The sequence below is a fragment of the Brevundimonas sp. genome, from assembly GCF_003248455.1.
GTDB lineage: Bacteria > Pseudomonadota > Alphaproteobacteria > Caulobacterales > Caulobacteraceae > Brevundimonas.
The window spans coordinates 56,143-101,277 of record NZ_QFNM01000025.1; the positions used below are offsets into that span (position 1 = coordinate 56,143).

A 45,135-nucleotide genomic window follows, 5' to 3' on the forward strand; every position below is an offset into this window, starting at 1 on the left:
GATGGCCTGGGAGCCCAGGAAGCCGCGCTTCTCTCGGGTCAGCCAGGCGTAGAGCGGATGCCGGTTCGGGCCGTTGACCTCCACCTTGTCGAACAGGGGAAAGGTCACGTCGAAGCTGGTGGCGCAAAAGGCGGCGATCTCCGCCGCCCGGCCGGGCTCCTGATTGCCGAACTGGTTGCACGGAAAGCCCAGAACCTCGAACGGCTGGCCGGCGAAGTCCCGGTGCAGCGTCTCCAGACCCTCGTACTGGCCGGTGAAGCCGCATTTGGACGCGGTGTTGACGATCAACAGCGCCTGACCGCGATAACGGTCAAGCGACACCTCCGTGCCGTCGATGGCGCGGGCGGCAAAGTCATAGACCGAGGTCATGACCCGTCCCGCCCCTTACGCCAGCATCGCGACGGGATCTTCGATCAACGGCTTGAACGCCTGCAGGAAGCGGGCGCCCGTCGCGCCGTCCACCACGCGGTGATCGCAGGTCAGGGTCACGGTCATGACGGTGGCTGGAACGACCTGGCCGTCCTTGACCACGGCGCGCTGCTCGCCGGCGCCCACGCTCATGATGCAACCCTGCGGCTCATTGATGATCGAGGTGAACTGCTTGATGCCGAACATCCCCAGATTGGACACCGAGAAGGTGCCGCCCTGGAACTCTTCCGGCTTCAGCTTGCGGTCGCGGGCGCGCTTGGCCAGGTCCTTGGACTCGGTGGCGATCTGCGCCAGGCCCTTGGTCTCGGCCTTCCTGATGATCGGGGTGATCAGGCCGCCGTCGATCGCCACCGCCATCGAGATGTCGGCGTTGTGGTGCATGGCGATGCCTTCCGGCGTATAGGAGGCGTTCGCCTCGGGCACCGCCCTCAGGGCCAGGGCCGCGGCCTTGATGACGAAGTCGTTGACGGAGACCTTGATCCCCTGCGGCTCCAGCATCTTGTTCACCTTGGCGCGCACGGCCATCAGCTGGTCGATCTCGACATCGATGAACAGCGGGAAGTGCGGCACGTTCTGGACGCTGTCGACCATGCGACGCGCCACGGCCTTCTTCATGCCGTCCAGCGGGATCAGGTCGTAGCTGCCGTCCGGGATCCCCATCTGGGCCAGCGATAGAGCCTTGCGCGGTTCGGCGGCGGCGCCTGCCTCGGCCGTCGCGGGCGGCGTGGACGCAGGTTGGGCGGCGCCCTTGCCGGCGGCCTCGACATCGCGCTTGACGATCCGGCCATGCGGGCCGGTGCCCTTGATAGACTTCAGATCGACGCCGTTCCGCGCCGCGATGCGACGCGCCAGGGGCGAGGCGAAGATGCGTTCGCCGTTGTCCGACCTCGGCGCGGCCGGAGCCGGTGCGGCGGCCTTTGGCGCCTCGACGGCTGCGGCAGGCGCGGCCTGGGGCTTCGGAGACTCCTCGGCCTTGTCGGCAGGCTTGTCCGCAGGCTTGGGCGCGGCTGCGCCGCCTTCGTCCTTCAGCCGGGCGATGGGCGTATTGACCTTCACGCCTTCGGTCCCTTCGGCCACCAGGATGTCGGTGACTTCGCCCTCGTCGACCGCCTCGACCTCCATCGTGGCCTTGTCGGTTTCGATCTCGGCGATCACGTCGCCGGCGGAAACCATGTCGCCCACCTTCACGTGCCATTTGGCCAGCACGCCCTCCTCCATGGTCGGAGACAGGGCCGGCATAAGGATATCGGTCATCAGGCGTTCCCCCCGGTTTTCGTGATCGGCTCGGCGACGGTGCGGACGTCGTTCGCCTTCACCACTTCGGTCAAGCCTTCGAGGATGCGGTGGTAGGCGGCTGTTTCATCGTGGCTGTGACGCACGGCGTAACCATGCGCCATGTGGCGCGCCGCATAGGCCAGCAGACGGCCGAACTGGATCGGATCGTTGAAGGCGGGCTTGACCGCCATCACCGGCTCCTCCTTCGACCACCACATCCGCAGCAGTTCGATGGCCTGGGGATCAGCCGCGACGCTGTCGGGCGTCGTCAGCATGAATTCCGACGCCTCGGTCACGCCATCACCTGCTTCACGGCCGCGATGATCTTGTCGACGCCGGGCAGAGACAGGGCTTCGAGATTGGCGGCGTAGGGCAGCGGCACGTCTTCCTGATGCACCCGCAGCGGCGGAGCGTCCAGATAGTCGAAGGCGTGCTCGATCACGCGGGCCACGACCTCGGCGCCGACGCCCATCGGACCCCAGCCCTCTTCGGCCGAAACCAGACGATTGGTCTTCTTGACGCTTTCGACGACAGTCTCATGGTCCAACGGGCGCAGGGTGCGCAGGTCGATCACCTCGGCCTCGATCCCTTCTTCGGCCAGCTTCTCGGCGGCCTGCAGGGCGAAGCCGACCATGCGGGCGTGGGCGGTGATGGTGACATCCCTGCCCTCGCGGCGGACCTTGGCCTTGCCGATCGGCAGGACATAGTCCTCGACCTCCGGCACGTCGAACTCGGCGCCGTAGAGCATCTCGTGTTCGAGGAAGACGACCGGGTTCGGGTCGCGGATGGCGGCCTTCAACAGGCCCTTGGCGTCGGCCGCGTCATAGGGGGCGATGACCTTCAGGCCGGGCACCTGGGCGTACCAGGCCGAATAGTCCTGGCTATGCTGCGCGCCGACGCGGCTGGCGGCGCCGTTCGGGCCGCGGAAGACGATGTCGGCGCGGATCTGACCACCCGACATATACAGCGTCTTGGCGGCCGAGTTGATGATATGGTCGATGGCCTGCATGGCGAAGTTGAACGTCATGAACTCGACGATCGGCTTCAGGCCCGCCATGGCGGCGCCCACGCCCAGGCCGGCGAAGCCGTGCTCGGTGATCGGCGTGTCGACGACGCGCCGGTCGCCGAACTCCTGCAGCAGGTCGCGGCTGACCTTGTAGGCCCCCTGGTACTGGGCGACTTCCTCGCCGATCAGGAAGACCCGGTCGTCGCGACGCATCTCCTCGGCCATGGCGTCGCGCAGGGCGTCGCGCACGGTCGTCTTGACCAGTTTGGCGTCGGACGGAATTTCCGGGTCGCGCAGTTCGACTTTCGGCGTCGAGGTCTGGGGCGGGGCCTTTTCGGGATCGCCGGTCTTGCCCTCGGCCGTAGCCTTCGTCGTTGAAGTCGCTGCTTTCGCGTCGTCGGAATCGTCGGATTTCGTCGTCGAAATCGCACCCGCGTCGTCGCCCGAAAGACGCGCGATGGGCGTATTGACCTTTACGTTCTCGGCGCCTTCCGGCACCAGGATCTCCAGCACCTCGCCTTCGTCCACGGCCTCGACTTCCATCGTCGCCTTGTCGGTCTCGATCTCGGCGATCACCTGGCCGGCCGACACGGTGTCGCCCGCCTTGATATGCCATTTGGTCAGCGTGCCCTCTTCCATCGTGGGGGACAGCGCCGGCATCAGAATGTCGGTCACGGATCAGGCCTCCACGTAGACGTCTGTATAGAGCTCGGACGGATCGGGTTCCGGGCTCTCTTGGGCGAATTGAACAGCTTCGGCGACGATCGCCTTGATTTCGTTATCGACGGTCTTCAGCTCCTCCTCGGTCGCCTTGGCGGCCGACAGCAGCATCTTCAGGTGATCGATCGGATCGCGGGTCTTCTTGACCTCGTCGACCTCTTCCTTGGTGCGGTATTTCGCGGGGTCGGACATCGAATGGCCGCGGTAACGATAGGTCTTCACCTCCAGGATGAAGGGGCCGCCGCCTTCGCGCGCGCGCTTCACCGCACGGGCCGTCGCGTCGCGCACGGCCAGGACGTCCATCCCGTCCACCTGTTCGCCCGGAATGCCGAAGCTGGCGCCGCGCTGGTACAGTTCCGTCGTCGAGGACGAGCGTTCGATGCTCGTGCCCATCGCATATTGATTGTTTTCGATGATGTAGATGGCCGGCAGCTTCCACAGCTGGGCCATGTTGAAGCTTTCGTACACCTGACCCTGGTTGGCCGCTCCGTCGCCGAAATAGACGAAGGCCACCGAATCGTCGCCGCGATACTTGCCGGCGAAGGCCAGGCCGGTGCCCAGCGCCACCTGGGCGCCGACGATGCCATGTCCACCGTAGAAGCCGGTCGGCACGTCGAACATGTGCATCGACCCGCCCTTGCCCTTGGACGAACCGCCGCTGCGGCCGGTCAGCTCGGCCATGACTTCCTTCGGGTCCATGCCGGCGGCCAGCATATGGCCGTGGTCGCGATAGCCGGTGATGATCTTGTCGTGGCCCGGTTTGACGCTCTCCTGAACGCCGACCGCCACGGCCTCCTGGCCGATGTACAGGTGACAGAAGCCGCCGATCAGGCCCATGCCGTACAGTTGGCCCGCGCGCTCCTCGAAGCGACGGATCAGAACCATTTCGCGATAGAAGCGAAGCAGGTCTTCCTTGGACGCCGTCGGCGCATTGGGCAGTTTGTCAGGCGTTGTCGTCTGAGCGGATTTGGCTGGGGCTTTCGCCATCCGGTATCTCCCGGCTAGGCGCCGAGAAGCGACGCCTTCTTATCGTTACGGAAAGGGGCTTTAGCAGCCTTCCTTCCCGGAACGCAAAGGGGTCCGGGTCGCGCTGTAACAATAGTTCAAGTGGCGCGTGTTCAGCTCTGCTCAGTCGGGGCCGAGGCGCGGATCACATAGTCGCGCGGATCGGAGAAGCCCAATACAGCGCGCGCGCGCTCCTCGAGCAGGTCGCGCGACAGACTGTCGCTCCGAAGATAACGCACCCGGGTCTCCAGATCACGGCGCTGCTCGGTAAGCTGGGCGAGCTGGTCCTCGCGCTGTCCCAGAAGCGCATCGCGCGAGGCGCCGCTCAACAGGCCCCGTTCGCCCGTCAAGGCCTGCACGCCAAGATAGGCGAGCAACAGCAGCAGAACGCAGGACACGCGGTAAGACTTCATCCGTTCGGGCACTTAGAACGCTCCTTCTGAGCGCGAAAACACAGTTCAGGAACCGTGCCCGAAAATGCCTAACGAAATGTAGCTTGACCGTAAGAATATCGGCGGAGAACGCTGATTCTCCGCCGAGAATTCCATCGCCTATTTCAGCAGCATGCCATCGCCGAAATAGACGCCCTGGTCGCCCAGCATCTCTTCGATTCGCAGCAGTTGGTTGTACTTCGCCACCCGATCCGATCGGGCCAGAGAGCCGGTCTTGATCTGACCGCAGTTGGTGGCCACGGCCAGGTCGGCGATGGTGGCGTCCTCGGTTTCGCCCGAACGGTGGCTCATGACGGCCGTATAGCCGGCGCGCTGGGCCATATCGACCGCATCCAGCGTCTCCGACAGGGTGCCGATCTGATTGACCTTGATCAGGATGGAGTTGGCCAGCCCCTCGCCGATGCCGGCCGCCAGACGCGCGGGATTGGTCACGAACAGGTCGTCGCCGACCAGTTGCACCCGGTCGCCCAGACGTTCGGTCAGCAGGCGCCAGCCGTCGAAATCGTCCTCCGCCATGCCGTCTTCGATCGAGACGATGGGGAAACGTTCGCACAGATCCACCAGATAGGCGGCCATCCCGTCGGCGTCGACGGTCTTGCCCTCGCCGGCCATGACGTATTTGCCGTCCTTGAAGAACTCGGTCGAGGCTACGTCCAGGCCCAGGTGGAAGTCTTCGCCCGCCAGATAGCCGGCCGCCTGCCCCGCCTTGGTGATGAAGCTCAACGCCTCCTCGGCAGAGGCCAGGTTCGGGGCGAAGCCGCCCTCGTCGCCGACGTTGGTGTTGTGGCCGGCGTCCTTCAGCTGCTTTTTCAGGGCGTGGAAGATCTCCGTTCCCATGCGCAGGGCGTCGCTGAAGGTCTCGGCTCCGGTCGGCAGGATCATGAACTCCTGGATATCGATCGGATTGTCGGCATGGGCGCCGCCATTGATGATGTTCATCATCGGGGTCGGCAGGACGCGAGCCGAGACGCCGCCGATGTAGCGATACAGCGGCAGACCCGACGAGATGGCGCTGGCCTTGGCGGCCGCCAGCGACACGCCCAGGATGGCGTTGGCGCCCAGGCGCCCCTTGTTGGGCGTGCCGTCCAGTTCGATCATCGCCTCGTCGATCCGGCGCTGGTCCTCGGCGTCCATGCCGGACAGGGCGTCGAAGATTTCGCCGTTGACGGCGTCCACCGCCTTTTGAACGCCCTTGCCCCCCCAGACATCCTTGTCGCCGTCGCGCAGTTCGACGGCTTCGTGCGCGCCCGTCGATGCGCCGGACGGAACCGCGGCGCGGCCGAACGAGCCGTCGTCCAGGATCACGTCCACTTCGACCGTCGGATTGCCACGGCTGTCGAGAATCTGGCGGGCGACGATGTCGGCGATGTCGGTCATGGCTCGGCTCTTTGGCTCAAGGCGGAAATGAAGTCAGACGGGTTTAGCCGCCCGTCCGCCAAAGGCCAATGCCGCCGTGATCGCGATGTCAGGAACACCCTTCGACCAGTTGGATCGACGGATCGCCCGCATGGATCATGCCGACCTTGCCGTCCGCGCCGATCTCATAGCGGACGCCGCGCGCCGACGGGTCGGCGACATAGGCGGTCGAACCACCGCGCGCCCAGGCGAACAGATCCTCGGCCGGGGCGTCCTGATATTTGTGCGGCTGGGAAAAGACGGCGCCGCCATACGCCTGTTTGATCGCCAAGGCCGTGTCGCCCAGGCCGAAGCCACGGTCGGTCTTGACGCCGGCGTCGCGCGCCAGGGTGATTCGCGTCAGTCGGCCGTTCTGGATCATGACGCTGACGCCCTTCGGCGCGCGGGCGGGGTGGAAGATGTCGCACGCCTCAGGCTCTGCGCCTCCCACTGCGCCTGGGTTCGCGTCATCGCCCCAGGCCGCGATCAGATCGGCCTTGCTCATCCCGATCCGCGCCGGCCCCAGGCCGTCGGCCGTCAGGGTGTCGGCGGCCGCTGGTGCGGCGACGGGGGCCGAAGGTGCAGGCGACGCCGTCGAATCCAGGGCGGGAGGCGAGGCATCGGCAGCCTGCCGGTCGTCGCGCCCACAGGCGGCGAGCAAAAGCATGCAGACGCCGATGGCGGCGGCGGGGCGAATCATCATGCGGCGATCTCCGATCTAAAGCTCGACGCGCTGAACGCACGAAAACGGCGCGCGGATCACCGCGCGCCGTTGAAATCGCCATTCGGCCCGTCGTTGTCGAACGCGGGCGAAACGTCCTAAAAAGACCTAGTCTTCCTTGGGCGTGATGACCTGGCGACCGCGATAGGTGCCGGTCTTCAGGTCGATGTGGTGCGGGCGCTTCAGCTCGCCGGTGTCCTTGTCCTCGACATAAACGTTCGAGGTCAGGGCGTCGTGGGCGCGGCGCATGTTGCGACGCGAGGGAGATACTTTGCGCTTCGGAACGGCCATGTCCGTCTCAATCTTCTAAGTCGGGCGCCGCCCAGAGCCGAAGCCTGTCTGGCGCGAAAACGATAGCGGCGGCCCCCAACCCTTCTTTAGAAGGATGCCGAGCCGCCACGCGAGGCGCGGCTTATGCATGAACCGCGCGACGATTTCAAGGCGTTTAAGCAGCCGCCAAACGACGGACGATCTTCGCCGGATTGCCGACGACGACAACGTCCGACGGCACGTCCTTGGTCACGACCGAACCCGCCCCGATCACCGACCGGTCTCCGATGGTGACGCCGGCCAGAACGATGGCGCCGCCGCCGATCCATACGTCGTCGCCGATGACGATGGAGCGCGCCGTTTCCTTGCCGCGACGCGCCACCGCGTCCAGCGGATGCTCCGGCGTCAGGAGCTGCACCCCAGGCCCGGCCTGGAAGTTGTCGCCGATGCGAATCTCGGCGCAGTCCAGGAACACGCAGTTGGCGTTGGCGAAGGCGCGCGCGCCCAAATGGATGTTGACGCCATAGTCGCAGAAGAAACCCGGCATGATGATCGCCTTGCCGTCAGTCGCGCTCACCAACCGATTGACCAGGGCGCTGCGACGGTCGCGATCCGGCTCGGCGTTGATGGCGACCGTCAGGCCCACTGCTCGGGCTCGACCGTCTCGCAGGTCGGGATCGCCAGGATCATAGGGCAGGCCCGCCAGCATCTTCTCGCGTTCGGTCATTCCGTCTCCGTCAAAGCCGCCGCCACCGCCTCGCCGATAGCCAGCGAACCGGTCAGGCCGGGGCTCTCGATCCCGAACAAGGCCATCAGGCCGTCTAGGCCGTGATGCTCGCGCCCATGCAGTTGAAAGTCGGGCTGGGGCTCGCCCGGCCCATGCAGCTTGGGCCGGATGCCGGCGTAGTCGGGCGTCAGGGCGCCGTCGGGCAGGCCTGGCCAGAAACGACGGATATATCGCGCGAACTCGTCCGCCTTGGCCGGATCGACCGAATAATCCTCGGTTTCGACATAGGCCAGGTCGGGGCCGAACACCCCCTGCCCGCCCAGGTCCTTGCGATAATGGGTGCCTAAGGCGCCGGGGATAGGCGGAGGATAGATCAGCCGGTCGAACGGCGCGCGTCCGATCAGACGGAAATAGACGCCCTTGCCGAAATGGCCGGTGGGGATGTCTTGGGGCGGATAGCCCTCGATCTGACCCGCGACCGCCTGCGCCGACAACCCGGGCGCCGTGGCCAGGAGGCGGCTGGTGACGGTCATCGCCCCCTCGCCCCCGACGCGGATGGAAAACCCGCCGCCCGACAGCGGCGCGGCGCCCTCGAACGGCGCCGACACGACGACCGAGCCGCCCGCGTCCTCGATCTCGCCTCGCAGGGCCAGCATATAGCCGTGGCTGTCGAACAGGCCGCTCTCGGGCGACAGGATGGCGGCGTGGGCGTTCAGTTCGGGCTCCAGCGCCCGCGCCTGGGCGCCGGTCAGATGCTCCAGCCCCTCCACGCCGTTCGCCGTCGCCTGTTCGAAGATGCCCTCGATCCGCTCGACCTCGGCCGTTTCGGTGGCCACGACCAGCTTGCCGCACTTCCAATGGTCGATCTTGCGGCTGGCCAGGAAATCATAGAGCGCGCGCCGACCCGCGACGCAGAACTGCGCCTTCAACGATCCGGTCGGGTAATAGAGGCCGCCATGAATGACCTCGGAGTTGCGCGACGACACGCCCTGGCCGATGTGGCCTTCCTTCTCCAGCACCAGCACCGTCAGGCCCCGTTTCGACAACGCCCGCCCGCAGGCCAGGCCCACGGCCCCGGCGCCCACGACGGTCGCATCGAAGTCGAAGTCTTTCAGCAAAACACAGCCATTTTTGTACTCACGAACAGCGACAGCGGCCACAAGGGTAGGACCGCAAAGCCCCACCATGCGCGTGGCTCATCGCGAACAATGAACGCTCGCCAGCCGTTTATAAGCACGCCGATGATAGCGATCGGCAAGGTCAATGCGCTCATGATGAAGAGATGGGCTGGCCAACCAGCGCATGAGTCTCCCGCCATTCCCGACATTGCCGCAAACAGCAACAGCATCGGAGAGGCCAAGACGAATGCGCCCGTCGATAGAATGAGAGCCGTGAGCAAAATCCAACTGCGACGCTTGTACAGTATAGGCTTTTGCTCCGACATCATGCGCTCTCAGCGAAAGCGCCTAGCGGCTTCGCTTTCAAAGCAGCCTATCAGCTTTTCCACCGCCCTGTCGAAGTTGGCCGACAGCATCAGGTCCAGCATCCGCGACTTGAAGGCGAAGTCGATCATGAACTCCAGCCGCGTCCCCTCGGGATGGGGAAAGAACTCCCAACGGTTCTTCAGGTGCTTGAACGGCCCGCGCAACAGGCCGACCTCGACCTTCGGCGCATTGCGGTCATGCCGGACCCAGGTGGAGAACCGCTCCTTCAGGAAGGAAAAGCCCACGCTGGCCTCCGCATCCTGCAAGCCGACGCCCTCGCTTTCCGCCCGCTCGTTCCAGACGCGCATCGACGTGACCCACGGCACGAAGTCGGGATAGGCGCGCACGTCCGCCACAAGATCGGCAAGCTGTTCGGGCGCATAGGGCAGTATGCGCGTGACGCGATGGACGGCCATCCCTGGCTCAGCGGCGCAGTTGCGCCTCGCGCGCCGCCCTCAGCCGGGCGAAGTCGTCGCCGGCGTGGTGCGACGAGCGCGTCAGCGGCGAGGACGACACCATCAGGAAGCCCTTGGCGCGGGCGATCGCCTTATAGGCCTTGAACTCCTCCGGGGTGACGAAACGGTCGATGGCGGCGTGTTTGCGCGTCGGCTGCAGGTACTGGCCGATGGTGATGAAGTCGACGCCGGCGGACCGCATGTCGTCCATCACCTGCATGACCTCTTCCTTGGTCTCGCCCAGACCGACCATGATGCCGGACTTGGTGAACTGGTTCGGATCGCGCTCCTTGACCATCTGCAGCAGCCGCAGGCTGTGGAAGTAGCGCGCGCCCGGCCGGATCTTCAGATACAGGCGCGGCACGGTCTCCAGGTTGTGATTGAAGACGTCGGGCTTGGCGTCGATCATCACGGCGGCCGCCCCGTCTTTTCGCAGGAAGTCGGGCGTCAGGATCTCGATGGTGGTGTTCGGCGCCTGGATGCGGATCTGGCGCACCACCTCGGCAAAGTGGGCCGCGCCGCCGTCCGCCACATCGTCGCGGTCGACCGAGGTGATGACGACGTGGTTCAGGCCCATCTGCTGGACGGCCAGGCCCACCTTGCCCGGCTCTTCCGGATCCAGCGGCTGGGGCAGGCCCGTCTTGACGTTGCAGAAGGCGCAGGCCCGCGTGCAGGTGTCGCCCATGATCATCAGGGTCGCGTGCTTCTGGCTCCAGCACTCGCCGATGTTCGGGCAGGCCGCCTCTTCGCAGACCGTCACCAGCCCCTTGGAGCGCACGATGTCCTTGGTGGCGTTGTACTGGCCCGATCCCGGCGCCTTGACCCGCAGCCAGTCGGGCTTTTTCAGCACGACGGATTCCGGCCGGTTCTGCTTTTCCGGGTGACGCAGCTCCGACGGCTTGCGCTGCAGGGTGTCGATCAGAGTGACCATGGTCGGTATTTCGGCCTTCCGCGCCCGGAAGGCAAGGCACGGCCGGTTACAGAGCGCGACCGAACGGAACTCACGCGGCGTTACGCATCTTTTCAAGATGACCCGGCGTCATTAATGACAGTCGCCCGAACAACAGAGAGGGCTTCCCACGCCCTCCATAGGAGACGCGCTTGCGCCAGGCCCTGGATCCGTCGCTGTACGAAGAAACCCTGATCGACGCCCTTATCGAGGCGCGGGCGCGGTTCGGCGACAAGGAGATCCTGGAGGACCAGGATCGTCACCCGCTGACCTACACCGGCCTGATCCGCGCCGCCTTCGTGCTGGGCCGCAAGATCGCGCAGATGACGGACATGGGCGAGCGGGTGGCCATCCTTCTGCCGTCGTCGATGGGGGTGGTCGTCACCTTCTTCGGTCTGCACGCCCACGGCCGCGTGCCGGTGATGCTGAACTTCACCGCCGGCGAGACCAATCTGAAGGCCGCCATCCAGGCGTCCGGCGTCAAGAAGGTGCTGACGGCCAAACGGTTCGTCGATCAGGCCAAGCTGGACGATCTGATCGTCGAACTGAAGACCGTCGCCGACATCGTCTGGCTGGACGACGTGCGCAAGACCATCGGCCTGCCCGACAAACTCTATGGCCTGGCCGCCGGGGCCGCGCCCAAGCGGTTCCGCGTCAAGACGGACCCGGATGCGCCGGGCGTGGTCCTGTTCACCTCGGGCAGTTTCGGAACCCCCAAGGGCGTCGTGCTCAGCCAGCAGAACCTGGTCGCCAATGCGCGCCAGGTGGCGGCCCACATCGACCTCGATCCGTCCTGGGTGATGTTCAACCCGCTGCCGACCTTCCACTGTTTCGGCCTGACCGGCGGCGTGATCCTGCCGCTGCTTCAGGGGTTGAAGGCGTTCGAATATCCGTCGCCGCTGCACGCCAAACAGATCACCGACCTGCTGCCTCAGGTGAACGCCTCGATCCTGTTCGCGACCGACACCTTCTTGAGCCAGTACGCCCGCGTCGCCGAACCGAACGACTTCGCCACGCTGAAGTTCGCCGTCGCCGGGGCCGAGAAGGTCCGCGAGGAGACGCGCGCCCTGTTCGACGCCAAGTTCGGCGGGGTCAAATTGCTGGAGGGCTATGGCGCGACCGAGGCCTCGCCGATCATCGCGGTCAACCATCCCAACCGCAATGCGCCGGGCACGGTGGGCCAGATGCTGCCCGGCATCGACTGGAAGCTGGAGCCGGTCGAGGGGATCGAGGGCGGCGGCCGTCTGTTCCTGAAGGGGCCGAACGTCATGAGCGGCTATGTCACCGCCGCCGAACCCTTGACCTGGGACGCCGTGGGCGACGGCTGGCTGGACACCGGCGACATCGTGGACGTGGACGCCGAAGGCTATGTCACCATCAAGGGTCGGGCCAAGCGGTTCGCCAAGATCGGCGGCGAAATGGTGTCCCTGACCGCCGTGGAAGGCATCGCCGGCGCCGTCTGGCCCGAACGGCGGCACGCGGTGGTGTCGATTCCCGACAGCCGCAAGGGCGAGAAGCTGGTGCTCGTCACCGACCACGCCTCGGCCGAGGTCGCGCCCCTGGCGGAATGGGCCCGCACCAACGGCGCGCCCGAACTGGTCATCCCCAAGAAGATCGTCAAGGTCGCCGAAGTGCCGGTCCTGGGCACCGGCAAGACCGACTATGTCGCGATCCAGAAGATGGTCGAGGCGGAAAAGGCGGCCTGACCGGCTCCCTCGGCGCGCTCAGCCGATACGAACGCCGGTCATCGAGATCGAGCCGCCGTCGATGCTGTCGTTGAAGAAGCTGACAGGCTCGCCCGGCTGCTGCTGCGCGGCGACATAGAGCACCGGCAGATAATGTTCGTCTGTCGGCACGCTCAGTTGCGCGTCCTCGGCCAGATCGACCCAGTCGATCAGCGCCTCGTGGTCGCCGATCAGGAAGGCGTGTTTCACCGCCTCGTTGAACCCGCTCGCCCAAGCGTAGGGCTCCGCCCCGGCCTCGCGCTTCCAGGTCCGCAGATTGTGGACGAAGTCGCCCGACCCGGCGATCACGATCCCGTCGTCCCGCAAAGGCCGCAGGGTCCTGGCCAGCTCATAGTGTTGGCGCGCCGTCAGCTCGCGGTTCAGCGACAGCTGCACCACCGGCACGTCCGCCTCGGGCCAGACGTGCCGCAGCACCGACCATGTCCCGTGGTCCAGGCCCCATTGCTGGGTCATGATCGCGCCGGTCAGACCCGACACGCGGGCCGCCAGTTCCGGGGACCCGGGCGCGGAGTACTGCATTTCATGAAGTTCACGCGGGAAGTTTCCGAAATCATGGATGGTTTCGGGTTTCTCCTGCGCGGTGACGCCCAGCCCGCGCGTCTCCCAGTGGGCGGAGGCCATCACCACGCCCTTGGGCTTGCCGATGGCCTGTCCAAGGTCGCGCCAGGCGTCCGCGAAGGGGCCGCCAAGCGCGTTCATGGGCGAACCGTGACCGAAGAAGACGGCGGGCTGGCGCATCGGATCAGCCGTGCAGCTTCTTGGCCAGTTCGGCGATGTGCCGCCCCTGGAACCGGGCGCCGTCCAGTTCGATGTCGCTGGGCTGGCGCGAGCCGTCGCCGCCGGTGATGGTCGTCGCCCCATAGGGCGAGCCGCCGTGGACCGCGTCCAGCGTCATCTGCGCCTGATACGAATAGGGCAGACCGACGACCGGCATGCCGTGGTGCAGGAAGAAGTTGTGCAGACCCTGGAAGGTGGTCTCCTGACCGCCATGCTGGGTCGCGGTCGCGGTGAAGGCGCCGCCGACCTTGCCGATCAAGGCGCCGGTGAACCACAGGCCGCCGGCCTGGTCCAGGAAGGCGCGCATCTGCGACGCGGCCGACCCGAAGCGGGTGCCGGCGCCGATGATGATGGCGTCATAGTCCTTGAGATCGTCGATCTTGGCGATCGGCGCCTTCTGATCCAGCTTGTAGTGCGAGGCCTTGGCCAGGTCTTCCGGCACGGTTTCCGGCACGCGCTTGATGTCCACGATTGCGCCTTCGACCTCGCGCGCGCCTTCGGCGACGGCTTCGGCCATGGTTTCGAGGTGGCCATAGGTCGAATGATAGAGAACCAGGACTTTCGGCATCGGGGGAGGCTCCGTTGAATGACTGACGGCCGTTATTCGCAACAACGACCGTTGCTAACTTGGCGTGTCCCCATTCGCTACGCAAGTCCCCGATTCCGTTTTCGGCTCGAACGGACACAGGGCCGCGTAAAAGGCCGCCGATCCCGGCGCGGCGCGCCCGTTCTGGCGATGAAAGCGGTGTTCCATCGCCATCGCCTGCTGCTCGATGTTCAGCCCTTCCCAGCGGCAGGTCGAAACGGCTTCATAAGCATAGGACGCCGCCGTGTCGCCGGCCTTCAGCTTGGCCCAGAGCAGATTGACGCCCTGCTGGGCCTGCCAGACGTGGGTCAGTTCGTGGATCAGCACGCCCTGGGCGCGCACGGAGGCCTTGGCGAAATCCCCTACCAGATCGCGCTGCGGCCAGACGATCCAATCCCGCCCGAACCACCGTCCGGCGACAAAGGCGCGCCGAAAGGGCCAGCCGATCAGCCGGACCGTATCCAGGCGCAGCGCCGCGCCGAACGCATCACGCGCCAGCGCCGTCTCGGCCGAAGTCAGGGTGCGAATGAAGGGTCCCACGGCCGCACATACTCCCAGTGCCACGGTTCATAGACGTAGGGGACGAAACCGAACCGCCCCGCATTGGCGACCAGCCAGCGATAGGTCGGCGTCCGCGCCATGTATTCCCGGCTGGCCGGGGTGGTGGAATCCACCCCAAGGCCCGGCGCCTGTCCTACATGGAGATCGACGGCCGTCCCCGTCCTGTGCGGTGAACAGACCGCGCGCCTCAAGCCGTCGCAATTGCCCTGCTGGACGCAACGCGCCGCATCCGCCTCCGGGTCGCGAAAGCCTGAGAAAATCTGCAGCAGTTCGGGGTTGGCCGCGACCTCGCGAACCTCGGCGCGGGCGGCGGCGACCAGGCGTCGATAGGCGTCCAGCACGTCGCGCCGCAGCAGGCGGGTCAGGCGATCGGCGTGCTCCTCCTCCGCGACCAGATAACCCAGTTGGTTGATCGGCGGCGGTTCCGGGCACAGCCCCCGGACCCGCGCCATGACGAAGGGCCGCCGCTCCTGCCACAGGCCGCGAAACACCTGGAAGGTCGCGGCGTCCAACAGGCCGGTCGGGGGCAGGCCGTGCGTCTGCTGGAACCCCGCCAACTGCGAGGCGAAAATGGGTGTGCCAGGACCGCAACGCGTATGCAGATCCTGCTGGATCAGGGGCAGATAGGGCTGCCATCCCCATTCCGTCGCGCCGAAGGGCGCCCATTCCATCCCATAGGCAGCCTCGGCGTTGGCCAGACCCTGCCCGCCCCAGATGTCGGCGTTGGTGTGACAGGGCCCCGCGGCGGCCGTGGCCTGTCCCGCAAACAGCATCCCCAGGACCAGACCCAACAAGGCGAACAGGCGAACCGACATGGCTTCAACAAGCCTCAAGCCGGCCGCGAAGTCCACCATACCGCCGAAGCGCCAAAGCTGCGATGGTGCCGCAGGTCCGACTCATCCGGGCCGTTTCGGACCTTCTTTCATGACCGCCCGATCCGCGTCCGCGAGCGCGACGCCCCGCCGTTCCAATGCGGTTCTGGCCGCCTTTTCCGGGCCCTGCCTGCCGCTGGCCGCCTTCGGCGTCGCCCTGCCCGTCACCCTGCCCGAATTCTACGCCACCTTCGTCGGGCTGGAGCTGGGGGTGGTGGCGGCCGTCTTCATGGCGGTGCGTCTGATCGACATCCTGTTCGATCCGTTCATCGGCTGGGGCATGGACCGGACCCGGACCCGGTTCGGCCGCTACCGTCCGTGGATGGCCCTGTCCACGCCCATGCTGATGCTGGCCGCCTATATGATGTTCGTGGTCGTCCAGCCGGGCGCGCCGCCGGTCTATCTGTTCGGCTGGCTGCTGTTTCTCTACCTGGGCTTTTCCATCGGCACGCTGGGGCAGTTGGGCTGGGCCGCCGTGCTGGCGCCCCAGTACGATCAGCGCAGCCGCGTCTATGGCTGGTGGCAGGTGTTCAACATCATCGGCGTGGTGCTGATCCTGGTCCTGCCGACAGTGGTGGTTCAGACGGGCCTTGGAAACTACGCCGATGGGGTGAGGATCATGGGCTGGGCCATCGTGATCGCCCTGCCCCTCACCATCGGCCTGGCCATGGTCGCCGTGCCCGAGCCGGTCACGGCCGGCGGCCAGCCGCACGGCAGCCTGAGCGCCTATCTCAGCCTGTTCAGGAAGCCGGTGGTCAGGAAACTGCTGCTGTCGGATCTGTTGCTGGGCGTGGCGCCCGGCATCACCGGATCGCTGCTGTTCTTCTTCTTCGGCCAGATCCGGGGCTACGACCACACCCAGGCCGGGCTGTTCATGCTGTTCTATTTCGTCGCCGGCCTGTGCGGCGCGCCCTTCTGGGCCTGGTTTGCGACCCGCGTCGGCAAGGATCGGGGCCTGGCCGTGGCCAGCGTCGTGTCAGCCGTCCTCTATGTCGGCGCGACCCTGGTTCCGGGCGGAAACTTCGTTCTGACGGCGGTGGTCATGTTCATCGCCGGCCTGCCCTATGCGGCGGGCCTGTTCCTGACGCGCGCCATGATGGCCGACGCCGGAGACGAGGAGCGGTTCGAGACCGGCGTGGACCGCACCGGCCTGATGCTGTCCATCCTGTCGGCCACGACCAAGATCGGCCATGTCGTCGCCCTAATCCCCTATCTGATCCTGCAAGGGGTGGGTTTCCGCGCCCTGCCCGGTCCGGCGGGCAACAGCGACGCGGCCCTGTTGACGCTGCAAATTCTCTTCATCGCCGTGCCCGGCGTCCTGCTGGTCCTGGCGGGCGCGGTGCTGAAGAACTATCCGCTGACGGCGAAGCGCCACGACGAGATCCGCCTGGCCCTTGAGGCCCGCGACGCCGGGGCCAGGGCATGAGCCCCATCGACCGGCTGCTGGGCATGATGGCGCGGCTGCGCGACCCGGACGGCGGCTGCCCCTGGGACGTGGAGCAGACCTTCGCCACCATCGCCCCCTATACGATCGAGGAAGCCTATGAGGTCGCCGACGCCATCGAGCGCAACGACCTGGTCGAGCTGAAGGGCGAACTGGGCGACCTGTTGTTCCAGGTCGTCTTCCACGCCCGCATGGCCGAGGAGCAGGGGCTGTTCGCCTTCGACGACGTGGTGACGGCCATCGCCGACAAGCTGGAACGACGCCACCCCCATGTCTTCGGCGCCAATTCTTTAGGTGATGGGGCCCAGCGGTCGTCGAGGGAACAGACGGTCGACTGGGAAGCGATCAAGGCGGCCGAACGCAGGGACCGCAAGAAACCCGGCGTGCTGGACGACGTGCCCGTCGGCCTGCCCGCCCTGACCCGCGCCGCCAAACTGACCAAGCGCGCCGGGCGGGTCGGCTTCGATTGGCCTTCGACCGACGAGGTGTTCGACAAGCTGGCCGAAGAGGTCGAGGAGTTGCGCGTCGAGATCGCCGCCGGCGATCAGGCCAAGGCCCGCGAGGAGCTGGGCGACCTGCTGTTCGTCGTCGCCAACCTGGCCCGCAAGCTTGACGTTGAACCCGAAGACGCCCTGCGCGCCGCCAACGCCAAGTTCGTCCGCCGCTTCGGCTTCATCGAGGCTGAACTGGCCAAGGACGGCCGCACGCCGGACCAGTCGGACCTGGCCGAAATGGACCGCCTCTGGGACGCCGCAAAAGTGGCCGAAAAGGCCGCCCTCCGGCCTTGAGCCATCCCTGCGTGACCTACGACCTGATCATCTTCGACTACGACGGCGTCGTCGCCGACAGCGAGGTGCTGAACAGCACCGTCATGGCCGAACAGCTGACCGCCATCGGCCTGCCGACCACGCTGGACGACGTGCTGGGCGCCTACACCGGCAAACGGTGGCGCGACAATCGCGCGGCGGTCGAGGCCAGGCTGGGCCGCGCCTGCCCCGACGATTTCCACACGACCTGGTTCGCGACCTGCCGCCAGCGCGCGCCGCATCAGTTGCAGCCGGTGCCGGGAATGATCGACTTCGCCCAAACTCGGCCCGAGGCGCGTTGCATCGCCTCGTCCAGCGGACCGGACTGGATCGGCGTGGGGCTGGACCTGTTCGGCCTGACCGACCATTTCGGCGGCTCGGTCTTCACCGGCCTGGCGGTCGAGCGGGGCAAACCGCACCCCGACCTGTTCCTGCACGCCGCCCGCACGATGGGCGTCGATCCGTCCCGCGCCCTGGTCATCGAGGACAGCGAGGCGGGTGTCAGCGCGGGCGTCGCGGCCGGAATGACCGTGGTCGGCCTTTTGGCCGGCGCCCACGTCCGCGACGGCCATGCCGAACGCCTGGCTGCGCGCGGCGCCAATCATCTGGCCGCGACCTATCGCGAAGTCGCCGCCTTCATGGATCGCTGAACAGACGGGCTCAGGAGTAGCGCAATTCCTGCAGGTCCACTTCGCGGATCAGTTTCTTGGCCGTCTCCTCGTCCAGCCGACGCAACCGCGCCAGCCGCCCCAATTCCTCGCGCTCGGCCGCCAGGCCGGCCATGCGCAGTTGGCGTTCGATCCTGTCGCTCAGGCGCGCGGCCTCGGCGTCGTCCTCGTCGGTGCGGGTGCGGCTTTCGATCCGCTGGCGATACAATTCCATGATCCGGGTCGCCACGTCGGAATAGAGGTCGGGATTGGCCTTGCCTTCGGCCATGGCGTGAGAGGCGTCCTCCACGGCCCGCAGGGCGGCGGAAGCGGCGGCGACCCGGCCGCGATCCTCCTCGCGCTCGTGCGAGGGTTCGGGCGGCAGCTCTACCCCCTTCAGCAAGCGCGGCAGGGCGAAGGTGGCCACCAGCAGCGAGACGATGATGACCGCCGCCGCCAGGAAGATAGCCAGGTTGCGCGACGGCATGGGCGAGCCGTCGCCCAGCACGAACGGCAGGGTCAGGATGCCCGCCAGGGTGATCGCGCCCCGCACCCCCGCCAGGGACATCACCAGGGTCAGTCGCAACCCGACCTTCGCCGGCGGTCCGCGACGCCGCCGCCGATACAGGGTCAGTTTCAGCGAGGTCCAAACCCAGATGAACCGCAGCGCCGCCAGGGCCGCCACGATGGCCACGACATAGACGGCCAGCCACCAGATTTCAGGCCGGCTGGTGCCGCGCACCACCTCCGCCGCCCGAGACAGGATCGACGGCATCTGCTCGCCCAGGATGACGAAGATGACGCCGTTGGCGACGAATTGCACCGTGTCCCACACCACGCTGCGCCGGATGCGGGTCATGGCCATCGACTGGCCGGGAATGGCGCCGCGCTCGGTAAAGCTCATGGTGACGCCGGCGGCGACGGCGGCCAGGATGCCGGACGCCTCCAACTCTTCGGCGATCAGATAGGCGGCGAACGGGATCAGCAGGCTGACCAGAATCTGCGCCCCCACATCCTCGCCCCAGCGCCGGCTGATCAGGGTCTTGGCGTAGCTGATGGCGATGGCGCTGGCCACGCCCACGGCCACCCCGACCAGGGCCAGCCAGAGAAAGGTTCCGATGGCGGCGCCGATGGAAAAGGCGCCGGTCGTCGCCGCGATCACGGCAATCCGCATGCAGGTCAGGCCGGTCGCGTCATTCAGCAGCGATTCGCCCTCCAGGATATGCATCAGCCGCTTTGGGATCGGCGCGCGCGCCGCGATGGCCTGGACGGCGATGGGGTCGGTCGGCGACAGGATGGCCGCCAGGGCGAAGGCCACCGGCAAGGGCATTTCCGGGATCATCCACCAGATCAGGAAGCCCAGACCCAGAACGGTGAACAGCACCAGGCCCAACGCCAGCTCCAGGATCATCGCCCGGTCCCGGAACAGGTCTTCCTTGGGAATGCGCCAACCGTCCAGGAACAGCAGCGGCGGCAGGAACAGCAGGAAGAAGATGTCCGGCTCCAGATCGACCGTGGACCCGGTGATCAAAACCAGGGCCGCCCCGAGGCCGATCTGCACCAGCGGCAAGGCGATCCGGGTCATGCGCGCGATCGACCCCGACACCACGACAGCCAGAAGCAGCAGCAGTATGGTTTCGATCAAATGCATGAGACTTAGCCGGCCAGGTCGGGATACAGACGCTCGAATCGTCCGAGCGCCCCAGGATGCAGCCGCACCGTGACATGAGTACGGCCAAGCTCGTCCGTGTCGCGCGCCGTCACCCGCCCATGTTCGTACAGCCAGGCCAGCGCCTCGCCTTGGTGGGGCGCCAGCGTCAACTGCGTTTCCGGGTCGTCGTCGATCAGGCTGGCGATCGTCTGCCGCAGGGGTTCGATCCCCTCGCCCGTCCAGGCCGACACGGCCACCGCCTCGCCGTCCCTGGCCAGACGCTCGGCCTGACCCAGCACCGTCTCGCGCGCCTCGTCGTCCAGCAGGTCGATCTTGTTCCAGACCTCCAGCACCCGGCGCGTCTTGCCTTCGGGCGTCTCGATCTGTTTCAGCACCGCCTCGACGTCCTTGGCCTGGGCGTCGGTGTCGGGCGAAGCGATGTCGCGGACATGCAGGATCAGATCGGCCTCGCCGACTTCTTCCAGCGTGGCGCGGAAGCTTTCGACCAGTTCGTGCGGCAGGTCCGAAATGAAGCCGACCGTGTCCGCGACGATGGCCGGCCGACCCTGCGGCAGGCGGATGGTGCGCTGGGTGGTGTCAAGGGTGGCGAACAACAGATCCTTGGCCAAGACCTCGGATCCCGTCAGCCGATTGAACAGCGTCGACTTGCCGGCGTTGGTGTAGCCGACCAGGGCGATGGTCGGGAACGGGACCTTCTGACGCTGCTTGCGATGCAGGCCCCGCGTACGGCGCACCTCTTCCAGTTCCGCCTTCAGCCGTACGATCCGGTCGGCGATCAGGCGGCGGTCCAGTTCGATCTGGGTTTCGCCGGGGCCGCCGGTCGAGCCGGTGCCGCCGCGCTGCCTTTCGAGGTGGGTCCAGGTCCGCACCAGGCGCGATCGCTCGTAATCCAGCCGGGCCAGTTCGACCTGCAGCCGGCCTTCCTTTGTCCGCGCGCGACGGCCGAAGATTTCCAGGATCAGGCCGGTGCGGTCGATGACCTTCACCTCCCACGCCTTCTCCAGATTGCGTTGCTGCACCGGGGTCAGAGCGTCGTCGATGATGGCCACGTCGGCCTCGGCCGCGCGCATCAGAGCCGCCAGTTCCTCGACCTTTCCGGTCCCGAACAGGGTGGCGGGCGTCACCTTGCGCACACGAACGATCTCCTCGCCCCGGATGTCCAGATCAAGGGCGCGGGCCAGGCCGGACGCCTCCTCCAGCCGTTCTTCGGCCAGACGCGGCGATTCCGACCGTCCGTCGGGATGGATGACGACCGCCCGCTGAACCGGGGCGGCGTGGTCAATGAGTTTTTGGGTCAATCAATCTTCTTCGGCCTCGGGCTCGTACAACTGCACGGGCGCGGACGGCATGATGGTGGAGATGGCGTGCTTGTACACCAGCTGGGACTGGCCATCGCGGCGCAGCAGCACGCAGAAGTTGTCGAACCAGGTCACGATGCCCTGCAGCTTGACGCCGTTCACCAGGAATATGGTCAGGGGCGTCTTGGTCTTGCGGACCGAGTTGAGGAAGGTATCCTGAAGGTTCTGACGCTTGTCTTGCGACATGGCAGGTTTTTCCTGTTCTTCGTTGTTCGTCGCCGAAGGGAGCGGCGCGGGGCCGATGCGGCCGACCGCGACCTTAACCGCCACGCCCCCGCCGGAGCAACGGCCTAAATGGCGTCTCGACGCGCCTGTTCAAGATAGGCCTGCCGCAGGCGGGCGGCGATCGGGCCGGGCTTGCCGTCGCCGATACGGACGCCGTCCAGCGACACCAGCGGCATGACGAACGAACTGGCGGCGGTGACGAACACCTCGCGCGCCTGTTTGGCCTCTTCGACGGTGAAGGGGCGCTCGTCCAGTTCGACGCCCTCGGCGGCGACCAGTTTCAGGATCGCCTCGCGCGTGATCCCGCGCAGAATATTGGCCTGGGCGTCGCGCGTCCTCAGTCGACCTTCCCGATCCACGATCCAGGCGTTGGTCGACGCCCCTTCCGTGACCAGGCCCATCTCGTCATACATCAGGCATTCGTAGGCGCCGCGTTCCCGCGCCGCCTGTTTGGCCAGCACATTGGGCAGCAGGCCGACGGTCTTGATGTCGCACCGGCCCCAGCGGATGTCGGGCCGGGTCACGCCCGCCGCCCCCTTGGCCGCCATCGCCTCTCCGCGGGCCAGGTCGATCCGCTTGGCCGTCACGATGACGCTGGGCGCGACATCGGTCGGGAAGGCGTGGTCGCGCGCCGCCGCGCCGCGCGTGACCTGCAGATAGACGATGCCGTCGCGCACGCGGTTGCGCCGAACCGTTTCGCGCAGCACGACGCCCAGCGCCGCCGGCGTCATCGGGATTTCGATCTTCAATTCGTTCAGGCTGCGGTTCAGCCGCGTCATATGGCCGTCGAAGTCCGCCAGGCGTCCATCCAGCACCGACCAGACCTCGTAGACGCCGTCGGCGAACTGAAAGCCGCGATCCTCGATATGCACAACCGCCTGGCTGTGCGGGCTGTAGGCGCCGTTGACGTAGGCGACGCGCGACATCAGGCCGGATCCTCCTCTTCGCCGCCGCGCGCGGGCGAGACGCCCAACGACTTCAGCTTCCTGTGCAGGGCCGACCGCTCCATGCCGATGAAGGCGGCGGTGCGCGAGATATTGCCGCCGAACCGCATGATCTGGGCCGCGAGATATTCGCGTTCGAACACCTCGCGCGCCTCGCGCAGCGGCAGGGCGATGGTGCGCTCGCCGCCCAGGTTCGCCGCCCCGCCGTTGGAGGTGGCCACTTCCTGAGGCAGCATGTCGGCGGTGATCGTCTCGGCCGGATCGCCCGTCGCCAGGATCAGCAGCCGCTCGATATTGTTGCGAAGCTGCCGGATATTGCCCGGCCAAGGATGAACCTGAAGCACCGCCACGGCGTCCTCGCCGATGATCCGCTTGGGCAGGCCCTGCGACGCGCTGATCGTGTCGACGAAATATTCGACCAGTTCGGCGATGTCCTCGCGCCGTTCCGACAGGGCGGGCACGCGGATCGGCACCACGTTCAGGCGGTGGAACAGGTCCTCGCGGAACCGGCCCTCGGCGATTTCGGTCTTCAGGTCGCGCGAGGTCGAGGTCACGACGCGCACATCGACCTGAACGTCCTGCTCGCCGCCGACGCGACGGAACCGCTGATCCACCAGGACGCGCAGAATGCGGCTCTGGCTCTCGCGCGGCATGTCGCTGATTTCGTCCAGGTAAAGGGTGCCGTTGTGGGCGCGTTCGAACACGCCGATCTTTCGCGGCCGGCCGTCCTGCCCCTCCTCGCCGAACAGTTCCACGTCCAGCCGTTCGGGCGTCATTCCGGCGGCCGAAATGGCGACGAACTCGGCGCGGGCGCGCGGACTGCCTTCGTGAATCTGGCGCGCCACCAGTTCCTTGCCCGACCCCGCCGGGCCGGAAATCAGGACCCGGCTGTTGGCCTGGGCCACCTTGGCGATGGTGCTGCGCAGCGCCTGGGCCGCCTGCGACCGGCCGATCAGGCCAGACGGCGTCATGGTCTGGGCGCGCAGCCGTCGGTTCTCGCGCTTCAGGGTCGCGGCCTCGATGGCCCGTTCGACCACCACGACCAGCCGGTCCGACTTGAAGGGCTTTTCGATGAAGTCATAGGCGCCGCGCTTCAGCGCCGTCACCGCCGTCTCGATATTGCCGTGACCCGAAATCATCACCACCGGCAGGTCGGGATCCAGTTCCTTGACCACCTCCAGCAGTTCAAGTCCATCCAGACCGCCCCCCTGCATCCAGATGTCCAGGATCGCCAGGCTGGGCTTGCGCGCTCGAATGGCGGCCAAGGCCTCGTCGGAGTTGGCGGCCACGCGCACGGCGTGCCCCTCGTCCTCCAGAAGGCCCGAGACCAGATCGCGGATGTCGGCCTCGTCGTCGACGACCAGAATGTCGGAACCGGTTGGTCGCATCTTGCCTCGCTATTCGGCGGCGACGGTCTGGAGCCTGCGCTCCACGCCGTCCCTGGCCTTGCCGTGGGATTTCAGGGGGAAGATCATGCACACGCGCGCGCCGCGCAGCGTCAGGCCGTCGGCCAGCCTCAGCTCGCCGCCGTGGTCCTCGCAAATGCGTTTGACGATGGCCAGGCCCAGGCCCGTGCCCTTTTCGCGCGTGGTCACATAGGGTTCGGTAAGCCGGTCGCGGTCGCGCGCCGGCAGGCCCACGCCGTCGTCCTCGACCACGAAGGTCGCGTGTCCATCCTCGACTGTCAGGGAGGCGATCACGCCCGGATCGTCCGACGCCGCATCCTCTCCGGCCGCCAGCCGCCGCGCGGCGACGGATTCGCCGGCGTTCTTCAGGATGTTCAGCAATGCCTGCCCCACCATCCGCCCGTCGCTTTCCAGCACGGCCTTGGGCAGGGGTTCGACCAGATCGACCGCGATGTCGGGCGCCGCCACCCGCTGGGCGAACACCGCCTCGCGCAGCATCTCCGCCGGATTCTCCGGCGCGAAACGCGGCGCCGGCATGCGGGCGAAGGACGAGAACTCGTCCACCATCCGGCCGATATCCCCGACTTGGCGGATGATGGTGTCGGTGCAGCGGTCGAAGATCTCCACGTCCTCGCCGATCCGCGCCCGGTATTTTCGCTTCAGCCGCTCGGCCGACAGTTGGATCGGCGTTAACGGGTTCTTGATCTCGTGGGCGATCCGGCGGGCCACGTCCCGCCAGGCGGCGTTGCGCTGGGCCGTCACCAGGCGGGTGATGTCGTCGAAGGTCAGGACCATCTCGCCGCCCTGCCCGCCCTCGATGCGGACTCGCAGGCGGCGGGTGTCGCCGCCCCGGCTGACGTCGATATCCTCTTCGATATGGGCCTCGGCCCGGCGCACCAGATCGCTCAGTTCCGGCGAAAGGGCGGCCAGTTCATGGCCCAGGACCTCGGCCTCCTCGATGTGCAGCAGTTGCAGGGCGCTGTCGTTTATGGCGGACACCCGGCCCCGGCGATCCAGGCCGATCACCCCGGCGCTGACGCCCGACAGCACGGTTTCGATGAAACGGCTCCGATCCTGCGCCTCGTCGCTTGCGGCCTTCAGCGCGGTCTGCTGGGCCTGGAGGTCGCCGGTCATGCCGTTGAAGGCGTCCGACAAGGTGGCGATCTCTGCGGGCGCGCCGGCGCTGTCCACCCGTGCGGTGAAATCGCCGCCCGCCACCTGACCCGCCGCCTTCACCAGACGCCCGATCGGCGCCGAAATGCTGCTGGCCGCCGACATCCCCAGCCAAACCGCCCCCACCAGGACCAGCAGCGCCGTCTCCAGATAGCTGAGGATGAAGGCCGACTGAATTCGCGCCCGACTCTCCTGCGCCTCGCGATAGGCCTGAATCGACTGGTCCGAAGCGTTCATCCGCGCGATCAGCCCGTCCTCCAGCGGCCGCACCAGATACAGAAAGGCGTCGCCATAGGCCGGCAGGGCGATGATCGAGCGCACCGTGTCCGGGTTCTGCGTCACGTCGGTCGGCGGCTTGCCGTCCTGGGCGGCGGCTTCCAGATAGGCGCGCGGCGGGGCCAGATAGGGCGGCGCGCCAGGCTGTTCGGCGCGCGCCAGGACTTCGCCCTGGCTATTCACGATATAGATTGCGGGATAGCGGAAGATATCGCCCACCTGCGCCAGCGCGGCGTTGAACTGAATGCGATCGCCGAACAGGCCCCTGGCGCTGTCCAGCTGCTCAGAGATCGTGACCAGGTCGGCGTCCATCGATTCAGCGACGTCGCGGACGTAGGCGCGGCCGATGATGGCGCCGTTGTCGACAGAGGCCTTGACGTTCTCGCTGAACCACTGGTCCACGCCCCGGTTGACCAGGACCCCGAAGACAAGGGCGATCAGCACCGAAGGAATCAGGGCCACCATCGAGAACAAGGCGACGAACCGCAGATGCAGACGCGACCCCGCCTCCTCCGTGCTGCGCGCCAGGGTCAGCACGCGGCGTCCGACGATGAAGGCCAGGCCCGCGATCAGGACCAGATTGGCGACCAGCACGACCAAGGCGATCTCGCTGCTGGATCCGCGAGCAGAGCCGCCGCCTGCGCCGGGGGCCACCGCCACCAGCCAGATCGCCGCCGCGGTGATCGCCACCGCCAGGAAATAGGCCAGGCCGAAGCCCGTGCGCGCCCGTTCCGCATCGACCCGCCCCCAGAACGACTCATCGTCCGGCGGGCGGCCGGGCGCAGGGGTCGTCGCTGAAGGCGTATCCGTCATGCCACAGCAGTCTCCATCAGCTGTGGCGCGTTTTCAACAGCCGACTTGAGAGATCGCGGTAAATCCGATCGCCAGAGGTCCCGCATGGCCGCCTCGACGGCATGCGGCTCGTCAAGGCGGCAAATTCTTGCCTTGGCTTCGCGCCGGTGTTGCGCATCGGCCGGCCACGGCGCCTGTTCGACATACCAGCCCAGGTGTTTGCGGAACATCTTCAGCCCCAGCGGCATCCCATAGAATTCGATGGACGCCCGCAGGTGTTCTATGACGATGGCCAGCCGCGCCTCGGGGCCCGGCTCCGCCAGATCGACGCCGTCGCTCAGGGCCCGTTCTAGATGCGCCGCCAGCCAGGGCCGGCCATAGACGCCCCGCCCCAGCATCAGCCCGTCCGCCCCGGACTGCCTGAGCGCCTGTCGCGCCTGATCCGCCGAGACGATATCGCCGTTGACGATGACGGGCACCCCGACCGCCGCCTTGACCGCCCCCACCGCGCCCCAATCGGCCTGGCCGGCGTAGAATTGCTGGCGGGTGCGGCCATGAACCGCCACCGCCTTGACTCCGATCGCTTCCGCGCGCCGGGCCAGGTCCGCAGCGTTCCGGCTGTCGTCGTCCCAGCCCAATCGCATCTTGACCGTCACAGGCCGCTCGGTCGCCTTCACGACGGCCTTCATGATCCGGCACGCCAGGTCCGGCGTCCGCATCAGGGCCGATCCGGCCGCCGATCCCGTGACCTCCTTGGCCGGACAGCCGAAGTTCAGATCGACGATGTCGGCCCCCGCCTTCTCGGCCATCCGCGCGCCTTCTCCCATCTGCTCGGGATCGCGCCCGACCAGCTGGATCACCGTCAGCGGCAGGCCCGCCCCGACCGCCGCGCGTCGCACCACGTCCGGCCGGGCGCGCGCCAATTCCTTGGCCGCCACCATCTCGGTCGCGACATAGGCGGCGCCCAGTCTGGACGCCAGCACGCGAAACGGCAGGTCGGTGACGCCGGTCATCGGCGCCATCAGCACCTGGCCGGGCACGATCACGTCGCCGATCTGAAGGGTCTTGGCCATCTGCGCCTTTCGCAACATCACGCCCCCATTCGTCAAGCATGACCGCGGCCGATTGATGGTTTCGTCCCGCCCCGGCGCGCACTATCAAGACCGCCATGACTTTCTCGGGCATCATCGTCGCGGCGGGTTCGGGTTCGAGGGCCGGCGGCGACAAACAGTGGCGCATCCTGGGCGGAAAGCCCGTGTTGCGCTGGTCGGCCGAGGCCCTGCTGAAGGCCGGCGCGGCCGAGTTGGTCGTGGTCGTGGCGCCGGGCGCGCAAGACCGCGCCGCCCAGGCTCTGGCGGGCCTGACCGGCTGGCGCGCCGCAACCGGCGGCGACGCTCGGGCCGATTCCGTGCGTGCGGGATTGGCCGCCCTGACCTGCTCCCCCGATCAACCCGTCCTGATCCACGACGCCGCCCGTCCGCTGCTGAGCGCCGCCATCGTCGAACGGCTGATCGCCGCGCTGGAGACGGCCGAAGGCGCCCTGCCCGCCCTGGCCGTCGCCGACAGCCTGCGACGCGCCGAGAACGGAACGACCACCGACGAGGTCGGCCGCGACGGCCTGTGGCGGGCCCAAACGCCCCAGGCCTTTCGGCGCGGGGTGATCGAGGCCGCCTACGCCGCCTGGACCGACGCCGAAATACCCGCGGACGAGGCGATGGTCGTTCGGCGCAGCGGCGGGCGCGTCGTCCTGGTTCCCGGCGATCCGCGCCTGCTGAAACTGACCTTCCCCGAGGATTTCGCCATGGCCGAGGCCCTGCTGTCGCAAGACGCCCCCCGCTATCAGACCCGCATCGGCTCGGGCTACGACGTCCATCGCTGGAGTCCCGGCGGTTCGGTCTGGCTGTGCGGGATAGAGGTGCCGCACGATCAGACGCTGATCGGTCATTCGGACGCCGATGCGGGCCTTCACGCCCTGACCGACGCCCTGCTGGGCGCCATCGCGGCCGGCGACATCGGCGACCACTTTCCCCCGACCGACCCGAAGTGGAAGGGTGCGTCTTCGGACCGGTTCCTGATCCACGCCGCCGAACTGACGGCCCGGCGCGGGGGGAGGATCGTCAATGTGGACGTCACCCTGATCTGCGAGCGCCCCAAGGTGAAACCCCATCGCCAGGCCATGCGCGAGCGGATCGCCGCCTTGCTTGACCTTCCTTTGGACGCCGTCAGCGTCAAGGCCACCACGACCGAAGGCCTGGGCTTCACCGGCCGCGGCGAAGGTCTGGCCGCCCAGGCCGTGGCGACCGTCGAACTGCCCGCGCCTCAGCGCGAGTAGCGCATCTGGCGCACCAACGATCCGAACAGGTTGACATAGTCGTCCGTCCACGGACGGACATCCGTCTCGGCCAGCCTGCGCCAGCGGTCGTCCTGACGGTACGGCTGCATCGCCGCCTCGCTCTTGCCGATCAGCAGGGCCTCGGTTGAGGCTTCGGCCATTTGACCCAGGCCCGGCCGTTCCAGATAGACCTGATGCAGATGCGGCGCGCCCAGGGACTGCGCCGCCGCCTCGGCCGGCAGGGTGATCTCCAGATTGCGGTTCGACAGGTGAAGAACCGCCACCCCGTCGGGCGCCAGCAGCCGCAGATAGCCCCGGATCGCCTCGACCGTCAGCAGGTGCGTCGGCACGGCGTCGGAGGAAAAGGCGTCGATGATTAGCAGGTCGTAGGACCCTGCCGGCTCCCGATCCATCGTCAGGCGCGCATCCCCGATCACCGTCCGCACCGGCCCGTCGGCGCAGCCGTCTATGAAGCTGAACCAGCGCGGGTCGCGCGACAGCCGATCCACCATCGGGTCGATCTCGAAGAAGGTCAGCCGGTCCTGCTGGCGCTTGTAGGCCGCCATGGCGCCGGATCCCTGCCCCACCACCCCGACCCGCGCCCCGTCCAGATGGCGGGCCTGGGTCTGCAGCATCGCCTGTCCCAGCGGCGTCGAAGTGGCGTAATAGAGCGTCGGCTGACAAAGGCGCGACCTGGCCTGCGCCTGCGCCCCGTGCAGGGTCGTGCCGTGCATCAGCACATGGACCGGCCCGCCCATCAGCGGATCGTCGATCCTGGCCACCCGCATGACGCCAAAGAAGCTGCGCTCCGACAGCGCCCAGTCATAGCCCCTGGCCAGGTGATAGCCCGACCAGACGATGGCCCCCAGGACCACGGCGAACAGCACCGCCCGGTCGCGGACCAGAAAGGCGAACATGGCCGCGATCCCCAGCACCCCTTGCGCGATGCGGATCAGCTGGGCGTCGGGTATGGCGGCGCGCACGTCGGGGGCGTAACGCACCGCCTCCATCGACAGCGGCCCCAGGAAGGCGATGACGACGCCCGCGACGCCGCACATGATCTCCCACGGCTGCATCTCGCGGCGGCTCCACGGTCGCAACAAGGCCGCCGCCACCAAGACCAGCGGATATTCCCAGACCATGTTGAACACGACCGGCGCGACCAGGCCGTTGAACGCCCCGCCGACCACCCCGCCCAGCGACAGCAGCAGATAGAATTCGGTCAGCCGGTCCGGCGCGGGCCGCCGGGCCGCCAGTCTTTGGTGGCACATCAGGGCCGTAAAGAAGAAGGCCGCCAGATTGACCGTGAAGACCAGCAGCCACTCGCCGGTACGAAACGCGATCAGGGCCGCGCACGCCGCCGCCATCGCCCCTTGAAGACCCAGCGCCAGCGCCGGCGGAATGGCCGGTCGCGTCTGGAAGGCGATCACGAAGGTCAGCAGATACAGGGCCAGTGGAATGACCCACAGAAAGGGCGCCGACGCCACATCGGTCGTCAGATGCGCCGTCACCCCCAGCATCAGGCTGGACGGCGCGGCCGCCAGGAGGACCAGCATCCCCTTTTCGCGCCACGGGATCGGCGGGCTGACCGCCAGCGGCGCCGGCTCGACCGCCCCGACCTGGCGCCTGCGCCACACCATCAGCCCCAGGCCGATCACCATGACCATGAACAGGCCATAGCCGGCGCTCCATCCCAACCGCTGCCCGGACAGACGGGCCAAGGGCTCGATCAGGATCGGATAGGCCAACAGCGCCAGGAAACTGCCCAGGTTGGACGCCGCATAGAGGACGTAGGGGTTGGCGCCGTCCGCCTGATCCGCCCGCACCCGCGCATACCAGGCCTGCAACAGGGGCGCGGTCGCCGACAGCACCGCGAACGGCGCGCCGATCGACGCCGCCAGGGTCGCCAGGAGCCAAAGCGCCGGCTGCGCCCCGTCGGGATCGCCGAACACCCCGCTGATCCTCAGCGGAAGAAACAGGGCGGCCAGGGCCAGAAGCGCCAGATGCGTTCCCACCTGCCCTTTCAGGCTGGAAAGGCGTTGCAGCAGATGGGCGTATCCATAGCCGACCAGAAGCGCCGTCTGGAAAAAGACCATCGAGGCGTTCCACACCGACGGCGATCCGCCCAGCGTCGGCAGGATCAGCTTGGCGGCCATCGGCTGAACCACGAACACCAGACAGGCGGAGGTGAAGATGGCGACGGCGAACAGGATCGGCGCCAAGGGATCCGCCGTCCTGGCGGTCGGGCGCGACGGGGCAGCGGCGTCTGTCATGCCTCTGGTTAGAGCCGGGTTCGCGGCCTATGAAAAGGCCATGTTCCCCGAAGACATCCGGCGCCTGGCGCAACAGATCGTCGCAAGCGCGACGGAACGCGGCCTGATGCTGGCGACGGCCGAAAGCTGCACCGGCGGACTGGTCGCGGCGGCCCTGACCGCCATTCCAGGCTCTTCCGCCGCCGTGGACCGGGGCTTCGTCACCTATAGCAACGAAGCCAAGATGCAGATGCTGGACGTGCCGGAGGCCGCCCTGGCCGCCCACGGCGCCGTTTCGGAAGCCACCGCCCGCGCCATGGCGGTCGGCGCCGTCGCCCGCTCCCGCGCCCAGGCGTCGGTTTCCGTCACCGGCGTCGCGGGGCCGGGCGGCGGCTCGGCCGACAAGCCAGTGGGTCTGGTCCATTTCGCCGCCGCCGGCCCCTCGGGCGTCATCCACCGGGAAATTCGGTTCGGCGACGTCGGCCGCGACGCGGTGCGCCTGGCCAGCGTCCGCGCGGCGCTGGAGCTGTTGGCGGGTCGGCTGGGGTGAGCGATGCCGTCGTCATCGACGCGCGCGGCCACCGCTGTCCGGTCCCCAGCCTGCGTTTGATGAAGGCGATGCAGGACGCCGCGCCCGGCGCGCGCCTGGTCCTGATGGCCACCGACCCGATGGCGCGGATCGACGTGCCTTTCCTGATGGCTCAGAAGGGCGGGCGGGTCGTCGCCGTCGAAGATGTCGACGGCGGCCTGCGGATCACGATCGAGACCGGCGGCTGGCCCGGCGTTCAGACAGATTGACCACGCTCGCCGGCGCCGCCTGGGCCTCCGACCGTTTTCTGGCCGCCAGCTCCATCTCTGTGGCGAAGGCGCCGCCGTAGAAGATGGCGTTGACGTTCCACGACAGCCAGATCAGCAGCACCACCACCGCGCCGACCGAGCCATAGGTGGCCCCCAGCGGCGCGATCTGCTCGACGTAGATGGCGCACAGCCACGACGACACCACCGACATCAGCGTCGCCACCAGCCCGCCTACGGCGGCCGGCGTCCAGGCCACCGGCGTTCGGTGGCTCATCGTATAGCGATAAAGCAGCGTCAGGCCGACCGCCAGGCCGACGGCGGGCAGGGCCGCGTCTAACGGCGCCATCCCCCCGCCCTGCCACGACGCCCCAGCCGCGGACGAGGCGTGCGCCAGGATCCGCACCGTGACCACCGCACCCGAGACCACGGTGAACAGGGCGAAGGCGAAGACGGCCACGAAAAAGGCCAGCAGGTTGAACTTGAAGAAGCCATGCGGCTCCGTCTCGTCATGTATCAGGTTCAATCCCGCCAGCAAGGCTTTGAATCCCCTGTGCGCGGCATAGGCGCCGACGAACAGGGCGAAGGCGCTCTGGGCCGATACGGTCCGCGCCGAGGCGTTGCTCAGGCGCGCGATCTCGTCCTGAAAAATGGTCTGCGCGGCGTTGGGCAGCAGGTCCGACAGCGCCGCCGCCTGGGCGCTGACCTCGTTGATCGACAGACCCAGCTTGTAGAAGCCGATCAAGATCGCGATCGCCGGGAACACCGCCAGCAGGGCGAAGAACGACACCCCGCCCGTGTAAAGCATGACGTCGCGTCCCCAACTGCGGGTGAAGGCCCGGACGGCCAATGCGCCCCAGAACTTGGGCGCCGTAAGCACCGATCGTGTCAGCTGTTCGCTCAAGCCGGTCCCCACAACCGTTACTGCAAGCGCCGGAACCTAACGGATTCCGTCGCTGGTGAAAGTCTCATCCGCGTGAGGGCGGACTTTCCACGCTCCGGTGCGCTCCGGCCGGCCGCGACATTGCATCCTTAACACCCTCGTCGTTATGGTCCGCCGGCGCCGCGCCCGCCTGGGGCGCGGCGGCTTACGGAGACGACCGGCTTGGCTTTCGACGCGCGCGTATTGATCCTGGCGGCCGACGACGGCCGGGTCGGGCCGCTCGCCGCCGGACTGGATGCGCTGGGGTGGCGGACCGTGACGGCGCGCGATGTCGCCTCGGCCGAAATGACGTTGCAGGACTTCGCCCTGGAGGCCGCAGTCATCGACATCGACGGGTTGGACGGGGACGCCGCCCTGCGCCTTCGGGCCGCCGCCGAACCGCGCCGGCTGCCGATCATGGCCATCGGGGCGCGGCCCGACAGCGTGCGCGGCGCCGACATGACCATGTCCCTGCCGCCCCATCCGGCCCAGGCGGCGCTCCGGCTGGAGCAACTGGGTCGCGCCGCCATCGCCGAGGAGGAGTTCCGCCTGCGCGTCACCACCTTCGCCACGCGCGGGGTGGGGCTTGACGCCCGCGCCCAGGACGACGGTCCCTTGCGCGTCCTGGCGGCCGGTGTGGCGGATCGCCGTTTCCTGGCCCTGTCCAACGCCCTGACGGCCGCCGGTGTAGAAGTGATCGCCGCCCCCACCCCCTACACCGCCTTTGACTATCTGCACGAAAGCCCGTTCGACGCCGCCGTCCTATGGGGCGCGGAGGATCATGCCCCGGCGCTGTCCATAGCGTCGGGCATGAAGCGCAACACCCGTCTCTATCACATCCCGCTGATGCTCTATCTGCGCGGCAAGAACGAGATCAGCCTGTCCGAGCTTTTCAATCGCGGCTTCGCCGACGTCGCCTCGGCCGATACGCCCGAGGATGAGACGGCCGAGCGCATCCTGTCCCTGGCCAGCGCCCACCGCACCCACCTGGGCATCCGAAAGACGCTGGATTCGGTGCGCAGCCTGGAGCTGATGGACCCGGAAACTGGTCTGTTCACCCCCGAACTGTTCGCCAGCCATCTGGCCCGGGTCGCAGAGGCCTCTCGCGCCCGCAAACGCCCTCTGTCGGTCTGCGTTTTGCGTGTTCGCGAGACGGAATCCGTCACCTGGGCGCGCCAGGGCGGCTGGCTGGACCGCGCCATGCCTCAGATCGGGGCAATGGTGTCGCGCCTGGTCCGGGTGGAGGACACGCCCGCGCGCCTGGCCAAGGAGGTGTTCGCCCTGGCCCTGCCCGCAACCCACGCCGAACCGGCGCGCCTGGCGGCCGAGCGTATCGCCGCCGTCATCGGCTGCACCGCCTTCGACGCCGGCCCCGACCGCTCGCCCTTCGTGGCCGAGTTCGATGTCGGCGCCGCCGAGATGCGCCCCGACGAAAGCGCCGCCGCCCTGTTGGAACGCGCCTCGGCCGACCTGTTCGAGAAGACGCGCTGAGGGGTGTTTACGCCCCCGCCACCCGCGCCAGGTCGGCGGTGATGCGCTCGGCCACCTTCAGCCGGTCCTCCGCCGTGGGCCAGTCGCCCGACACCACGATCTTCTGATCCGGCCGGATTTTCCAGAACGCCTGGTTCTTCTGGATCAGACCGATCAGCCCGGCCGGATTGGGGAAGCTGTTGTCGCGCAGGGTCAGCACCGCCCCGCGCGGCCCGATGTCGATCTTCTCGATACAGGCGCGGCGGCAGTTGGCCTTGACGCCCACGATCTTCAGCAACTGCTGCGCCTCGTCCGGCAGAGGCCCGAAGCGGTCGATCAATTCGGCGGCCAACGCTTCGCGATCCTCGCTGCGTTCCGCGTCGGACAGACGGCGATACAAGCTCAGACGAACGTTCAAGTCCGGCACATAATCTTCTGGAATCAGAACGGAGGCGCCGACGTTTATCGATGGCGACCAGCCGCGATCCACGGTCGCCCCCTCGCCCTTCTCCTTCAGCTCCGCGACGGCGTCCTCCAGCATCTGCTGGTACAGCTCGACGCCCACCTCACGGATATGGCCCGACTGTTCGTCGCCCAGCAGATTGCCGCCGCCGCGTTGGTCCAGGTCGTGGCTGGCCAGCTGGAAGCCGGCGCCCAGATTATCCAGCGACTGCAACACCTGAAGCCGCCGTTCGGCCGACAGGGTCATCGGCTTGATCGGATCGGTGGTCAGATATGCGAAGGCCCGCGCCTTGGACCGGCCGACCCGGCCCCGGATCTGATAAAGCTGCGCCAGGCCGAACATGTCGGCGCGGTGCACGACCAGGGTGTTGGCGGTCGGAATGTCCAGCCCGCTCTCGACGATGGTGGTCGAGACCAGCACGTCGTATTCCCCCTCGTAGAAGGCGCTCATCACCTCCTCCAACTGGGTCGCGCTCATCTGGCCGTGGCCGACGACGAACTTCACCTCGGGAACCTGTTCGCGCAGGAACTTTTCGATGTCCGGCAGGTCCTTCAGGCGCGGCGCGACATAATAGGCCTGCCCCCCGCGATACTTCTCGCGCAGCAGGGCCTCGCGCACCAGCACCGGGTCCCACGGCGTGACGTAGGTCCGCACCGCCAGGCGATCGACCGGCGGGGTGGCGATGATCGACATTTCGCGGATGCCCGACAGCGCCATCTGAAGCGTGCGCGGGATCGGCGTCGCCGTCAGGGTCAGCAGATGCACGTCGGCGCGCAGCGTCTTCAGCTTCTCCTTGTGCTTGACGCCGAAGTGCTGCTCCTCGTCGACGATGACCAAGCCCAGGTCGCGGAAGCCGACCTGTTCGGCCAGGACCGCATGGGTGCCGACGACGATCTCGACCGAGCCGTCCTTCAGGCCGGCGCGCGTCTCCGCCGCCGCCTTGCCCGTCACCATGCGCGACAGCTGGCGCACCTTGACCGGCCAGCCGGCGAACCGTTCGGTGAAGGTCTTGAAGTGCTGGCGCGCCAGCAGGGTGGTCGGCGCCACCACGGCCACCTGCTGTCCCGTCATGGCCACGACGAAGGCGGCGCGCAGCGCCACCTCGGTCTTGCCGAAGCCGACGTCGCCGCAGATCAGCCGATCCATCGGCACGCCCTTGCCCAGGTCCTCCAGCACGTCGCCGATGGCGTTCAGCTGGTCGTCGGTCTCCTCATAGGGGAAGCGCGCGCAGAATTCGGCGAACAGGCCCGGCGGCGGCGTCACCGCCTCCGTCTCGCGCAGCGCGCGCTTGGCCGCCAGGGCGATCAGCCCCTCGGCCATGGCGCGCAGCCGCTCCTTCGCCTTGGCCTTGCGCGCCTGCCAACCGGCGCCGCCCAGCTTGTCCAATTGCACGCCTTCGGCGTCCGAGCCGTACCGGCTCAGAAGGTCGATGTTTTCGACCGGCAGATAGAGTTTGCTCTCCCCGGCGTACATCAGTTCCAGGCAGTCGTGCGGCGCCTCCTGGATGTCCAGCGTCTTCAGCCCTTCATAGCGGCCGATGCCATGATCCAGATGGACCACCAGATCGCCGGTCGTCAGGGCCGAGGCTTCGGCGAGGAAGTTCGAGGCCCGGCGCTTCTTCCGGGGCCGCGCCAGGCGGTCGCCCAGGATGTCCGTCTCGGAGATGACCGCGACCTCGTCGGTGACGAAGCCATGCTCCACCGGCAGCACGCCGCGCAGGTAAAGGTCCTTCGGCGCCGACTGCACATCGGCCCAGTCGCGCACGACCACGATATGGTCCAGGCCGTGATCGGCCAGCATGGTCGCCAGCCGCTCGGACGAGCCTTCGGTCCAGGACGCGAACAGCACCCGACGCCCGTCGGCCTTCAACGCCTGCGCATGGTCCGCGACCGCCTGGAACAGGTTGACGCTGTCCTGCGACCGCTCAGCCGCAAACGTCCGGCCCAGCCGCCCGCCGGCGTCTTCGCCGGCGCCCGAAAAGGGCGTGAACCGCCGCACCGCGCGACCCGCCAGCGCCTGGTTCCAGTCGCCCGCGTCCATATACAACTGCTTCGGCGGCAGAGCCCGATTGGTCGCCGCGCCGCCTTTCGCCTTGGCCGCCTCGGCCCGCGCCTCATAGGCGTCGGCGATCAGATCCCAGCGCTCGCCCCGCGCGGTCTCGGCCTGATTGTCCAGAAAGACCTGCGCCTGGTCCGGCAAATAGTCGAACAGCGTGTCCAGCGCCTCGTAGAACAGCGGCAGCCACTGCTCCATGCCCTGACGCCGCGCGCCCTCGCTGATCGTCGCATACAGCGGATCGTCGCCCGGCGCGCCGAACAGCTTCAGATAGCCCGTGCGGAAGCGCGAAATGGCGGCGGCGTCCAACAGCGCCTCGGACACCGGCGCCAGCGAGACCGACGTCATCTGGCCGGTCGACCTCTGGGTCTCCGGGTCGAAAGTGCGGATCGATTCCAGTTCGGAGCCGAACATGTCCAGACGCACCGGCTCGGCGAAGCCCGGCGGAAAGACGTCCACCACCCCGCCGCGCACCGCGAACTCGCCCCGCTCCGACACGGTCGAGGCGCGGACATAGCCGTTGGCGGCGAAATACCTTTCCAGCGCCTGGATATCGAGATCGCGCCCGACCTTCGTCTCGAACCCGGCCTGCAGGGTCACGGCCCTGGGCGGCGTCCGCTGCATAGCCGCGGAAATGGTCATGACCACCAGCACCGGGGCGTCATCCGGCTTGCGCTGCGCCAGCCGCGTCAGGGTCGCCATCCGCTGCGCCGCGATCCCCGCTGTTGGGCTCAGCCGGTCATAGGGCAGACAATCCCACGCCGGATATTCCAACACTTCAATATTTTGCGAGAAGAACTGAAACGCCTGAACGAACGCCCCAGACCGCTGATAGTCCCGCGCGACGAACAGGGCTGCGCCGCCTGCGGCCTTCAACCGCTCGGCGATGATCAGGGCGTCCAGCCCCTCCGGCGCGCCGCCCAGATCGGCGTCGGTCCGCGTCACCTGCTGATCCATCAACCGATGCCCTTGCTGACTTCGGCCGCGACATGCGCGCGCATGAAGGCTCGAACCTTGGCCATGACGGGCGTCTCGAACTCGGGCGGCGTTAGGTCGCGCTCGATGATCCAGCCATAGAGCCACTGGTCCTCTTCCTCGATCAGCCGCTCGAACACGTCCAGCTCCGCATCCGTCAGGGTCGGCGCCACCTGGTCCGAAAACGGCCCCAGCACCATGTCGGCCTCGCGGAAGCCCCGCCGCCAGGACCGGAACTGGATTCGTCCCAGCCGCAGCTTGCGGTCCGGGGTCATTTCGCTTTCGAGACGCGCGTCGATTTCGGCCACAAGGATCCTTGCCCGGTCCAGACTTTAAAACAGGTCGGGTCAGATAGCGTTCCTGAACGGACTTCGCCACCCGTCATGGTCACGCTATGTTCACGGCGATGCGTCCGCAGATTCTCTTTCCCCTGTTCGCCGAGGTCTCGACCCTGAAGGGCGTGGGTCCGCGCGCCCTGCCCCTGGTGCAGAAGGTCGCCGGGCCGCTGGTGCGCGATCTGGCGTTCCTGTCGCCGTCGGGCGTCATCGTCCGTCGTCCGATGCAGGCCGCCGACGCCGTGGACGGTGCGGTCGGCATATTCGAAGTCGTCATCGACCGGATGTTCGTTCCCAGCCGCCCGGGCGCGCCGCTGAAAGTCAGGGCTGCGGACCCCACGGGCTTCGTCCATCTGGTCTGGTTCGGCGGCTCGCCCCAGCATATCGACCGGCTTCTGCCGCGCGGCGAGACCCGGTTGGTGTCGGGCAAGGTCGAACGTTTCAGCGGCGAAGTCCAGATCGTCCATCCCGACGTCGTCACGGTGGACAGGGCGGCCGATATTCCCATCTCGGAACCCGTCTATCCGGCCACGCAGGGCCTGACCTCGCGCCAATTGCGAAAGCTGGTCCAGACGGCCCTGGCCGCCGCCCCCGAACTGGCCGAATGGCAGGACGCCGCCTGGATCAGGAAACAGGGCTGGCCGGCCTGGCGCGCGGCGCTGGACGCCCTGCACGCCCCGACGAACGAGGCCGACCTGTCGCCCGACGCCCCCGTGCGCCAGCGTCTGGCCTATGACGAGTTCCTGGCCCACCAGCTGGCCCTGGCGCGCCGCCGCCGGGCGCGCGAAATCAAGCCCGCGCCCGTCATCGCGCCCGGCGCGGCGTCCGAGCGTTTGCTCGAGGCCCTGCCCTTCAAGCTGACCAACGCCCAGGCCCAGGCCGTCGCCGAAATCCGCCGCGACCTCGCCTCGGGCAGGCAGATGGGCCGTCTGCTTCAGGGCGACGTGGGCTCGGGCAAGACCGCCGTGGCCGCCTTGGCCCTGGCCGACGCCGCAGCCAGCGGTCTTCAGTCCGCCCTGATGGCCCCGACCGAAATCCTGGCGCGCCAACATTTCGAGAAACTGGGTCCGCTGCTGGAGACCGCAGGTGTGACCTCGGTGCTTCTGACCGGCCGCGACACGAACGGCCAGAGGCGTGAGAAGCTGGCGGCCCTGGCCTCGGGTCAGGCCCAGATCGCCGTCGGCACCCATGCCCTGTTCCAGGACGCCGTCCGCTTCGACCGGCTGGCCCTGGCCGTCATCGACGAACAGCATCGGTTCGGCGTCAACGAGCGCCAAAGGCTCCAGGCCAAGGGCGACCCGCGTATCGGCGCGGTCCACCTGCTGACCATGTCGGCCACCCCCATCCCCCGCACCCTGGAACTGACCCAGTACGGCGAACTGGAGGTCAGCCGCCTGACCGAGAAACCGCCCGGCCGCACGCCCGTCACGACCGCCGTCCTGCCCCTGGCCCGGATCGGAGAAGTCGCCGCGCGCCTGAAGACCGCCGTCGAAAGCGGCGCCCAGGCCTATTGGATCTGCCCCCTGGTCGAGGAATCCGAGGCCATCGACCTGGCCGCCGCCGTCGATCGCGCCGACGATCTTCGCCGCCTGCTGGGCGTCGAGGTCGGTTTGGCCCACGGCCGGACGCCCGGCGCCGAACGCGAGGCCGTCATGGCCGATTTCGCCGACGGCCGTCTGCCGGTCCTGGTCGCCACCACGGTCGTCGAGGTCGGGGTCGATGTGCCCAACGCCTCGATCATGGTCATCGAACACGCCGACCGCTTCGGCCTGGCCCAATTGCACCAACTTCGTGGACGCGTCGGGCGCGGATCGAAGGCCAGTTCCTGCATCCTGCTCTACGGCGGTCAGGACGGCGCCCAGGGTCCCAGGCTGGGCGAGACGGCCAAGGAAAGGCTGGAGACCCTGCGCCGCACCGAGGACGGCTTCGTCATCGCCGAGGAGGATTTCCGCCTGCGGGGCGGCGGCGACCCGCTGGGCCTGAAACAGAGCGGATTGCCCGCCTATCGCTTCGCCGACCCGATCCGCCACCGCGCCTTGATGCTGGCGGCCGCCGACGACGCCCGCCTGATCCTGAACCGCGATCCCGACCTGGCGTCCGAACGCGGCCAGGCGGTCCAGGTGCTGGAGGAACTGTTCGACTGGAAAACCCACAGGGCCGGGTCGGATTGAGGCTTCCGCGCGGTCGCGCGGCTTGCATTGGCGCGCCGTAAGCATCGGATGTTCGGCGGGCGGACTTGGATTTCGCATGGCGCGGCTTAAATGCCGAGGCTGCTGGTAAACGGAGCTTGCGCCTTGGCCGACTATGACTACGACCTCTTCGTCATCGGCGCCGGTTCGGGCGGTGTGCGGGCGGCGCGTCTGACGGCGCTGGACGGCAAGCGCGTCGCGGTCGCCGAGGAGTATCGGGTCGGCGGGACCTGCGTCGTCCGCGGCTGCGTGCCCAAGAAGTTCATGGTCATGGCCTCCGAGGTCAGTCATGCGCTCGAGATCGCCGAGGGCTATGGCTGGTCCTTCGACAACGCCCGATTCGACTGGCCGACCTTCCTGGAGGCCAAGGATGTCGAGATCGCGCGCCTGTCGGGCATCTACGCCGCCAATCTGGGCAAGGCGGGGGTCGACCTGATCCACGGCCGCGCGGTGCTGAAGGACGCCCACACGGTCGAGATGGTCGGCAAGAACCGCTCCCTCACCGCCGAGAAGATCCTGATCGCCACCGGCGGCCGGCCGTGGAAGCCCGAGGATCTGCCGGGCATCGAACACGCCATCACCTCCGAGGAGGCTTTCCACCTGCCCGAACTGCCCAAACGCATCCTGATCGCGGGCGGCGGCTATATCGCGGTGGAGTTCGCGGGCATCTTCGCCGGCCTGGGTGTCGAGACCACCCTGATCTATCGCGGTCCCAACATCCTTCGGGGCTTCGACGACGACGTGCGGGCGCACCTGGCGGGCGAGATCGAGAAGCGGGGAATCAAGGTCGTGTTGGGCTGCCAGCACGAGAGGATCGAGAAGACGGCGACCGGCCTGGTCAACCATCTCGAAAACGGCATGAAGCTGGAAACGGACGTGGTCATGTTCGCCACCGGCCGCATCCCCCACGTCAAGGAGCTGGGCCTGGAGGCGGCCGGCGTGGAGTTGAACGACGAGGGCGCGATCAAGGTCGATCCCTATTCCAGGACCACGACCGAAAACATCTGGGCCATAGGCGACGTGACCGACCGGATGAACCTGACCCCCGTCGCCATTCGCGAGGCGGTCGCCTTCCACCAGACGGTCTTCCGCGACAACCCCCAGCATTTCGACTACGAGGCCGTCGCCACCGCCGTCTTCAGCCAGCCTCCGGTCGGGGTGGTGGGCCTGAGCGAGGCCGATGCGCGCCGTTCCTGCGCGAAGGGCGTGGACGTCTATGTGACCCGCTTCCGGCCGATGAAATACGCCTTCACCGGCTCCGACGAGCGGGTGCTGATGAAGCTGGTGGTCGACGCCGACACCCAGCGCGTCGTGGGCGTCCACATCGTCGGCCCCGACAGCCCCGAAATGATCCAGTTGGCCGCCATCGCCGTGAAGGCAGGCCTGACCAAGGCCCAGTGGGACGCCACCTGCGCCGTCCACCCCACCATGGCCGAGGAACTGGTCACGCTGAAGGAGAAGCAGTCGTCGGCGACCTCGGCCGGCTGATTCCTTATGGTCGCGGCCGCTCTCGAAATCGCTCCAGCAGGTCCAGCCGCGCGCCGAACGGCACGGGCGTCGCTGCCGGCCCCGCATTGCCGAAGTTCATCAGCCGGATGTCCTCCGCGCCGGCCATCGGCCATTCCGGCCGACCGACGCCGTTGGGATCGCCCGAGCGCGCGAAGGCGGTCCAATATCCCATCATGACGTCCGACGCCCTGCGATCCCGATCCTCCACCGGATACGGCAGGGTGTTCAGCGTACCGAACACATAGGGCCGCTCGATCGCATGGGTGGCCCCGCCGTGCGGCTCGGGGTTCTGGGGCGAGGAGATGTCGAACCGATAGAGCCAGGCCGGATGACCGGCCCTGGCGTGCAGGCGCGCCAGCATTCGCGCCGGCTCGGAAAACACCAGGTCGGTGATCGCCAGCCTGTCGAAAGCCTCCTGCCCGCCATAGGCCTGGACCGCGTCGGCCCGCTCCAGCCAGGTCATGTCGTCGTCGATCTCGCCATAGCCGTTGCGGTCCGTCGGCCGCATCCACCAGAATTCGGCGCTGTTGGAGCCGATGATGAAGGGCACGGGCGCCTGACGCCCTGCCTTGAACGCCGCCTCGACGGTCGACGGCGCGATATGCCCGTCGATCAGGGTCAGGTCGCCGTTGGCGAACACCGGCGGCGGCGTCAGAAACATCTCGGCCGGGGCGGCGCGCAGGTCCGCCGCCGTGCGGAGCCCCGCCGCGTGAGCCCAGACCTCGCCCCGTTCGCGCGCCGACGGCGATCCGCGCGGCCCCTTGCGATCCAACGGGGTCTGCAACTCGCGCCCCAGGCCCGACTGGACCACCGCCCGGTCGAACAGGCCGCGCGCGGGCGGCGCGATCATCAGGCGCGTGACCATGGCCCCGCCCGCCGATTCGCCGAAGACGGTGACGTTCTCGGGATCGCCGCCAAAGGCCGCGATGTTGGCGCGCACCCATTTCAGGGCGGCGACGACATCCATCAGTCCATAGTTGCCGGCCGGTTCGCCCGCCGGCCGCTCGGCGGCCAGGGCGGGATGGTCGAAGAAGCCCAGCCGCCCCAGGCGATAGTTCAGCGTGACCACCACCATGCCGCGCCGGGCCAGGGCCGAGCCGTCGTACAACGGCGCCGTGCCGGACCCGTTCACCAGACCCCCGCCGTGGATCCAGACCATGACCGGCGCGGGCTCCAGTGTTTCCGTCGGCCGCCAGACGTTCAGGTTCAGGCAGTCCTCGCTCATCGGCAAGGGGCCCACGCCGGGATCGCCGCTGGGCGGCGCCTGGATGCAGATCGGTCCGTAGGTTCCGGCGTCGCGCTCGCCATGCCAGGTCGGCGCGGGATCGGGCGGGCGCCAGCGTCGATCCGCCGTCGGCGCGGCGGCGTAGGGAATGTTCTTGAACGCGGCCACGTCGGCGTCGGCGCGTCCGGTCAGGACGCCCTGCGAAATGCGGACGGTGGGCTGTTCGGCTGCGGGCGCCATCATGAGCGAGAGGGTGGCGAAGACGCCGGCGATTGTCATCCTCGCTGATTAGCAAATCCTGCCGACACGCCAATGATCTTGTGATCACACTCGGCGACATCTTGCGGGAGAACCGTTTTCAGGATCATGCGTTGTGGCCAAGCTAGCGGGGTAGGCGTTGAACGATCCAAAGACATCAGAACGTCCGGTCGCAGCCGAGACCGCGGCCGTCGCCGCCGCGTTCGAAGGTTCGCCGAACCCCTATGTGCTGCTCACGCCGGATCTTCGCATCATAGCGGTCAATCGCGCCTATGAGGACGTGACGGGCGGGCGGCGCGAAGACATCGTCGGACGGTCCCTGTTCGCCGCCTTCGATTCCGGTCCCGGTTCCGACGCGCCAGAGAACGTCCGCCAGGTGCGCGCATCCCTGGAGAAGGCCCGCGACACCCGCCAGCGCGACCATCTGGCCGTCGTGCGGTTCTCGGTCGAGAGGACAATGGCGGACGGCGCTCAGGGGTTCGTCGACCGCGTCTGGAGCGCCACGCACACCCCCCTGCTGAACGCGACCGGCGAGGTCGAATTCCTGCTTCAGCACACCACCGACGTCACCGACCTGTCCCCGACCATTCGCCCCGAAGAGCCGACCACCGCGCTTGACGCCATCGTCGGCGGCTCTGTCCTGCACCGGGCGCGATCCGTGCAGGAGGACAACCGCCGCCTGGAGACCGAACGCAACCGCCTGGTCGAGATGTTCATGCAGGCGCCGGGTTTCGTCGCCATTCTCTCTGGGCGAGACCATCGCTTCCAGATGCACAACGACGCTTACAGCCAGTTGATCGGCCATCGCGACATCGCGGGTAAAACCATACGCGAGGCCTTGCCGGAACTGGAAGGCCAGGGTTTCTATGACCTTCTCGACGGTGTTTTCGCCACCGGCGAACCCTATGAAGGGCGTGAAAGCGTCGCCCACCTCCAGCGCACCCCCAACGAGCCGACGGAGACCGTCTATCTGAACTTCATCTACCAGCCGATTCGGGACGCGGCCGGCGTCGTCGTGGGCATCTTCGTCCAGGGGCACGACATCACCGAAAACGTGCTCGCGGCCCAGCGTCAGAAGCTGATGATCGACGAACTGAACCATCGGGTGAAGAACACCCTGGCCACGGTGCAGTCGATCGCCGTCCAGACCGCCCGATCCAACACCGACCCCGCCGGCTTCGCCGAGACGTTCCAGTCGCGGATCATGTCCCTGTCGCACACCCACAATCTGCTGACCCAGAGCCATTGGGAAGGCGCGGATCTGCGCGCCATCCTGGAACATGAGACCGAAGCCTATGGCCAGACGCGGGTCAGCCTGGTGGGGCCGCCCGTCTCGCTGGCGCCGGCGACCGTCCTGTCGCTGGGCATGATCTTCCACGAAATGGCGACCAACGCCGCCAAATACGGCGCCTTGCATACGCCGGAGGGCCGGGTCCTGATCGACTGGGCCCTGGCCGACCAGCGCGCGCCCAAGCTGCGGCTGACTTGGCGCGAAATCGGAGGGCCGAAAGTTACGGCGCCGGACAGAAGAGGCTTCGGTAGCCGTTTGATTGAACGAAACATTCGTCACGATCTGGCGGGCGAGATCGATCTGGTCTACGCCCCTGAAGGATTGATCGCGGAACTGACGGTTCCGCTCGACAGGACAGCCGCACGATGACCCAGCCCCTGACCGGCCGCCGCGTCCTGATCGTGGAGGACGAATCGCTCGTCGCCATGCTGATCGAGACCATTCTGGAAGACATGGACTGCGTGCCTGTCGGCCCCGCCTCCAGTATCGAAGAGGGCCTGGCCCTGGCGCGCGACGCCGAAAGCCTGGACGCGGCCCTGCTGGATGTGAACGTCTCGGGCCAGCAGGTCTTTCCCGTCGCCGAGGCGCTGAGGGCGCGCGGCGTGCCCTTCGTCTTCTCCACCGGCTATGGCGAGGGCGGTCTGCCCGACGAATGGCGCGGCCTGCCCACCGTCCAGAAGCCGTTCACCGAATCGGCCATCCGCGACGCCTTGATGAAGGCCATCGGCGTCGCTGAGTTCTAGGTGTTCAGTCTCGGCATCTGGTTAATAGGGTTGAGGATGAATCGGTCTGACTCTGAAGTCCAGATTTTTGCGATGTATTCGTAAGGGGTGAGGCCGCTGAGTGTCTTGAGGCGACGGGCGAAGGTGTATGCTGGCATGAAGTCGGCGAG

Annotated in this window: 42 protein-coding genes and 1 pseudogene (1 of these 43 only partly in view); 12 read left to right on the forward strand and 31 right to left on the reverse strand. The window is 67.5% G+C overall.

All coding sequences use genetic code 11. The features are described 5' to 3' along the window. The 14 genes from DI624_RS10820 to lipA form a co-directional block, all read right to left on the reverse strand. Window positions 1-369, reverse strand: partial view of a glutathione peroxidase gene (locus DI624_RS10820; protein WP_291538236.1) — the 5' portion only. 111 nt of this gene lie to the left of the window's left edge; only the first 369 of its 480 coding nucleotides appear in the window; the start codon lies at window positions 367-369; its stop codon lies off the left edge, out of view. Between the two features lie 15 nt (window positions 370-384). Then, on the reverse strand, window positions 385-1,683 hold the full coding sequence (locus DI624_RS10825) for a pyruvate dehydrogenase complex dihydrolipoamide acetyltransferase (protein ID WP_291538239.1): 1,299 nt from the start codon (window positions 1,681-1,683) through the stop codon (window positions 385-387). Continuing rightward, entirely contained in the window at window positions 1,683-2,000 is a 318-nt protein-coding gene (locus tag DI624_RS10830) for a DUF5076 domain-containing protein (protein WP_291538241.1), read from the reverse strand. Before DI624_RS10830 ends, DI624_RS10825 begins: the two co-directional genes overlap by 1 nt. Continuing rightward, a complete protein-coding gene (locus DI624_RS10835; RefSeq protein WP_291538242.1) occupies window positions 1,997-3,385 on the reverse strand; it encodes a pyruvate dehydrogenase complex E1 component subunit beta in 1,389 nt (462 codons plus the stop codon). Before DI624_RS10835 ends, DI624_RS10830 begins: the two co-directional genes overlap by 4 nt. A gap of 3 nt (window positions 3,386-3,388) precedes the next feature. Then, entirely contained in the window at window positions 3,389-4,417 is a 1,029-nt protein-coding gene (gene pdhA / locus DI624_RS10840) for a pyruvate dehydrogenase (acetyl-transferring) E1 component subunit alpha (protein WP_291538244.1), read from the reverse strand. Between the two features lie 131 nt (window positions 4,418-4,548). Further along, entirely contained in the window at window positions 4,549-4,848 is a 300-nt protein-coding gene (locus DI624_RS10845; protein WP_291538346.1) for a septum formation initiator family protein, read from the reverse strand. Between the two features lie 138 nt (window positions 4,849-4,986). Continuing rightward, window positions 4,987-6,264: a phosphopyruvate hydratase gene (gene eno, locus DI624_RS10850; protein ID WP_291538247.1), complete on the reverse strand. Its 1,278-nt coding sequence runs from the start codon at window positions 6,262-6,264 to the stop codon at window positions 4,987-4,989. 88 nt (window positions 6,265-6,352) lie between these two features. Further along, window positions 6,353-6,985, reverse strand: coding sequence for a hypothetical protein (locus DI624_RS10855; RefSeq protein WP_291538250.1), 633 nt, complete (start codon window positions 6,983-6,985; stop codon window positions 6,353-6,355). Between the two features lie 126 nt (window positions 6,986-7,111). Then, window positions 7,112-7,294, reverse strand: coding sequence for a 50S ribosomal protein L32 (rpmF, locus tag DI624_RS10860; RefSeq protein WP_026108365.1), 183 nt, complete (start codon window positions 7,292-7,294; stop codon window positions 7,112-7,114). A gap of 154 nt (window positions 7,295-7,448) precedes the next feature. After that, window positions 7,449-8,000, reverse strand: coding sequence for a sugar O-acetyltransferase (locus DI624_RS10865; protein ID WP_291538261.1), 552 nt, complete (start codon window positions 7,998-8,000; stop codon window positions 7,449-7,451). Beyond that, on the reverse strand, window positions 7,997-9,118 hold the full coding sequence (locus tag DI624_RS10870) for an NAD(P)/FAD-dependent oxidoreductase (RefSeq protein WP_291538264.1): 1,122 nt from the start codon (window positions 9,116-9,118) through the stop codon (window positions 7,997-7,999). The genes DI624_RS10865 and DI624_RS10870 overlap by 4 nt, the downstream gene beginning before the upstream one ends. Beyond that, a complete protein-coding gene (locus DI624_RS10875) occupies window positions 9,112-9,348 on the reverse strand; it encodes a hypothetical protein (protein WP_291538267.1) in 237 nt (78 codons plus the stop codon). The genes DI624_RS10870 and DI624_RS10875 overlap by 7 nt, the downstream gene beginning before the upstream one ends. Before the next feature lie 105 nt (window positions 9,349-9,453). Next, on the reverse strand, window positions 9,454-9,900 hold the full coding sequence (locus DI624_RS10880) for a type II toxin-antitoxin system RatA family toxin (RefSeq protein ID WP_291538269.1): 447 nt from the start codon (window positions 9,898-9,900) through the stop codon (window positions 9,454-9,456). Window positions 9,901-9,907: 7 nt separating this feature from the next. Then, window positions 9,908-10,870 (reverse strand): lipoyl synthase, encoded by a 963-nt coding sequence (gene lipA / locus DI624_RS10885; protein ID WP_367142119.1) that lies wholly within the window; start codon window positions 10,868-10,870, stop codon window positions 9,908-9,910. 170 nt (window positions 10,871-11,040) lie between these two features. On the opposite strand from lipA, the gene DI624_RS10890 reads away from it, so the two are divergent. After that, complete coding sequence (locus DI624_RS10890; RefSeq protein ID WP_291538271.1) at window positions 11,041-12,594, forward strand: AMP-binding protein; 1,554 nt, start codon at window positions 11,041-11,043, stop codon at window positions 12,592-12,594. Between the two features lie 18 nt (window positions 12,595-12,612). Here DI624_RS10890 and ygiD read toward each other — a convergent pair whose 3' ends face one another. Genes ygiD through DI624_RS10910 form a run of 4 tightly spaced genes read right to left on the reverse strand, consistent with a single transcriptional unit; the run spans window position 12,613 to window position 15,372 of the window. Further along, window positions 12,613-13,371, reverse strand: a complete 759-nt coding sequence (gene ygiD / locus DI624_RS10895; RefSeq protein ID WP_291538274.1) for a 4,5-DOPA dioxygenase extradiol — start codon at window positions 13,369-13,371, stop codon at window positions 12,613-12,615. A 4-nt stretch (window positions 13,372-13,375) separates the two neighbouring features. Continuing rightward, on the reverse strand, window positions 13,376-13,978 hold the full coding sequence (gene wrbA / locus DI624_RS10900) for an NAD(P)H:quinone oxidoreductase (RefSeq protein WP_291538277.1): 603 nt from the start codon (window positions 13,976-13,978) through the stop codon (window positions 13,376-13,378). A gap of 54 nt (window positions 13,979-14,032) precedes the next feature. Next, on the reverse strand, window positions 14,033-14,536 hold the full coding sequence (locus tag DI624_RS10905; RefSeq protein ID WP_291538279.1) for a hypothetical protein: 504 nt from the start codon (window positions 14,534-14,536) through the stop codon (window positions 14,033-14,035). Then, window positions 14,512-15,372 carry a D-alanyl-D-alanine carboxypeptidase family protein gene (locus tag DI624_RS10910; RefSeq protein WP_291538281.1) on the reverse strand — a complete coding sequence of 287 codons (861 nt, stop codon included), beginning with the start codon at window positions 15,370-15,372 and terminating at the stop codon, window positions 14,512-14,514. The genes DI624_RS10905 and DI624_RS10910 overlap by 25 nt, the downstream gene beginning before the upstream one ends. A 109-nt stretch (window positions 15,373-15,481) precedes the next feature. Here DI624_RS10910 and DI624_RS10915 point away from each other — a divergent pair, with 109 nt between their 5' ends. From DI624_RS10915 to DI624_RS10925, 3 genes are read left to right on the forward strand one after another with little or no spacing between them, the layout of a single operon-like run. Continuing rightward, window positions 15,482-16,855 (forward strand): MFS transporter, encoded by a 1,374-nt coding sequence (locus DI624_RS10915; RefSeq protein ID WP_291538283.1) that lies wholly within the window; start codon window positions 15,482-15,484, stop codon window positions 16,853-16,855. Continuing rightward, on the forward strand, window positions 16,852-17,661 hold the full coding sequence (mazG, locus tag DI624_RS10920; protein ID WP_291538285.1) for a nucleoside triphosphate pyrophosphohydrolase: 810 nt from the start codon (window positions 16,852-16,854) through the stop codon (window positions 17,659-17,661). Before DI624_RS10915 ends, mazG begins: the two co-directional genes overlap by 4 nt. After that, window positions 17,658-18,329, forward strand: coding sequence for an HAD-IA family hydrolase (locus tag DI624_RS10925; protein ID WP_291538287.1), 672 nt, complete (start codon window positions 17,658-17,660; stop codon window positions 18,327-18,329). Before mazG ends, DI624_RS10925 begins: the two co-directional genes overlap by 4 nt. 10 nt (window positions 18,330-18,339) lie before the next feature. Here the strand turns inward: DI624_RS10925 and DI624_RS10930 are convergent, their stop codons facing one another. The 7 genes from DI624_RS10930 to dusB form a co-directional block, all read right to left on the reverse strand. Continuing rightward, the gene (locus DI624_RS10930) at window positions 18,340-19,977 is read right to left on the reverse strand and encodes a Na+/H+ antiporter (RefSeq protein WP_291538290.1); all 1,638 of its coding nucleotides are present in this window, start codon (window positions 19,975-19,977) and stop codon (window positions 18,340-18,342) included. Between the two features lie 5 nt (window positions 19,978-19,982). After that, window positions 19,983-21,296, reverse strand: a complete 1,314-nt coding sequence (gene hflX, locus DI624_RS10935) for a GTPase HflX (protein ID WP_291538292.1) — start codon at window positions 21,294-21,296, stop codon at window positions 19,983-19,985. Continuing rightward, window positions 21,297-21,542, reverse strand: coding sequence for an RNA chaperone Hfq (gene hfq, locus DI624_RS10940; protein WP_201216158.1), 246 nt, complete (start codon window positions 21,540-21,542; stop codon window positions 21,297-21,299). A gap of 104 nt (window positions 21,543-21,646) precedes the next feature. Next, window positions 21,647-22,507, reverse strand: a complete 861-nt coding sequence (locus DI624_RS10945; RefSeq protein WP_291538296.1) for a D-amino-acid transaminase — start codon at window positions 22,505-22,507, stop codon at window positions 21,647-21,649. After that, entirely contained in the window at window positions 22,507-23,913 is a 1,407-nt protein-coding gene (locus DI624_RS10950) for a sigma-54 dependent transcriptional regulator (protein ID WP_291538299.1), read from the reverse strand. The genes DI624_RS10945 and DI624_RS10950 overlap by 1 nt, the downstream gene beginning before the upstream one ends. Window positions 23,914-23,922: 9 nt before the next feature. Continuing rightward, window positions 23,923-26,193 (reverse strand): PAS domain-containing sensor histidine kinase, encoded by a 2,271-nt coding sequence (locus tag DI624_RS10955; protein ID WP_291538301.1) that lies wholly within the window; start codon window positions 26,191-26,193, stop codon window positions 23,923-23,925. Continuing rightward, window positions 26,190-27,245: a tRNA dihydrouridine synthase DusB gene (gene dusB / locus DI624_RS10960; RefSeq protein WP_291538303.1), complete on the reverse strand. Its 1,056-nt coding sequence runs from the start codon at window positions 27,243-27,245 to the stop codon at window positions 26,190-26,192. Before dusB ends, DI624_RS10955 begins: the two co-directional genes overlap by 4 nt. A gap of 95 nt (window positions 27,246-27,340) precedes the next feature. Here dusB and DI624_RS10965 point away from each other — a divergent pair, with 95 nt between their 5' ends. Continuing rightward, the gene (locus tag DI624_RS10965; protein WP_291538305.1) at window positions 27,341-28,504 is read left to right on the forward strand and encodes a bifunctional 2-C-methyl-D-erythritol 4-phosphate cytidylyltransferase/2-C-methyl-D-erythritol 2,4-cyclodiphosphate synthase; all 1,164 of its coding nucleotides are present in this window, start codon (window positions 27,341-27,343) and stop codon (window positions 28,502-28,504) included. Here DI624_RS10965 and DI624_RS10970 read toward each other — a convergent pair. Further along, a complete protein-coding gene (locus DI624_RS10970; protein WP_291538309.1) occupies window positions 28,492-30,777 on the reverse strand; it encodes a spermidine synthase in 2,286 nt (761 codons plus the stop codon). The genes DI624_RS10965 and DI624_RS10970 overlap by 13 nt on opposite strands. A gap of 40 nt (window positions 30,778-30,817) precedes the next feature. On the opposite strand from DI624_RS10970, the gene DI624_RS10975 reads away from it, so the two are divergent. Beyond that, window positions 30,818-31,306, forward strand: a complete 489-nt coding sequence (locus DI624_RS10975; RefSeq protein ID WP_291538349.1) for a CinA family protein — start codon at window positions 30,818-30,820, stop codon at window positions 31,304-31,306. Beyond that, window positions 31,303-31,554, forward strand: coding sequence for a sulfurtransferase TusA family protein (locus DI624_RS10980; protein WP_291538312.1), 252 nt, complete (start codon window positions 31,303-31,305; stop codon window positions 31,552-31,554). The genes DI624_RS10975 and DI624_RS10980 overlap by 4 nt, the downstream gene beginning before the upstream one ends. On the opposite strand, the gene DI624_RS10985 is transcribed toward DI624_RS10980, so the two are convergent. Next, complete coding sequence (locus DI624_RS10985; protein WP_291538314.1) at window positions 31,511-32,455, reverse strand: YihY/virulence factor BrkB family protein; 945 nt, start codon at window positions 32,453-32,455, stop codon at window positions 31,511-31,513. The two genes, DI624_RS10980 and DI624_RS10985, sit on opposite strands and share 44 nt — an antisense overlap. 201 nt (window positions 32,456-32,656) lie before the next feature. Here DI624_RS10985 and DI624_RS10990 point away from each other — a divergent pair, with 201 nt between their 5' ends. Beyond that, window positions 32,657-33,964, forward strand: coding sequence for a diguanylate cyclase (locus tag DI624_RS10990; protein ID WP_291538317.1), 1,308 nt, complete (start codon window positions 32,657-32,659; stop codon window positions 33,962-33,964). A gap of 7 nt (window positions 33,965-33,971) precedes the next feature. On the opposite strand, the gene mfd is transcribed toward DI624_RS10990, so the two are convergent. Together mfd and DI624_RS11000 are read right to left on the reverse strand one after the other, a co-directional pair. Continuing rightward, a complete protein-coding gene (gene mfd / locus DI624_RS10995) occupies window positions 33,972-37,418 on the reverse strand; it encodes a transcription-repair coupling factor (protein ID WP_291538319.1) in 3,447 nt (1,148 codons plus the stop codon). Further along, complete coding sequence (locus tag DI624_RS11000; RefSeq protein WP_291538322.1) at window positions 37,418-37,744, reverse strand: succinate dehydrogenase assembly factor 2; 327 nt, start codon at window positions 37,742-37,744, stop codon at window positions 37,418-37,420. Before DI624_RS11000 ends, mfd begins: the two co-directional genes overlap by 1 nt. Before the next feature lie 98 nt (window positions 37,745-37,842). Between DI624_RS11000 and recG the strand changes: the two genes are divergently transcribed. Further along, a complete protein-coding gene (recG, locus tag DI624_RS11005) occupies window positions 37,843-39,942 on the forward strand; it encodes an ATP-dependent DNA helicase RecG (protein ID WP_291538352.1) in 2,100 nt (699 codons plus the stop codon). A gap of 123 nt (window positions 39,943-40,065) precedes the next feature. Further along, entirely contained in the window at window positions 40,066-41,448 is a 1,383-nt protein-coding gene (gor, locus tag DI624_RS11010) for a glutathione-disulfide reductase (RefSeq protein WP_291538325.1), read from the forward strand. 4 nt (window positions 41,449-41,452) lie between these two features. Here gor and DI624_RS11015 read toward each other — a convergent pair whose 3' ends face one another. Continuing rightward, window positions 41,453-42,973 carry a carboxylesterase family protein gene (locus DI624_RS11015; RefSeq protein ID WP_291538328.1) on the reverse strand — a complete coding sequence of 507 codons (1,521 nt, stop codon included), beginning with the start codon at window positions 42,971-42,973 and terminating at the stop codon, window positions 41,453-41,455. A gap of 118 nt (window positions 42,974-43,091) precedes the next feature. Between DI624_RS11015 and DI624_RS11020 the strand changes: the two genes are divergently transcribed. Then, a complete protein-coding gene (locus tag DI624_RS11020) occupies window positions 43,092-44,612 on the forward strand; it encodes an HWE histidine kinase domain-containing protein (RefSeq protein WP_291538330.1) in 1,521 nt (506 codons plus the stop codon). After that, on the forward strand, window positions 44,609-44,986 hold the full coding sequence (locus DI624_RS11025) for a response regulator (RefSeq protein ID WP_291538332.1): 378 nt from the start codon (window positions 44,609-44,611) through the stop codon (window positions 44,984-44,986). The genes DI624_RS11020 and DI624_RS11025 overlap by 4 nt, the downstream gene beginning before the upstream one ends. Here DI624_RS11025 and DI624_RS11030 read toward each other — a convergent pair. Further along, a pseudogene (locus tag DI624_RS11030) lies at window positions 44,983-45,135 on the reverse strand (IS481 family transposase); the annotation flags it as partial. The gene DI624_RS11025 and the pseudogene DI624_RS11030 sit on opposite strands and share 4 nt — an antisense overlap.

Coding starts and splice junctions, on each gene's coding strand:
- DI624_RS10825 (WP_291538239.1), bottom strand. CDS start 1,683: ATGACCGATATCCTTATGCCGGCCCTGTCTCCGACCATGGAGGAGGGC.
- pdhA (WP_291538244.1), bottom strand. CDS start 4,417: ATGGCGAAAGCCCCAGCCAAATCCGCTCAGACGACAACGCCTGACAAA.
- DI624_RS10845 (WP_291538346.1), bottom strand. CDS start 4,848: ATGAAGTCTTACCGCGTGTCCTGCGTTCTGCTGCTGTTGCTCGCCTAT.
- eno (WP_291538247.1), bottom strand. CDS start 6,264: ATGACCGACATCGCCGACATCGTCGCCCGCCAGATTCTCGACAGCCGT.
- DI624_RS10855 (WP_291538250.1), bottom strand. CDS start 6,985: ATGATGATTCGCCCCGCCGCCGCCATCGGCGTCTGCATGCTTTTGCTC.
- rpmF (WP_026108365.1), bottom strand. CDS start 7,294: ATGGCCGTTCCGAAGCGCAAAGTATCTCCCTCGCGTCGCAACATGCGC.
- DI624_RS10865 (WP_291538261.1), bottom strand. CDS start 8,000: ATGACCGAACGCGAGAAGATGCTGGCGGGCCTGCCCTATGATCCTGGC.
- DI624_RS10875 (WP_291538267.1), bottom strand. CDS start 9,348: ATGCTGTTGCTGTTTGCGGCAATGTCGGGAATGGCGGGAGACTCATGC.
- DI624_RS10880 (WP_291538269.1), bottom strand. CDS start 9,900: ATGGCCGTCCATCGCGTCACGCGCATACTGCCCTATGCGCCCGAACAG.
- lipA (WP_367142119.1), bottom strand. CDS start 10,870: ATGGTCACTCTGATCGACACCCTGCAGCGCAAGCCGTCGGAGCTGCGT.
- ygiD (WP_291538274.1), bottom strand. CDS start 13,371: ATGCGCCAGCCCGCCGTCTTCTTCGGTCACGGTTCGCCCATGAACGCG.
- wrbA (WP_291538277.1), bottom strand. CDS start 13,978: ATGCCGAAAGTCCTGGTTCTCTATCATTCGACCTATGGCCACCTCGAA.
- DI624_RS10910 (WP_291538281.1), bottom strand. CDS start 15,372: ATGTCGGTTCGCCTGTTCGCCTTGTTGGGTCTGGTCCTGGGGATGCTG.
- DI624_RS10915 (WP_291538283.1), top strand. CDS start 15,482: ATGACCGCCCGATCCGCGTCCGCGAGCGCGACGCCCCGCCGTTCCAAT.
- mazG (WP_291538285.1), top strand. CDS start 16,852: ATGAGCCCCATCGACCGGCTGCTGGGCATGATGGCGCGGCTGCGCGAC.
- DI624_RS10930 (WP_291538290.1), bottom strand. CDS start 19,977: ATGCATTTGATCGAAACCATACTGCTGCTGCTTCTGGCTGTCGTGGTG.
- hfq (WP_201216158.1), bottom strand. CDS start 21,542: ATGTCGCAAGACAAGCGTCAGAACCTTCAGGATACCTTCCTCAACTCG.
- DI624_RS10945 (WP_291538296.1), bottom strand. CDS start 22,507: ATGTCGCGCGTCGCCTACGTCAACGGCGCCTACAGCCCGCACAGCCAG.
- DI624_RS10950 (WP_291538299.1), bottom strand. CDS start 23,913: ATGCGACCAACCGGTTCCGACATTCTGGTCGTCGACGACGAGGCCGAC.
- DI624_RS10955 (WP_291538301.1), bottom strand. CDS start 26,193: ATGACGGATACGCCTTCAGCGACGACCCCTGCGCCCGGCCGCCCGCCG.
- dusB (WP_291538303.1), bottom strand. CDS start 27,245: ATGGCCAAGACCCTTCAGATCGGCGACGTGATCGTGCCCGGCCAGGTG.
- DI624_RS10965 (WP_291538305.1), top strand. CDS start 27,341: ATGACTTTCTCGGGCATCATCGTCGCGGCGGGTTCGGGTTCGAGGGCC.
- DI624_RS10970 (WP_291538309.1), bottom strand. CDS start 30,777: ATGACAGACGCCGCTGCCCCGTCGCGCCCGACCGCCAGGACGGCGGAT.
- DI624_RS10975 (WP_291538349.1), top strand. CDS start 30,818: ATGTTCCCCGAAGACATCCGGCGCCTGGCGCAACAGATCGTCGCAAGC.
- mfd (WP_291538319.1), bottom strand. CDS start 37,418: ATGGATCAGCAGGTGACGCGGACCGACGCCGATCTGGGCGGCGCGCCG.
- recG (WP_291538352.1), top strand. CDS start 37,843: ATGCGTCCGCAGATTCTCTTTCCCCTGTTCGCCGAGGTCTCGACCCTG.
- DI624_RS11015 (WP_291538328.1), bottom strand. CDS start 42,973: ATGACAATCGCCGGCGTCTTCGCCACCCTCTCGCTCATGATGGCGCCC.
- DI624_RS11025 (WP_291538332.1), top strand. CDS start 44,609: ATGACCCAGCCCCTGACCGGCCGCCGCGTCCTGATCGTGGAGGACGAA.